The 57,091-nt window shown below is 41.6% G+C and carries 59 protein-coding genes, 1 tRNA gene and 1 pseudogene (1 of these 61 cut by a window edge); 45 read left to right on the top strand and 16 right to left on the bottom strand.

Features of this window, described 5'->3' with window-relative positions; translation table 11 throughout:
• Nucleotides 1-235: the final stretch of a tryptophan synthase subunit alpha gene (gene trpA, locus HMPREF1125_RS03010; protein ID WP_000047737.1), read on the top strand. Its footprint begins 542 nt before the window's first position; the window shows 235 of its 777 coding nt (coding positions 543-777); its start codon lies beyond the left edge, outside the window; it ends in the stop codon at nt 233-235.
• On the opposite strand, the gene HMPREF1125_RS03005 is transcribed toward trpA, so the two are convergent.
• The gene (locus HMPREF1125_RS03005; protein WP_000566513.1) at nt 207-866 is read right to left on the bottom strand and encodes a prepilin peptidase; all 660 of its coding nucleotides are present in this window, start codon (nt 864-866) and stop codon (nt 207-209) included. The two genes, trpA and HMPREF1125_RS03005, sit on opposite strands and share 29 nt — an antisense overlap.
• A gap of 69 nt (nt 867-935) precedes the next feature.
• Here HMPREF1125_RS03005 and HMPREF1125_RS03000 point away from each other — a divergent pair, with 69 nt between their 5' ends.
• Nucleotides 936-1,391 carry a GNAT family N-acetyltransferase gene (locus tag HMPREF1125_RS03000; RefSeq protein WP_000155444.1) on the top strand — a complete coding sequence of 152 codons (456 nt, stop codon included), beginning with the start codon at nt 936-938 and terminating at the stop codon, nt 1,389-1,391.
• Nucleotides 1,392-1,470: 79 nt separating this feature from the next.
• A complete protein-coding gene (locus tag HMPREF1125_RS02995) occupies nt 1,471-2,730 on the top strand; it encodes a S41 family peptidase (RefSeq protein WP_002882836.1) in 1,260 nt (419 codons plus the stop codon).
• A 207-nt stretch (nt 2,731-2,937) separates the two neighbouring features.
• On the opposite strand, the gene HMPREF1125_RS02990 is transcribed toward HMPREF1125_RS02995, so the two are convergent.
• Nucleotides 2,938-3,010 (bottom strand) — tRNA-Lys (locus HMPREF1125_RS02990).
• 264 nt (nt 3,011-3,274) lie between these two features.
• Complete coding sequence (locus HMPREF1125_RS02985; protein ID WP_001113189.1) at nt 3,275-4,546, bottom strand: replication-associated recombination protein A; 1,272 nt, start codon at nt 4,544-4,546, stop codon at nt 3,275-3,277.
• A gap of 115 nt (nt 4,547-4,661) precedes the next feature.
• Here HMPREF1125_RS02985 and HMPREF1125_RS02980 point away from each other — a divergent pair, with 115 nt between their 5' ends.
• From HMPREF1125_RS02980 to HMPREF1125_RS02940, 9 genes are all read left to right on the top strand, one after another.
• A complete protein-coding gene (locus HMPREF1125_RS02980) occupies nt 4,662-5,132 on the top strand; it encodes a DUF3013 family protein (protein ID WP_000257110.1) in 471 nt (156 codons plus the stop codon).
• A 9-nt stretch (nt 5,133-5,141) separates the two neighbouring features.
• Nucleotides 5,142-5,570 carry an NUDIX hydrolase gene (locus tag HMPREF1125_RS02975; RefSeq protein WP_000401997.1) on the top strand — a complete coding sequence of 143 codons (429 nt, stop codon included), beginning with the start codon at nt 5,142-5,144 and terminating at the stop codon, nt 5,568-5,570.
• Nucleotides 5,567-5,935: a hypothetical protein gene (locus HMPREF1125_RS02970; protein WP_000575391.1), complete on the top strand. Its 369-nt coding sequence runs from the start codon at nt 5,567-5,569 to the stop codon at nt 5,933-5,935. Before HMPREF1125_RS02975 ends, HMPREF1125_RS02970 begins: the two co-directional genes overlap by 4 nt.
• 58 nt (nt 5,936-5,993) lie before the next feature.
• Complete coding sequence (locus tag HMPREF1125_RS02965) at nt 5,994-6,497, top strand: GNAT family N-acetyltransferase (RefSeq protein ID WP_000614681.1); 504 nt, start codon at nt 5,994-5,996, stop codon at nt 6,495-6,497.
• Nucleotides 6,498-6,603: 106 nt separating this feature from the next.
• A complete protein-coding gene (prmA, locus tag HMPREF1125_RS02960; protein WP_000451172.1) occupies nt 6,604-7,554 on the top strand; it encodes a 50S ribosomal protein L11 methyltransferase in 951 nt (316 codons plus the stop codon).
• A gap of 1 nt (nt 7,555) precedes the next feature.
• A complete protein-coding gene (locus HMPREF1125_RS02955) occupies nt 7,556-8,299 on the top strand; it encodes a 16S rRNA (uracil(1498)-N(3))-methyltransferase (protein WP_001188189.1) in 744 nt (247 codons plus the stop codon).
• Nucleotides 8,300-8,309: 10 nt separating this feature from the next.
• On the top strand, nt 8,310-10,106 hold the full coding sequence (pepF, locus tag HMPREF1125_RS02950) for an oligoendopeptidase F (RefSeq protein ID WP_000435533.1): 1,797 nt from the start codon (nt 8,310-8,312) through the stop codon (nt 10,104-10,106).
• Nucleotides 10,107-10,210: 104 nt separating this feature from the next.
• Nucleotides 10,211-12,019 (top strand): NACHT domain-containing protein, encoded by a 1,809-nt coding sequence (locus HMPREF1125_RS02945; RefSeq protein WP_001145601.1) that lies wholly within the window; start codon nt 10,211-10,213, stop codon nt 12,017-12,019.
• A gap of 338 nt (nt 12,020-12,357) precedes the next feature.
• Nucleotides 12,358-13,026: an MIP/aquaporin family protein gene (locus HMPREF1125_RS02940; RefSeq protein WP_000713413.1), complete on the top strand. Its 669-nt coding sequence runs from the start codon at nt 12,358-12,360 to the stop codon at nt 13,024-13,026.
• Nucleotides 13,027-13,326: 300 nt separating this feature from the next.
• Here the strand turns inward: HMPREF1125_RS02940 and queF are convergent, their stop codons facing one another.
• The 7 genes from queF to HMPREF1125_RS02905 form a co-directional block, all read right to left on the bottom strand.
• Nucleotides 13,327-13,818: a preQ(1) synthase gene (gene queF / locus HMPREF1125_RS02935; protein WP_000082587.1), complete on the bottom strand. Its 492-nt coding sequence runs from the start codon at nt 13,816-13,818 to the stop codon at nt 13,327-13,329.
• Nucleotides 13,819-13,836: 18 nt separating this feature from the next.
• Nucleotides 13,837-14,553, bottom strand: coding sequence for a 7-carboxy-7-deazaguanine synthase QueE (gene queE / locus HMPREF1125_RS02930; RefSeq protein WP_000196475.1), 717 nt, complete (start codon nt 14,551-14,553; stop codon nt 13,837-13,839).
• On the bottom strand, nt 14,546-14,989 hold the full coding sequence (gene queD, locus HMPREF1125_RS02925; RefSeq protein ID WP_000464579.1) for a 6-carboxytetrahydropterin synthase QueD: 444 nt from the start codon (nt 14,987-14,989) through the stop codon (nt 14,546-14,548). Before queD ends, queE begins: the two co-directional genes overlap by 8 nt.
• On the bottom strand, nt 14,989-15,642 hold the full coding sequence (gene queC, locus HMPREF1125_RS02920) for a 7-cyano-7-deazaguanine synthase QueC (protein WP_000828773.1): 654 nt from the start codon (nt 15,640-15,642) through the stop codon (nt 14,989-14,991). The genes queD and queC overlap by 1 nt, the downstream gene beginning before the upstream one ends.
• Before the next feature lie 203 nt (nt 15,643-15,845).
• Nucleotides 15,846-16,160, bottom strand: a complete 315-nt coding sequence (gene trxA / locus HMPREF1125_RS02915; protein WP_001029581.1) for a thioredoxin — start codon at nt 16,158-16,160, stop codon at nt 15,846-15,848.
• A gap of 15 nt (nt 16,161-16,175) precedes the next feature.
• Complete coding sequence (locus HMPREF1125_RS02910; RefSeq protein ID WP_000560636.1) at nt 16,176-16,397, bottom strand: DUF4649 family protein; 222 nt, start codon at nt 16,395-16,397, stop codon at nt 16,176-16,178.
• A gap of 96 nt (nt 16,398-16,493) precedes the next feature.
• The gene (locus HMPREF1125_RS02905; protein ID WP_000221643.1) at nt 16,494-16,874 is read right to left on the bottom strand and encodes a MarR family winged helix-turn-helix transcriptional regulator; all 381 of its coding nucleotides are present in this window, start codon (nt 16,872-16,874) and stop codon (nt 16,494-16,496) included.
• Nucleotides 16,875-17,070: 196 nt separating this feature from the next.
• Between HMPREF1125_RS02905 and HMPREF1125_RS02900 the strand changes: the two genes are divergently transcribed.
• Together HMPREF1125_RS02900 and HMPREF1125_RS02895 are read left to right on the top strand one after the other, a co-directional pair.
• On the top strand, nt 17,071-17,445 hold the full coding sequence (locus HMPREF1125_RS02900; RefSeq protein WP_025172313.1) for a CidA/LrgA family protein: 375 nt from the start codon (nt 17,071-17,073) through the stop codon (nt 17,443-17,445).
• Nucleotides 17,442-18,137: an LrgB family protein gene (locus HMPREF1125_RS02895; RefSeq protein ID WP_001288935.1), complete on the top strand. Its 696-nt coding sequence runs from the start codon at nt 17,442-17,444 to the stop codon at nt 18,135-18,137. Before HMPREF1125_RS02900 ends, HMPREF1125_RS02895 begins: the two co-directional genes overlap by 4 nt.
• A gap of 112 nt (nt 18,138-18,249) precedes the next feature.
• Here the strand turns inward: HMPREF1125_RS02895 and HMPREF1125_RS02890 are convergent, their stop codons facing one another.
• Both HMPREF1125_RS02890 and HMPREF1125_RS02885 read right to left on the bottom strand, forming a co-directional pair.
• Nucleotides 18,250-19,368: an N-acetylmuramoyl-L-alanine amidase family protein gene (locus HMPREF1125_RS02890; RefSeq protein ID WP_000868701.1), complete on the bottom strand. Its 1,119-nt coding sequence runs from the start codon at nt 19,366-19,368 to the stop codon at nt 18,250-18,252.
• Between the two features lie 12 nt (nt 19,369-19,380).
• A complete protein-coding gene (locus HMPREF1125_RS02885; RefSeq protein WP_025172312.1) occupies nt 19,381-20,601 on the bottom strand; it encodes a caspase family protein in 1,221 nt (406 codons plus the stop codon).
• 103 nt (nt 20,602-20,704) lie between these two features.
• On the opposite strand from HMPREF1125_RS02885, the gene HMPREF1125_RS02880 reads away from it, so the two are divergent.
• Entirely contained in the window at nt 20,705-21,559 is an 855-nt protein-coding gene (locus HMPREF1125_RS02880; protein ID WP_000427008.1) for a helix-turn-helix domain-containing protein, read from the top strand.
• A gap of 98 nt (nt 21,560-21,657) precedes the next feature.
• Here HMPREF1125_RS02880 and HMPREF1125_RS02875 read toward each other — a convergent pair whose 3' ends face one another.
• Genes HMPREF1125_RS02875 through HMPREF1125_RS02865 form a run of 3 tightly spaced genes read right to left on the bottom strand, consistent with a single transcriptional unit; the run spans nt 21,658 to nt 23,467 of the window.
• Nucleotides 21,658-22,386: an ABC transporter permease gene (locus HMPREF1125_RS02875; protein WP_000498776.1), complete on the bottom strand. Its 729-nt coding sequence runs from the start codon at nt 22,384-22,386 to the stop codon at nt 21,658-21,660.
• A gap of 15 nt (nt 22,387-22,401) precedes the next feature.
• Nucleotides 22,402-23,097, bottom strand: a complete 696-nt coding sequence (locus HMPREF1125_RS02870; RefSeq protein ID WP_000173183.1) for an ABC transporter ATP-binding protein — start codon at nt 23,095-23,097, stop codon at nt 22,402-22,404.
• 4 nt (nt 23,098-23,101) lie between these two features.
• Nucleotides 23,102-23,467 (bottom strand): GntR family transcriptional regulator, encoded by a 366-nt coding sequence (locus HMPREF1125_RS02865; protein ID WP_000119122.1) that lies wholly within the window; start codon nt 23,465-23,467, stop codon nt 23,102-23,104.
• A 140-nt stretch (nt 23,468-23,607) separates the two neighbouring features.
• Between HMPREF1125_RS02865 and nrdR the strand changes: the two genes are divergently transcribed.
• The 25 genes from nrdR (at nt 23,608) to HMPREF1125_RS02740 (ending at nt 51,970) form a co-directional block, all read left to right on the top strand.
• A complete protein-coding gene (nrdR, locus tag HMPREF1125_RS02860) occupies nt 23,608-24,081 on the top strand; it encodes a transcriptional regulator NrdR (RefSeq protein ID WP_001203678.1) in 474 nt (157 codons plus the stop codon).
• Nucleotides 24,082-25,245: a DnaD domain protein gene (locus tag HMPREF1125_RS02855; RefSeq protein WP_000803926.1), complete on the top strand. Its 1,164-nt coding sequence runs from the start codon at nt 24,082-24,084 to the stop codon at nt 25,243-25,245. It abuts the gene before it with no gap.
• The gene (dnaI, locus tag HMPREF1125_RS02850) at nt 25,246-26,142 is read left to right on the top strand and encodes a primosomal protein DnaI (RefSeq protein ID WP_000446490.1); all 897 of its coding nucleotides are present in this window, start codon (nt 25,246-25,248) and stop codon (nt 26,140-26,142) included.
• The gene (locus tag HMPREF1125_RS02845; RefSeq protein WP_000140834.1) at nt 26,139-26,852 is read left to right on the top strand and encodes an NADPH-dependent oxidoreductase; all 714 of its coding nucleotides are present in this window, start codon (nt 26,139-26,141) and stop codon (nt 26,850-26,852) included. The genes dnaI and HMPREF1125_RS02845 overlap by 4 nt, the downstream gene beginning before the upstream one ends.
• Before the next feature lie 13 nt (nt 26,853-26,865).
• Complete coding sequence (gene der, locus HMPREF1125_RS02840; protein WP_001207693.1) at nt 26,866-28,176, top strand: ribosome biogenesis GTPase Der; 1,311 nt, start codon at nt 26,866-26,868, stop codon at nt 28,174-28,176.
• A 224-nt stretch (nt 28,177-28,400) separates the two neighbouring features.
• Nucleotides 28,401-29,252, top strand: coding sequence for a TPM domain-containing protein (locus HMPREF1125_RS02835; protein WP_000830231.1), 852 nt, complete (start codon nt 28,401-28,403; stop codon nt 29,250-29,252).
• A 160-nt stretch (nt 29,253-29,412) separates the two neighbouring features.
• Complete coding sequence (locus HMPREF1125_RS02830) at nt 29,413-30,009, top strand: LemA family protein (protein ID WP_000812471.1); 597 nt, start codon at nt 29,413-29,415, stop codon at nt 30,007-30,009.
• Nucleotides 30,010-30,141: 132 nt separating this feature from the next.
• Entirely contained in the window at nt 30,142-30,432 is a 291-nt protein-coding gene (locus tag HMPREF1125_RS12945; protein ID WP_000415955.1) for a hypothetical protein, read from the top strand.
• A gap of 142 nt (nt 30,433-30,574) precedes the next feature.
• Nucleotides 30,575-33,088: a preprotein translocase subunit SecA gene (gene secA, locus HMPREF1125_RS02820; RefSeq protein WP_001274110.1), complete on the top strand. Its 2,514-nt coding sequence runs from the start codon at nt 30,575-30,577 to the stop codon at nt 33,086-33,088.
• Between the two features lie 79 nt (nt 33,089-33,167).
• Nucleotides 33,168-34,199, top strand: a complete 1,032-nt coding sequence (locus HMPREF1125_RS02815) for a 3-deoxy-7-phosphoheptulonate synthase (RefSeq protein WP_000232203.1) — start codon at nt 33,168-33,170, stop codon at nt 34,197-34,199.
• Between the two features lies 1 nt (nt 34,200).
• The gene (locus tag HMPREF1125_RS02810; protein WP_000864050.1) at nt 34,201-35,232 is read left to right on the top strand and encodes a 3-deoxy-7-phosphoheptulonate synthase; all 1,032 of its coding nucleotides are present in this window, start codon (nt 34,201-34,203) and stop codon (nt 35,230-35,232) included.
• 44 nt (nt 35,233-35,276) lie between these two features.
• Nucleotides 35,277-35,639 (top strand): holo-ACP synthase, encoded by a 363-nt coding sequence (acpS, locus tag HMPREF1125_RS02805; protein WP_000634995.1) that lies wholly within the window; start codon nt 35,277-35,279, stop codon nt 35,637-35,639.
• Nucleotides 35,629-36,732: an alanine racemase gene (alr, locus tag HMPREF1125_RS02800; protein ID WP_000647929.1), complete on the top strand. Its 1,104-nt coding sequence runs from the start codon at nt 35,629-35,631 to the stop codon at nt 36,730-36,732. The genes acpS and alr overlap by 11 nt, the downstream gene beginning before the upstream one ends.
• Nucleotides 36,733-36,750: 18 nt before the next feature.
• Nucleotides 36,751-38,766: an ATP-dependent DNA helicase RecG gene (gene recG / locus HMPREF1125_RS02795; protein ID WP_001048794.1), complete on the top strand. Its 2,016-nt coding sequence runs from the start codon at nt 36,751-36,753 to the stop codon at nt 38,764-38,766.
• Between the two features lie 310 nt (nt 38,767-39,076).
• Nucleotides 39,077-39,559, top strand: coding sequence for an acyl-CoA thioesterase (locus HMPREF1125_RS02790; RefSeq protein ID WP_000894820.1), 483 nt, complete (start codon nt 39,077-39,079; stop codon nt 39,557-39,559).
• 158 nt (nt 39,560-39,717) lie between these two features.
• Nucleotides 39,718-40,698, top strand: coding sequence for an acetylxylan esterase (locus HMPREF1125_RS02785; RefSeq protein ID WP_000682264.1), 981 nt, complete (start codon nt 39,718-39,720; stop codon nt 40,696-40,698).
• 337 nt (nt 40,699-41,035) lie between these two features.
• On the top strand, nt 41,036-44,317 hold the full coding sequence (locus tag HMPREF1125_RS02780; RefSeq protein WP_001108141.1) for an SIALI-17 repeat-containing surface protein: 3,282 nt from the start codon (nt 41,036-41,038) through the stop codon (nt 44,315-44,317).
• Between the two features lie 233 nt (nt 44,318-44,550).
• Nucleotides 44,551-45,249: an N-acetylmannosamine-6-phosphate 2-epimerase gene (locus HMPREF1125_RS02775; RefSeq protein ID WP_001135660.1), complete on the top strand. Its 699-nt coding sequence runs from the start codon at nt 44,551-44,553 to the stop codon at nt 45,247-45,249.
• 114 nt (nt 45,250-45,363) lie between these two features.
• A complete protein-coding gene (locus HMPREF1125_RS02770; RefSeq protein WP_000672113.1) occupies nt 45,364-46,692 on the top strand; it encodes an ABC transporter substrate-binding protein in 1,329 nt (442 codons plus the stop codon).
• A gap of 219 nt (nt 46,693-46,911) precedes the next feature.
• Nucleotides 46,912-47,778 carry a carbohydrate ABC transporter permease gene (locus tag HMPREF1125_RS02765; protein ID WP_196218619.1) on the top strand — a complete coding sequence of 289 codons (867 nt, stop codon included), beginning with the start codon at nt 46,912-46,914 and terminating at the stop codon, nt 47,776-47,778.
• Between the two features lie 15 nt (nt 47,779-47,793).
• Complete coding sequence (locus HMPREF1125_RS02760) at nt 47,794-48,633, top strand: carbohydrate ABC transporter permease (RefSeq protein WP_001183243.1); 840 nt, start codon at nt 47,794-47,796, stop codon at nt 48,631-48,633.
• A 227-nt stretch (nt 48,634-48,860) separates the two neighbouring features.
• Nucleotides 48,861-49,313, top strand: coding sequence for a YhcH/YjgK/YiaL family protein (locus HMPREF1125_RS02755; protein ID WP_000575447.1), 453 nt, complete (start codon nt 48,861-48,863; stop codon nt 49,311-49,313).
• Between the two features lie 20 nt (nt 49,314-49,333).
• On the top strand, nt 49,334-49,978 hold the full coding sequence (locus HMPREF1125_RS02750; protein WP_000057505.1) for a YesL family protein: 645 nt from the start codon (nt 49,334-49,336) through the stop codon (nt 49,976-49,978).
• 172 nt (nt 49,979-50,150) lie between these two features.
• The gene (locus HMPREF1125_RS02745; protein WP_001281490.1) at nt 50,151-51,068 is read left to right on the top strand and encodes a dihydrodipicolinate synthase family protein; all 918 of its coding nucleotides are present in this window, start codon (nt 50,151-50,153) and stop codon (nt 51,066-51,068) included.
• Between the two features lie 17 nt (nt 51,069-51,085).
• Nucleotides 51,086-51,970 (top strand): ROK family protein, encoded by an 885-nt coding sequence (locus tag HMPREF1125_RS02740; RefSeq protein WP_000150255.1) that lies wholly within the window; start codon nt 51,086-51,088, stop codon nt 51,968-51,970.
• Nucleotides 51,971-51,985: 15 nt separating this feature from the next.
• Here the strand turns inward: HMPREF1125_RS02740 and HMPREF1125_RS02735 are convergent, their stop codons facing one another.
• Nucleotides 51,986-52,837, bottom strand: coding sequence for a MurR/RpiR family transcriptional regulator (locus HMPREF1125_RS02735; protein WP_001039479.1), 852 nt, complete (start codon nt 52,835-52,837; stop codon nt 51,986-51,988).
• A gap of 256 nt (nt 52,838-53,093) precedes the next feature.
• On the opposite strand from HMPREF1125_RS02735, the gene pbp2b reads away from it, so the two are divergent.
• From pbp2b to HMPREF1125_RS02710, 5 genes and pseudogenes are all read left to right on the top strand, one after another.
• On the top strand, nt 53,094-55,136 hold the full coding sequence (gene pbp2b, locus HMPREF1125_RS02730) for a penicillin-binding protein PBP2B (RefSeq protein ID WP_001224846.1): 2,043 nt from the start codon (nt 53,094-53,096) through the stop codon (nt 55,134-55,136).
• 10 nt (nt 55,137-55,146) lie between these two features.
• Complete coding sequence (gene recR / locus HMPREF1125_RS02725; protein ID WP_000966754.1) at nt 55,147-55,743, top strand: recombination mediator RecR; 597 nt, start codon at nt 55,147-55,149, stop codon at nt 55,741-55,743.
• 304 nt (nt 55,744-56,047) lie between these two features.
• Complete coding sequence (locus HMPREF1125_RS02720; protein WP_000509004.1) at nt 56,048-56,323, top strand: hypothetical protein; 276 nt, start codon at nt 56,048-56,050, stop codon at nt 56,321-56,323.
• Between the two features lie 3 nt (nt 56,324-56,326).
• Nucleotides 56,327-56,683, top strand: a complete 357-nt coding sequence (locus tag HMPREF1125_RS02715; RefSeq protein WP_000775061.1) for a hypothetical protein — start codon at nt 56,327-56,329, stop codon at nt 56,681-56,683.
• Nucleotides 56,674-57,091 (top strand): annotated as a pseudogene (locus tag HMPREF1125_RS02710) (virulence protein); the annotation flags it as partial. The gene HMPREF1125_RS02715 and the pseudogene HMPREF1125_RS02710, both read left to right, overlap by 10 nt.

The raw sequence follows: 57,091 nt of genomic DNA, 5'->3' as shown, positions 1-57,091 counted from the left end.
GGTGACAGGGAAATCAGGAAATTACCGCGCAGACTTGGACAAGCACTTGGCACAATTGCATCAAGTAGCAGACATCCCAGTCTTGACAGGTTTTGGCGTATCTAGTCAGGATGATGTGGAACGCTTCAATGCGGTGTCCGATGGCGTTATCGTCGGTTCGAAAATTGTAAAAGCTCTCCACCAAGGAGAGCCGATTCAGGACTTTATCAAACAAGCAGTAGCTTACCAAAAATAATCAAACAAGCAGCTAGTAAGAGGAAAGGCACAAAGGGCAGTCTTTCCTTTTTCCTTTGTAGGAGAAAGGCCAGAATCCCCGTCGCCGAAGCAAACTGAATCAAGATCAGTAACTCTGTTACACTAAAGACGAGCGCACAAGATGATAGAAAGAGAAAATCACCTGCTCCTATACGAATGTCGATAAAATGGGCCATAATTCCGAGAACAAGGAAGAAGACCATAACCAGACTCCAACCACAGAAAGCTATGAGGATTATATGAAAAGTCATCCAGACTAGTAAAGGATATTCCTGATGGCGAAAGTCGTAGATGCCCAAGGTCAAACCAGCAGTGATTAGGATGACTTGACCCAAGGAAAGAAAGCTCCAAGACCAAGACAGAAAGAGGCATCCCAAGCCCAATTCAAAGAGGGCATACCAGAATGGATAGCGAGCCTTGCAGTAGCGACAGCGAAAACAATTAACTACCTGCGAAAGGATAGGAATCAAATCTAGCGAACGCAAGCGAGTCTGACAGGAATCGCAGTGACTAGAAGGAAAGATAATAGACTGCTCTGGAAAACGGTCAATGACCAAACCCAAGAAAGAAGCGAGAATGCTCCCGACAAGAAAAAAATAAAGATCAATCATACTTATCTATTCGTAAAAAATAGGAGAAGTAGTATAATAAAGAAACATAGATAAGATGGTGAGGTCAAGATGACAATTCGTTTTGAAGAAAATGTGAGCCCAGAAAGTGCTCAACTCGTATGCCAATGGTCTAACTCCCTTGGCAAATCCTTTCAAGAACAATGGATGGGACCAATGATTCCTTTTCCCTTGACCATTCAAGTCTTGCAAGATTTGGAAGGAATCTTTTCAATCTTTGATGGACAAGAGTTTGTGGGGCTTATCCAGAAAATCAGGCTAGAAGACAGGAATCTTCATATCGGGAGATTTTTTATCAATCCCCAGAAACAGGGGCAGGGCTTAGGTAGCCAGACTTTAAGGAAATTTGTTAGTTTGGCCTTTGAAAATGGAGATATAGATAGTGTTTCTCTAAATGTCTACGAGGCAAATCAAACAGCTTACAATCTTTACCAAAAAGAAGGATTCGAAATCGTTCAAATGGTTGAAACACCTATACGGAAATACATTATGAAGAAGGGGAGATAGCAGATTGACTTTGTAGTAAAAACTCCTTTTTCGTTGTGAAGAAGGCAATACTATTTTAAAGGTAGAAGGAATGGCTCGTATGAAAAAAACAGATATTTTTAAAGACATTGTTTGGATTATGACACATGATTCATCTACAGTAAAAGATCGCAAAGGGTGCAACCCTCAGCCTTTTCTAGAAAAGATTACAGATGATATGACTGAGCAAGAATTTCTTTATCAAGTCAGGACTTATCTTGCTAGTTTTGGGATTATTGGGCATATTTCTTTCCATGATAAAAAATCAGGTCCAAAAGGTTTTCTTTTGAGGATAAGTGAGCAGGAAATGTTTGTTGAGGAAGCAAACCAAGATACAGGTCTCCAAGTGGGGGATCGAATCCTCAGTCTGGACGGGATAAGTTTGGAGCAAGTAGCTTTGCAACACCCAAATTACTTTATTAGTCTGACTCCAGAAAGACGATACCGAGAATGGGCAGATTTGCTACTGATGGCAGAGCAAGTGACCGTCTTGCGAGATGGGCAGGAGATGTCTATTGCAGTTCGTGCTAGCCAGCAAGCTCAAAAAGCTCAGATCTTTTGGAAAGAGTTGGAGTCAGATATCCTCTATATACGCTTAGATAATTTTATGGATGAAGAAGCGATTAACCGTTTATACCAAGAGTGTTTGCAGAAGATTGCTGAGACAGAAACTCTTATTATAGATGTCCGTTACAACAATGGGGGCACGGATTCTTTGTATTTTCCGCTCTTACATCTTGGCTTGGAGGAAGGGAAAGGCTATGACACTCTGGATTTACAGGATGATGGAATGGAAATTCTCTATACAGAAGGAAATGTCGATCGACGCTTAAAAGACTTTGAAACATGGCTGCAACAAGAAAATATCAGTCCTGATACGGTGAAACTGATTGAAGATTTTCGTAATAATTTACTCCAAAATCGAGGGAAAGGCTATGTTCGGTATCAGGATGATCAAGACGAACTTTTCCCAGGTGTTAAGGGTGGTCACTATCCAGAGCAGATTTTTGTTTTGTCAGATATTTATTGTGCATCATCAGGAGATAATTTTGTCAAGATGATGAAGAATTTTAAGAAAGTAACAGTTATCGGCCGTCCAACGCTTGGTATTTTAGACTACTCAAATTGTTGCAAGGTGGATTATGATGATTACTTTTTGATGTTCCCAACTTCTCGCTGGTTGGCTATAGATAAAGGCAAAGGGATGACGGACAAAGGTGTTCTTCCTGATATAGAAGTCCCTTGGACTCCTGCACATTTTGAACGAGATGTAGATCTAGATAAATGTCTGGAGTTGATTGAGATGAAGAGGAAATATTAGATTGTTTAAATAAAAGACTTAGTTCTGTATGAAATAGAGCTAAGTCTTTTGATTTTGATCTGTTTGTAATTGAGTAAAATGATTGTATCACTGAGGGGCAAAAGAATTTTTTTACACATAAAATATATCTTGAGCATCCGTTGATGGAATAAAAGTAGGGAGGATACAAAAAAGCCTTGATTTCAAGGCTTTTCCTGTTGTATTAGATGCCCCCTGCAGGGCTCGAACCTGCGACCCATAGATTAAGAGTCTACTGCTCTACCAACTGAGCTAAGGAGGCAAAGAAAAAGCTGTATTGGTGCCGAAACTTCACGGTTTGTATTGAACCCGCGCAATTAAGCAGGTGGGCAACTCGCTCTAACTGAAGCTGTTTCCGTGTGAGACGGCCTACATGCTGTTAGAAGACTTTTGTTTCCCTAATAATACAAAAAATAGTCGGTCAACACTTAAGTGTGAAGTCGTACACCACAGCGTTTCTATGTTTATATGATACCACTTTTTCAAAAAAAAATCAAGAGGGAAATGCAATTATTTGAAAAGGATTTCACAAGTCCCGTAATTTATCAATGGTTTCCTTGCGTTGAGCTAAGGCCCGTTCGTACTTGCCAGTGTCTTCTGGAGAGAAGTAGCTATGATTGCGAATCTTTTCTGGCAAATAGTCTTGTTTGACCCAGTGTCCAGGATAGTTGTGTGGATAGAGATAATCTTGGGCATTGCCCAGTTCCTTGCTGCCACTGTAGTGACCATCACGCAGGTGCCGTGGAATGGGTAAATGCCCTGATGTTTTGAGATCAGCAAGAGCCTTGTCCATAGCCACATAGGCTGAGTTGGACTTGGGTGAAAGAGCCAGATCAATCACGACATTAGCAATGAGAATGCGGGCTTCTGGGAAGCCAATCCTTTGTGCAGCCTCTAGAGCAGTTACGGTATGAATCTGCGATTCAGGATTGGCCAAGCCGATATCTTCATAAGCGATAACAGTCAAGCGACGAGCGAGACTAGGCAGATCCCCAGCTTCAATCAAGCGGGCTGCGTAGTGGAGACTGGCATCCACATCCGAGCCGCGGATGGATTTTTGCAGGGCAGAAAGGACATCATAGTGCCCATCCCCGTCCTTGTCCATGGTAATGTAACTCCTCTGAAGGCTATTTTCCATGATATCCAGAGTGATATGGCGTATACCCTTGTCATTTTCGAGAGTAGAGAGAACAGCCAAATCTAGTGAATTAAAGGCAGAACGGAGATCACCATTAGTAGATGTTGCGATGAAATCAAGGGCATCCTCATCTAGTTCTACTGGGAAATCAAAACCACGTTTAGTGTCAGATATAGCGATTTGAATGGCTTCTTTAACATCTTGATTGGACAAGGGTTCTAATTCAAAAATCTGAACACGGCTACGAATGGCTGGAGTGACAGAAAAGAAAGGATTTTCAGTCGTCGCCCCAATCATGATAACCAGACCACTTTCCAAGAGTGGCAGAAGAAAGTCTTGCTTGGTCTTATCGAGACGATGGATCTCGTCCAGTAACAGGACCAATCCTCCAGAAAATTTAGCTTCTTCTGCGATTTCTTGGAGTCGCTTTTTACTATCCACTGTCGCGTTAAAGGTCCGAAAGGCATACTTGGTCGTTCCAGCGATGGCTGAAGCGATACTGGTCTTGCCGATTCCTGGAGGTCCGTAGAGAATCATGGAGGACAGACGATTGGCTTCCACCATGCGACGGATAATTTTTCCAGGTCCGACCAGATGCTCCTGACCGATGACCTGATCTATGGTTTTTGGGCGCATGCGAAGCGCGAGATTGTCTGGCATAGCAGTCCTTTCTAACATGGATTTTCTGATGTATATGTGGTAAGATGGTAGTATCTATTTTAGCATAATTCCGAGTAATCGGGGCGATTTAAGAGTCACATAGAAAGAGGACAAAATGGCAACATATGGATTTTTAGATGTTTTAGAGGAAGAATTGGACAAGAACTTTCCCTTTGACTTTGAGATTAGCTGGGATAAGCGCAACCATGCGGTAGAAGTGAGTTTTCTATTGGAAGCACAAAACGCTGCAGGTGTGGAGATGGTGGATGAGGACGGAGAAGTTTCGTCAGACGATATCCTCTTTGAGGAGGCAGTCCTTTTCTACAATCCCACCAAGTCAACAGTCAATAAAGAAGACTATTTAACGGTCATCCCTTATCTGCCGAAGAAAGGATTTTCTCGTGAATTTTTAGCTTATTTTGCCCTTTTCCTTAAAGATACTGCCGAGGTTGGGCTGGATGCCCTCATGGACTTTTTGGAAGATCCAGAAGCAGAAGAATTTGTCATGGAATGGAACCAAGAAGTCTTTGAAGAAGGAAAAGTTGGCTTAGAAGAAGGAGAGTTTTATCCTTATCCGAGATACTAGGAGTCTGATATGGAAATAGAAATTTCTGATTTTACTGGTTGCAAAATTGCCCTCTTTTGTGGTGATAAGCTCCTGACTATCTTACGTGATGACAAATCAAACATTCCATACCCTAATACCTGGGAATTGCCAGGTGGCGGACGAGAGGGTGATGAAAGTCCCTTTGAGTGCGCGGCGCGTGAAGCTTATGAAGAGCTGGGAATTCATCTGACTAAAGATTGTCTGCATTGGAGTAAGGTGTACCCAAGTATGCTTTTTGAGGGGAAGGAATCTGTCTTTCTAGTTGGTAAGTTAAGGCAGGAACAGTTTGATAGTATCGTCTTTGGCGATGAGGGACAAGGATATAGACTGATGAGTATTGAGGAGTTTCTTAGCTCAGATAAGGTTGTCCCCCAGTTGCAGGACAGAGTGAGAGATTATTTGGAGGAAGTAAAATGATTTTTGCAGTTGCAACAACGACACTAAATAAGGAAGTTAAACGCAAACTAAAAGCTGGACAATACTCTAGAGAAGAAGCTACATTCATCTATTTGGAATATTTAAAGTTAAAGAAGCAGAGAGAAAGTGGTACGAAAGTAGCTGGGATTTCTATGGCTGTTATTTGGGTATTAATGCTTGCTATACCCTTACTGAGTGGTAGAGGTCTCGTACTGCCCCTTCCAGTATATTTTTTATTTTTGATACTGTTTGCAGGAATTGTTCTATTTGTTTATTATCTTATGTTTGGTATTTTTAAACAGCAGATTCATAACGCAATGAAAGAACACTACACGGATGTGATTGAAGAATTTGAGGGTCAGTAAAACAGCGTGTGGAAGAGCATAGGAAGCGAGTTGAGAGAGTGGATTTGGAGGTATTAGTATGATTCAGATTATCCGAGCAGGAGCAGAGGATTTAGAAACCGTAATTGCAATTCAAAGAGCTAGCTTTAAGGCTGTCTATGAGAAATATCAAGATGAGTATGATCCTTATCTGGAGGACCGTGAACGAATCAAGTGGAAATTGGTTGAGCGTCCCAATAGCTATTACTACTTTGTGAAAGAAAAGGACGAAAATATCGGATTTTTACGAGTTCAGACCAATGAAGAGTTGACGGAGGCTTGGTTGGGAACGGCAGCGATTTTGCCTCAGCATCAAGGAAAAGGTTATGGTTCTGAGGGATTGAGATTGCTGGAAAAGGAATTTCCAACGATTAAACAGTGGGATTTGTGTACGGTATTACAGGATGCGGGGATGGTCGCCTTTTATGAGAAAAATGGCTACCGTCAAACCCATATCGAGCCTGAAAAAGAAGGTATGGATATGGTTTACATGAAAAAATGTATAGAGAATAGAAAGGATGGTTCGGTTACATTTCTAAACTGAACCCGCCCTAAACAGTGTGCCAAAAAGATAAACTTCTCTTAGACCCAAGTGTCTTCAGAGAATTTTCTATTTTGGCTTTGTGTTTTACGGGCTTGGTATCTTAATTATGGAAACATGGCAAGAGTTAAAAGTTACAGTGAAGCGTGAGGGGGAGGAGCTGGTCTCTAATCTCTTGATTGAACTGGGGGCGCAAGGTGTTGCGATCGAAGACAGTATGGACTATGTGGGGAATGTCGACCGTTTTGGTGAGATCTTCCCTGAAGTCGAACAGCAGGAAGAAATCGTGGTGACAGCCTACTATCCTGAAACGGTAGATGTGACAGCGGTTGAGGCAGACTTGCAGGCACGTCTGGCAGACTTGACGGATTTTATGGACTTAGGAGAAGTCAAGATTGGCACGACTGCCTTGGCTGAGGAGGACTGGGCAGATAACTGGAAGAAATACTATGAGCCAGCTCGTATCATTCATGACTTGACCATCGTGCCGTCTTGGACAGACTATGAGGCGACTGCGGGAGAGAAGATTATCAAGCTGGATCCTGGTATGGCCTTCGGGACAGGAACCCATCCGACGACCAAGATGAGCCTTTTTGCTTTGGAGCAGGTTCTTCGTGGTGGCGAAACGGTGCTGGATGTGGGGACAGGTTCAGGTGTCCTCTCCATTGCCAGCTCGTTGCTTGGTGCCAAGGAAATCTTCGCCTATGACCTAGATGATGTGGCAGTTCGTGTGGCTCAGGAAAATATTGAGCTCAACCCTGGCATGGAAAATATCCATGTAGCGGCAGGTGATTTGCTCAAGGGTGTGGAGATTGAGGCAGATGTGATTGTGGCTAATATCTTAGCGGATATTCTCATTCATCTGACGGATGATGCTTATCGCTTGGTCAAGGATGAAGGCTACCTGATCATGAGTGGCATTATCAAGGACAAGTGGGATATGGTGCGTGAGTCAGCTGAGTCGGCAGGTTTCTTCCTTGAAACCCATATGATTCAAGGGGAATGGAATGCCTGTGTCTTTAAGAAGACCAAGGATATCTCTGGTGTGATTGGAGGCTAGCATGCAACAGTATTTTGTCAAGGGCAGTGCAATCTCTCCTGTCACCATTGAGGACAAGGAAACCAGCAAGCATATGTTTCAGGTTATGCGCTTGAAAGAAGATGATGAGGTGACCTTGGTCTTTGATGATGGCATTAAGCGCTTGGCGCGCGTGGTAGATGTGGAAAATCATCAGTTTGAGTTGGTCGAAGAATTAGCTGACAATGTGGAACTGCCCGTTCAAGTAACCATCGCATCAGGATTTCCCAAGGGAGACAAGCTGGAGTTTATCACTCAAAAAGTAACCGAACTCGGTGCCAGCCAGATCTGGGCCTTTCCTGCTGACTGGTCAGTCGCCAAGTGGGATGGTAAGAAATTGGGCAAGAAAGCCGAAAAACTAGAAAAAATTGCCCTTGGAGCAGCCGAGCAAAGCAAACGTAATCTGCTCCCAAGTATTAAGCTTTTCGAGAAAAAAGCAGATTTTCTAGCTCAGTTTGACCAGTTTGACTCAATTGTGGTGGCTTATGAAGAGTCGGCTAAAGAGGGAGAAGCCGCCGCGCTTCTGCAAGCAGTCACTGGTCTTGAAAAAGGAGCCAAATTGCTCTTTATCTTTGGCCCAGAAGGCGGTCTATCACCAGCAGAAATCGAAAGTTTTGAAACTAAAGGAGCCGTCTTGGCAGGACTTGGTCCTCGCATTTTGCGAGCAGAAACAGCACCACTTTACGCCTTATCAGCCCTCAGCGTATTATTAGAATTAGAGAAATAAGAGGAAGAAAATGGAACAAAAACACCGTTCAGAATTTCCAGAGAAGGAACTTTGGGATTTAACAGCCCTATACCAAGACCGTGAGGATTTCTTGCGTGCAATCGAGAAAGCTCGCGAAGACATCAACCAATTTAGCCGTGACTATAAGGGCAATCTTGACACTTTTGAGGATTTTGAAAAGGCCTTTGCGGAATTGGAACAAATCTATATCCAGATGAGCCATATCGGCAATTATGCTTTTATGCCTCAGACGACAGACTATAGCAATGAAGAATTTGCAAATATTGCCCAAGCTGGGATGGAATTTGAAACAGATGCCAGTGTAGCCTTGACTTTCTTTGACGATGCCTTGGTGGCAGCGGACGAGGAAGTCTTGGACCGTTTGGGTGAATTACCACATTTAATAGCTGCCATTCGTCAGGCAAAAATCAAAAAAGCCCACTATCTCGGGGCAGATGTAGAGAAGGCCTTGACCAATCTCGGTGAAGTTTTCTACAGTCCACAGGATATTTACACCAAGATGCGTGCTGGGGATTTTGAAATGGCTGACTTTGAAGCCCATGGCAAGACCTACAAAAACAGCTTTGTGACTTATGAGAATTTCTACCAAAACCACGAGGACGCTGAGGTTCGTGAGAAATCTTTTCGTTCTTTCTCAGAAGGACTCCGTAAGCACCAAAATACAGCTGCAGCAGCCTATCTAGCTCAAGTTAAGTCGGAAAAACTCTTGGCTGATATGAAGGGCTACGACTCAGTCTTTGATTATCTTCTGGCTGAGCAAGAAGTGGACCGTTCTATGTTTGACCGCCAGATTGACCTCATTATGCAGGACTTTGCGCCAGTCGCTCAGAGATACCTCAAGCATGTTGCCAAGGTTAATGGTCTTGAAAAGATGACTTTTGCTGACTGGAAATTGGACTTGGATAGCGCTCTTAATCCTGAAGTGACTATTGACGACGCCTATGATTTGGTCATGAAGTCAGTAGAACCTTTGGGACAAGAATATTGTCAGGAAGTTGCTCGCTATCAAGAAGAACGTTGGGTGGACTTCGCTGCCAATAGTGGCAAGGATTCTGGTGGTTATGCGGCGGATCCATATCGCGTGCACCCCTATGTCCTTATGAGTTGGACAGGCCGTTTGAGCGATGTCTATACTTTGATTCATGAGATCGGGCATTCTGGTCAATTCATCTTTTCAGATAATCACCAAAGTTACTTCAATGCTCATATGTCTACTTATTACGTCGAAGCGCCGTCAACCTTCAATGAATTGCTTTTAAGTGATTATTTGGAACATCAGTCTGACGACCCTCGTCAAAAACGCTTTGCTCTTGCCCACCGTTTGACAGACACCTACTTCCATAACTTTATTACCCACCTCTTGGAAGCAGCCTTCCAACGTAAGGTTTATACATTGATTGAAGAAGGGGAGACCTTTGGGGCAAGCAAGCTCAACAGCATTATGAAGGAAGTTTTGACGGACTTCTGGGGAGATGCCATTGAAATTGACGATGATGCAGCCTTGACTTGGATGCGCCAGGCCCACTACTACATGGGCTTGTATAGCTACACCTACTCAGCTGGACTAGTCATCTCGACAGCGGGTTACCTTCATCTGAAACATTCAGAAACTGGAGCTGAAGATTGGCTCAATCTTCTCAAATCAGGTGGCAGTAAGACACCACTTGAGTCAGCCATGATTATCGGAGCCGATATCTCAACGGACAAACCACTCCGTGATACCATCCAGTTCTTGTCTGATACAGTTGACCAGATTATCGCATACAGTGCTGAGTTGGGAGAGTAAGAGGATAAGAAAAATACTCTATAATAAAGTTGATCTTTTTGATAATCCAATATACAATATGTCATCGTTTATTTAATATTTACAGAAGATGATAGGAGAATATGATGCCAGTTACCAGTGAAAAATCTATTACAAATGCATTAGTAAAAATGCTTCCCAAATTATGGGCGAGGAGTAAAAAATTTTATAATGATAAACAGTTTAAAGTCGAAAGTGAATTAGGAGTTGTTTTCAAAGATTACTTGGAATATTCATATGAAAAATATTCTACTGTAAAGACATTATTATATAAAAATGAAGGTAAATTTTTATATAATTTTTATGAACCACAGTTTTTAGAATCTGGAAATGGAGAGGTTGTTGACACTACAAATTCGAGTTTGATTTTTCAGAAAAATAATAAAATAATTGTTACTGGAACTGGCGGTGTAGGTAAATCTATGCTCATGAAACATATATTTATAAACCAAATAGACACTGCAAGTAGCATTCCAATTTTCATAGAATTAAAATCTATAAATGAGAAATCATTGGATGATTTTGATTTTGAATTATTTATTTTTGAAGAGATTAAATGTCATCATTTGAATATAGAGAGAGAACATTTTCAAGAAACACTAAAATCTGGTGTATACACTATAATATTTGATGGACTTGATGAAATTATATCTACTCATAGAAATGTGTTAGACAAATCCTTAAAAGAATTTGTAGATATATATAATAAAAATAGGTATATTCTTAGCTCTCGCCCGTCCGATGATTTTATAGGTTGGTCTAATTTTTTAGAATATGAGATTAAGTTACTGACTAAAGAGCAGGCTGTTTCTCTCATTTTAAAATTAGAGTATGAATCAAAATTAAAAAATAAGTTTGCAAAAGAATTAAAAGATACATTATATGATAACCATGAATCTTTTGCTTCAATCCCTCTGTTGTTAACTATTATGTTAATGACATATGAAGACGGTGCATCTATTCCCAATAATCTAACTGATTTTTACAACCTAGCATTCTATACTCTCTATCAAAAACATGATGCATCGAAATCTGGTTATAAAAGAGAATTGAATTCTAATTTATCTCCTGAACAATTTAAAGAAGCTTTATCTTATCTAGCAATGAAAACATTTTTTAAAGGACAGATAACCTTTAATACTGACAGTTTTAATTCTTATCTTGATTCTTTTAAAGAAAAAAATACTGTGAAATTTGTAAATTCAGATTTCATTAGGGATTCTATTTCTAATGTTTGTATGATTTTACAAGATGGTATTTCTTATAAGTTTTCTCACAGGTCGTTTCAAGAGTATTTTGCTGGTGTCGGAGTGAGTAAATTAGATGATCAAACACAAAAGAAACTTTTAACTTCATGGGCAATAGAAGATGGAAACCACATTTCATATAATAAAACGTTTCTTACAACTTTATTGACAGTCCAACAAAACCGAACATATTTAAATTTATATGTTGAGCTAATAAAAAGAGTAAAAGTACTATATAAAAGTTCACAGGATTTAGGAGAGTTTATAAGTATTTTCTTTAGAGTATTTAAGCTAGGTATTAATCCACTTAAAAAAAATTCAGAAAGAATAGCTTTTATTATCAACGAAGATTATAGGGCGTTCTATCGTATACATTTTAAGGTTATTGAAGATTCTGGTTTGAATATAAATGATATAGATGATATAGAAATAGGAGATGAGTGCTCTAAGAAATTAATTAAATTCTTAGAAAAAAAGGGAGATGTAAATTATACTCAATTCCCAGAAGAATATAAAGAAGCTTTATGTAAGTGGATTGAATCATGGTTTGTTAAAAGATTGAATTTTATCTTTGATTGGTCTTTCAAGATTATCGGAAATAATAAAACTAAGAAGAGAACAACAGCTTCTATAATTGATGATATTTGATTTTTATCATATCGTTGGCTTGTAAAAGAAAAAATCCAATTGTTCCCTAAAGAATACTCTTTATCAAAATTAATCTAGTCTTATTGGGAATTATTTTATTGATTGCCTTACCTACTCTCTTTCTTGTTTTGAGTTGATACGACAGGATTCTATGCAATTGCTGGAGGGAAAACTCCCTCTAAAAAATAATAGGAAGTCATCTACGGATGGCTTTTTAATGTTGACAACCTCCCTAAAAGCTTGACTTTATCTCCTGATGTATTTTTCCAATCAATTTTCTTGAAACCCTTTCCTTCTTTTGATAGACTAATACATAGTTTAAAAAAAGGAGACTTATCATGAAAAAATTTATTGCTGAATTAATCGGTACATTTATGCTTGTGTTCATCGGAACAGGAGCTGTTGTTTTTGGGAATGGTGTTGAAGGTCTTGGGCACCTTGGGATTGCTTTTGCCTTTGGTTTGGCAATCGTAGTCGCAGCTTTCTCAATCGGAACTGTTTCAGGTGCTCATTTGAATCCAGCAGTTTCGATCGCTATGTTTGTAAACAAACGTTTGTCATCTTCAGAGCTTGTAAACTACATCCTTGGACAAGTAGTTGGAGCTTTCCTTGCGTCAGCTGCGGTATTCTTCCTCTTGTCTAACTCAGGCATGTCAACTGCTAGTCTTGGTGAAAATGCCTTGACAAACGGTGTCACTGTCTTTAGTGGTTTCTTGTTTGAAGTTATCGCAACCTTCTTGTTTGTCCTAGTTATCATGACTGTCACTTCAGCAAGCAAAGGCAATGGTGCAATCGCTGGTTTGGTGATTGGTTTGTCATTGACAGCTTTGATCCTTGTGGGCTTGAACATCACTGGCCTTTCAGTAAACCCAGCTCGTAGCTTGGCACCAGCTGTCTTGGTAGGTGGTGCAGCCCTTCAACAAGTATGGATTTTCATCCTTGCCCCAATCGTTGGTGGTATTCTTGCAGCCCTTGTTGCGAAAAACTTTCTTGGAACAGAAGAATAATTGAAATTCAAAAAGCCTTGCTCCTCATCTTGAGGAACAGGGCTTTTTCGTATGATACTCTTCGAAAATCTCTTCAAACCACGTCAGCTTCGCCTTGCCGTAGATATATGTAACTGACTTCGTCAGTTCTATCTGCAACCTCAAAACAATGTTTTGAGCTGACTTCGTCAGTTCTATCTGCAACCTCAAAACAGTGTTTTGAGCTGACTTCGTCAGTTCTATCTACAACCTCAAAGCAGTTCTTTGAGCAACCTGAGGCTATCTTCCTAGTTTGCTCTTTGATTTTCATTGAGTATGAGTTTAACGGTTGTCAATTTTCTCTGGATAAAGGTCGTGTTGGAAGAGGCGTTGTTCTGCCAAGCCCTCATACTTAGTTCCAGGCTTACCATAGTTGTAGTAGGGATCGATTGAAATGCCACCACGCGGAGTGAATTTTCCCCAGACCTCTAAATAGCGAGGGTCGAGCAAGTTGACCAAGTCTTTCCCGATAGTGTTGATACAGTTTTCGTGAAAATCTCCATGATTTCGGTAGCTAAAGAGGTAGAGTTTGAGGGATTTTGACTCGACACAGAGTTTGTCAGGAATGTAGGAAATATAAATCGTCGCAAAGTCTGGCTGAGCAGTGATGGGGCAAAGTGAGGTAAATTCAGGGCAGTTAAATTTGATGAAATAGTCATTTTCCACATGACGATTGTCAAAGGATTCCAGGACTTCTGGTTGATACTCGAAAATGTAGTTGGTTTCTTTGTTGCCCAGTAGGCTTAGATTTTTCATTTCTTCTTGTTGTGACATGATTTTTTCTTTCTAATCTTAAACACCACGTTGGTTATCGTAGAGGAGGGTATGGAGTTGAGGAAGGACGCGGACATTGCCCCAGCTATCGTCGGCAGCGACGCGTTCCCAGAGTTCTTTGAGACGGTCCAGTTGATCTTGGACAATATTGCCTGTGGCCTTGGGCTCAGGATTTCCAGCCGATAAGAAGAGAACATCTGGTTGGTAGCGCTCTTGAATCCCTTTGGCAAAGGCCAAATCGGCATCATCAAAGACGGGAATTTTAAAGGTGACTTTATCTGGATCCAGTTGAGAAACGATGAAATCCAAGGTCTCAAAGTTGACTTCCATCTTGGATGAAGGAGGTTTGGGACTAAGTGTGACTTGGTCGATGTCTTTTAACCAATTTTGCCAGCGGGAGCCTTGAGTCTCAACAGCTAGAGTGACTCCACGTTCCTTGAGTTTAGTGACTAATTCGGCCATGTTGGCTGCTAGGATAGCAGGATTTCCCCCAGACAGGGTTACATAGTCGTAGCTTCCTAGCTTGTCTAATTCAGCAATGACTTCGTCAGCCGTCATACGAGTTGGTTTTTCAGAACCATCCCAAGTAAAGGCAGAGTCGCACCAGTCGCAGTGGTAGTCGCAACCTGCAGTGCGGACAAACATAGTTTTCTGCCCGATAGCACGGCCTTCACCCTGAAAGGTTGGACCGAAAATTTCCAGAACAGGTAGTTTGAGGACACGTTCCCTAGTCATCTAACCACTCCCGTCTAAACTCCGCAAAGGCAGTCGGAGTCTCATAGAGGCGAATGTATTCCAAACGGAGACCGCGCTCGTCTGGCAACTCTTGACTCATGGTTTGGAAAATCCAGTAAACCATGTTTTCAGCAGTCGTGTTCATATAGGGTAGAGTTTCGTTGAGATAGCGATGATCCAAGTGGGGCTCTAAGTAGTCCTTGTAGATACCTTTGATGTCTCCAAAGTCATAGGTCATGCCCCGTTCATCTAAAAATCCACTGACAGCGATTTGCAAATGATAAGTGTGTCCGTGCAGGGATTTGCATTTTCCTTCATAGTGAAAGAGGTGGTGGGCAGCGTCGAAGGTAAATTCTTTTGATACCAAGGTTCTGTGAGGATTGTAGACAAGAGATTCCCCAGTTTCTTGTTTGATTTCTTTGGGTGCAAAAAACATTAGCCCTCTCCTTTCTGTGAGAGATAAACATCTAGGCCATGCTGACGTAGGTGGCAGGCTGGGCAATCTCCACAGCCACTTCCGATAATCCCATTGTAGCAGGTCAAGGTCTTTTCACGAACATAGTCAAAGGCACCTAGTTGGTCGGCTAATTCCCAAGTTTCAGCCTTGTCTAGCCACATGAGAGGTGTTTGGATAACAAAGTCGTAATCCATGGCAAGGTTGAGGGTAACATTAAGGGATTTGACAAAGACATCTCGACAATCGGGGTAGCCTGAGAAATCTGTCTCGCAGACACCTGTCACGATATCTTTAATGCCCCGTTGCTTGGCAAGAACTGCCGCAAAGGATAGAAAGAGGTGGTTGCGACCGTCAACAAAGGTATTGGGAACCTCTCCCTCTTTTTGCTCGATTTCCATATCAGAGGTCAAGGCATTTTCAGTGATTTGCCCCAGTAGAGACATATCTAAGATGTGATGACGAATACCTTGTTCCTTAGCGATTTCTCTAGCAACTTGAATTTCGAGATGATGGCGTTGGCCGTAGGCAAAGGTGACGGCTTCGACTGTTTCATAGTGTTCTTTAGCCCAAAAGAGGCAGGTTGTGGAATCTTGACCGCCGCTAAAGACGACCAAGGCTGATTGACGTTTCATAGTACTCCTTCCAAAGTGGGAAATGTTCAGAGCACGCAAAAAGCTCCCTTGAGGGGAGCTAAAAAATACCAAGTAGAGGTTTTTTTTAGCGATGGCATGTCCCAAACATCGTAATATTCTACCTACAGTCTAGCATATTTTTTGAAAAATGGCAAAGGGCAAGAAAAAAAGAGACCAAATAAAGTACTTGGTCTCTCGTGTGATTAGCTCAATTCAGCAACGATGGCCTTGATTTGTTCTGCAGTGTGAACACCAGCAACTTGTTTCACCACTTGGCCGTCTTTTTTGAAGAGAAGAGTTGGAATAGACATGATTCCAAAGGCACGAGCTGTGTTTGGATTTTCATCAACGTCCATTTTAACGATTTTCAAGACATCTTCTGAAAGTTCTTCAGATAATTTATCCAAGATTGGACCTTGCATACGACATGGACCACACCAAGTTGCCCAGAAGTCTACCAAGACCAAACCGTCTTTTGTTTCTTGTTCAAATGTTGCATCTGTAATTGCTTTTGCCATTGTATTTCTCCTTTTTTAGTTATATTGGCTTAAATCTTGTTTCATGAGATAGAAGAAGACATCTCCATAAGTCCCATGGTAGTCCAAATCATGACCATTATAGGTTAATTTTTGAACTGGGTAATAATCTGCGACACCGATAAGGCAAGCTTGTTGAGAACGTTCAAAGTCTTGGTAAGACTCGAAAGTCATGGTTCTCTCTTGTTTGCTGGTGTCTAGATAGGTAATTGCGATCATATTAAACTCCTTTGTTCGATCTTGACTTTATTGTACTCCTTGAAAAGAGGAATGTCAAGAAAAATGATTGCGCACGCAACTTTTTTGAAAATCTGATTATGAAATGAAATCAAGACTGGTTTCCAATCTTTCTTCGACGGCTTTTTGTAGATAAGCCAGGGTTGTTTGTCCCTCGTCAGTCAGGCAGATAAAACTAGCCCGTCTATCCTGGTCGCAACATCTGCGACTAAGCAAGCCACAGTTTTTCTCTTCTAACCTAGCCACCATTCGAGAAACAGCGCTCGGGCTGAGATGGAGTTTATCTGGCAGGTCAATTTGTCGTAGAGATTTCTCTTGGGCTAGATTCAGATAGTAGAGCAGGTAAAACTCTTTCAAGTTCAGCCTTTGTTCACTCTGCTGGGCAATAGTTTCTTCCAACAAGGCTTCCATTTCTTTTTGACGGCGATTGTAGTCAAACCATTTTTCTAAGTAGGTCATTGCTTTCTCCTTTCTTTTCAAAGTAAAAATCACAAAATCATTACTGACTGTCTCTCTAACACAAGATGATTGCGCATGCAATTATTATACTACTTTTAGCTAATCCTTGCAAGAAAGAAGAATTTCAATATTTCCTTGAATTTTTCTGAAAAAAGAGTAAACTGGTATGCAAGAAGTTTATTTCATGGAGTTTAGGATGAAATTATATGTTCAATTAATGATTCTCTTTGTGATTTCTCTAATCGGTGAGGGAATCTCCAGTTTCTTTCATCTGCCCATCCCCGGCAGTATTATCGGTTTGATTATTCTCTTTCTAGCCCTACAATTCAAGTGGTTAAGGACCAGGCATGTCAATATGGTTGGGAATTTCTTGCTGGCCAATATGACCATTCTCTTTTTGCCACCAGCAGTGGGAATCATGGAGAAGTTTGATGTGATTGCTCCTTATCTCTTGCCCATTGTTTTGATTGTCTTTTTTGCGGCTGTCATCAACATTATCCTCATAGCCCTAGTGGTTCAGTTTATCAAGAGACGATTTGAGGGAGATTATGAGAAGGGAGAAACGGAATGAGTGAATTTGTATCCAATCCTCTGTTTGGGATTGCATTGTCTATCCTAGCTTATCTAGTGGGGATGTTGATTTACAGACGTTTTCCACATCCATTGACAACACCCTTGCTGTTGTCGGCTATTTTTATCATTATTTTCCTTAAGGCGACGGGGATTTCTTATCAAGATTATTACCAAGGTGGGGTTTATCTGAATAATTTGATTGTCCCATCGACAGTGGCTCTAGGGATTCCGCTTTATAAGAGTTTTCACTTGATGAAGCACCATGCTCGGAGTATTCTCTTTGGTAGTCTGCTAGCAGTAGTGGTCAATACTAGCTTCACTGCCATAGTAGCGAAAATATTTGGTATGGACTTTTTCCTAGCAATTTCTCTCTTTCCCAAGTCAGTAACAACCGCTATGGCAGTGGGGATTACAGAAAAATTGCAGGGTTTAACGACTGTGACCTTGGTCGTCGTAGTAGCGACTGGGATCTTAACCAGTGTGATCGGACCAACCCTTTTGAAGTGGTTGAAAATTGACGATCCAGTGGCAGTTGGTCTTTCCCTCGGTGGAACAGGTCATGCAGTCGGAACAGGAACAGCCTTTCGATACGGCTCGGTAGCAGGAGCCATGGGTGGCTTGGCCATCGGTGTCACCGGTATTCTCTACGTCTTTGTCAGTCCAATAGTAGCCAGTTTGATATTGAGTTAAAAAGCAAGGAATTTAAGTTCCTTGCTTTTTGTATTGTCATGTAGCTTTTATATCATTTAGCCTGTGAATCTATAACTAATAGTTAATAGAATAAGATTTATACTCTAGATTATTACCAAGCTCCACTATCATCTACATAATAGCCATCAGGTGTATAGGTATTACGAAGCATATTACCAGATGATGCGAGATAGTACCACTTACCATTATCTTTGACCCAACCTGTCGCCATAGAACCTGAGTCTTTTAGGTAATACCAAGTTCCACTATCTTTAATCCAACCTGTTGCCATAGAACCTGAATCATTTAGGTAGTACCAAGAGCCACCATCTTTAATCCAGCCTGTCGCCATAGAACCTGAATCTTTTAGGTAATACCAAGAGCCATTATCATATAGCCAATCAGCTGAAATCATAGCTCCTGATGATTTAAAGGCATACCAGCTACCACCTCGGTATAGCCATGTTTGATTAAACATAACCCCTTCATCATCCATAAAGTACCATGTTCCCTGATTATTGATCCAAGCATCTTTAACTAGTTGACCTTGTTTTTGATAGTACCAATTTTGGTTTGATTGTAGCCAGCTAGCAGTTTCAAAGATTGGAGAAAGTTTTACATATAATCCACTGCTATTATATTGCCGAGCAATTCTTCCTGGTTTAATTAAATTAAGAGTTCCTTCTTCACGCCAAGCAACAACAGATTTTCCTGATATTACGGTTGGAAGCGTTGTAACATAAGACTCATTTACAGAATCCCATGAACTTTCTAAGATTTGGTCACCATCTAAAACAAAGTAGCCACTCTTAGCAGTATCTGAATCAACATCGTCAACTACCTTAGTAGACCAAGTTTTTACTTCAGTACCACTCTTAGCCTCTACTACAATATCCCCACGATATCCATAAGGGATATAAAAGTGTAAAAAACGTCCCTTATCTTCAGTTTTAGATACCGTTCTTTCCTCCGCTAAAAAGCTAGTATTTTGCTTTTCTCCATTTAAACTAACTGTCCATTCGATTTTGCTAGTACTAGGTAAATCTAACACTTTAATATTTACTTCATATCCATTATTAATCTTACTGACTTTCCCATTCTCGTATCGAATGCCGCCTTTAAAAGCCCAGTCTTCTTTAAGTTCAAATGCCTTTCCTGCTTGAGGTAGAGTCAATAAAACGAAACCTGCCAATGACAAACTAAGTAGTGTAATTTTTTTTGATACTTTCATTTTATGAACTCCTTATTTTTTGAATAAAACAAATTGACTGTTGTCTGGATAAACTTCAATATGCTGGTTAGAATTTTGTTTCAAAACTTGTTCACGAGAGTATGTATACAGTTCATTTAACGTGATTCTATGATTATAATTTTGGTCTGCTATTAAAGATACTTGTGAATTCTGTAGAGGATTCCATCCTGAACCTAAAGACCAATATTTAGTCGCTAAACTTAATGATCCACCACTAGAGTATTCTGCACCTCTTGATGAGCATAGTACTAAAAATTTAGAGTCAATCATCTCACCTGATTTTTCGTTACCATTCATATTAGAAAATCCTGATACAAACTCGTTCAAATCAAAATATTCTGTAGAGGCTCCTCCATTGGATGCCTCCGTATTATCTTTAGAGATAATTGTTCCAGCATGACAACAATCCAGCATAACAACAAACTTACCTTTGTATTGTTTTAAAATGGACGCCAATTCCCAACCAGAAAATGCTGTTTTATCACTCCCAATATAGATTCTTCCATCTCTTCCTCCATGACAAGTAAAGTAAAGATAGTTCACATCACTTTCGGTAGAAGATTCAAATAGTTCTTGCATTTTTGCAATAATCTCAGACTTAGTTCTATCTGGGAAACGAACAACTTCACTGAAATTTTGGTTGCTAAATACCTTTTCCATCGCATTAACATCTGCGATAGGTACTGCTGGAGTAGATGTTTCACCAAGAACTAAAGCCCGACGATTGATATTTCGGCTTTCGCCACTATTAGCAAAGAAATAGGTATCATCTCCGATATTGTGCCAACCCGTCTGCATAGCTCCGCTAGTATCTAAATAATATTGTTCACCTTCGATAGTCTGTAGCCCTGTTTGCATGACACCACTAGTATCTAAATAATACCAACTACCCGAATCCCAACACCATCCAGTTTTCATGGCTCCACTATCATCTAGAAAATACCATTTTCCATATTCTTTAATCCAACCTGTCTTCATCCAACCTTCACTATCAAAATAGTACCAGGTGTCATTTATTTTTTCCCATCCATTTGTAGTATAAGAACCATCATAATGCTCATACCACCAACGGCTATCAGATTTTATCCAACTTCCACTTGACTTACTATAAGTCGTTTGAGTGGAGGATTCTTGAGCAGAAACTGGATTATTGGTTGGCAGGGATGCTCCCAAGCTAAGTAAAGCAACTGCTGATAATGAAATTTTCTTCAAAACTTTCATAATAATATTTTCCTTTTTTTTTTTTATTTTGATATAATCATATCAGAATAAAAAAAGCTCGTTTTATTTATTGCAGAAATGGAAGAGAATTGATATGGAAAATTTTGGAGCCGTTTTAAAAGATATCCGTATTTCAAAAAATTTTCGTCTGAAAGATTTAGCGTGTAATGAAATTAGTGAATCAACAATTTCTCGGTTCGAGAATGGAGTTACGAAGTTATCTATTAATCATTTTTATATTCTGTTAGATCGCCTTGGAACCTCATTTTCAGAATTTGAAGAGTTAGTTCACTGTTATTACTCCCAAAAGGTATGTTTTTGGGGAGAGTTAGAAAATGCTGTAAATTCTTCAGATATATTTTTACTTCAAGAATTAGTCCAGAAAATAGAGTTAAGACAAAAGCAAGAAAAAAGTTTATGCAATTACCATATAAAATTGATTACTGAGCAACAGATCAACCGTCTTGCAAACCTTCCTTATAATTCATCTAAATGCAATGAATTAATAAAATATCTGCTTTCTGTAGATACTTGGATGGAGTATGAACTAAAAATTTTCTATAATTCGGTGTTTTTTATGAATACAAAAACCATTAGCTTACTATATAGAATAGTAATCAAGAAAACACGACACTTTCTAAAAACGGAAACGGGAGCTCGCAGGGTAATTCCTTTATATTTATTTAACTTGGAATTACTGTTAAAAAATAATTTGTTAGATAGCGCTCAATTTTTTATAGATGATTTAGAAAATTTACTTACGAGACAAGGATATTATTTTGAAAAAAATTATTTGCTTTTTTTAAGAGGTGTTTATCATATTAAAACTAATCGAGTAGAGATAGGTAAGAAAGAATGTTCTAAAGCTATGAGAATATTTAAGGAATATAATGATAGTGACACAATAGAGAAATTAAACGAGATATTTAGATCAGATTTTATATTTTAATTGCTAGATGGATTCATTTTTTTAATCTAGTTAAAAAATGAGATAAAGAAAAGGATAGCCTCTCAGTGATGAGATGTTATCCTTTTTTGACGTTTAAACTATTGCAAATTAACCTTGTTTTTCAAAATATAGTAGGTACCGAGATAGTAGATAGCCGATAAAAAGAGATCGCGCAGAATTTCTGTACCAATCATCATGTTAAAGTCATTTTCAATTCGGAAAAAGAGAGAAACATAACCAATGACGATGGCAATGACGATATAGGCTAGAATCCCCATAGCTGTTCGATACTCATTAAAGAGTTGTCCGATTGAGATGGAGAGGTAAATGGATAAAATCCATGTAATCGAACCGACAAATAGTGATAGGGCATACAGCCAGCCGTAGCTGAGGTAAGGGGAAATGAAGTTATAGAGGACGGTGAAGTCTTTTTCTATTGGTGTTAAGAAGAAGATAATCAATACACTCAAGATAAAGACGATATAGCTTAAGATGGACCAGACAAGACCACCTAAAAGTTTTGCGATGATGATTTGATGCTCAGAGACAGGCAAGGTTAGGGTCAAGTACCCTTGGCGGTCATAAACACTCCCCTTGAATCTTCGGATGATTAAAAAGATTGTTGCAATCCAAAGAGTGACGCTGAGTCCTCCAAAGACTAGTACCAAAAAGAAGATGAAATAAACAGCATTGTTAGAATTGTAACTCTGGCTAAGGCTACCAAGAAAAGCTCCAATTAAAACTGAAATTGCAAGCACAGCTCCATAGAGCGCTAAATACCATTTATTGACATTCTTAAATTCATAACGAACTAGATTCCAAAACATAATAATCTCCTTTGCTTAGGCTTTAAATTCCTGGCGGAAGAGCTGGTCAATTGATTCACCTGACTCGTAACGAATATCATCAACATTTCCTTGGCGAACGACTTTTCCGTCTTTGAGGAAGATAATCTCATCCAAGATTGGCTCAATATCTGAAATCAAGTGGGTTGAAATCAGGACTGTAGAAGTTGGGGAATAGTTGTTGATGATGGTATTGAGGATATAATCACGAGCAGCTGGATCCACACCTCCGATTGGTTCGTCCAGAACGTAGAGGCGGGCTTCACGGCTCATAACGAGGATTAGTTGGACCTTTTCCTTGTTTCCTTTTGATAATTTCTTTAAACGACTATTTTCATCAATGCCAAGGTCTGCAAGTAGATGTTGGGCGCGTTCAAGATTGAAATCCTGATAGAAGGTCTTGAAGTAGGTTAGGGCTTCCTTGACCTTCATCTGTTCATTTAGATAGGTTGTGTCTGGTAGATAAGAGACGATCGCCTTGGTAGCAGGACTTGGATCCTGTCCGTTAATGAGGACACGTCCTTTATCTGGCTGAAGGAGACCGTTAATCAGTTTGATCAAGGTTGTTTTTCCGGATCCGTTTGGTCCGAGGAGCCCGACAATCTTTCCAGCTGAGATCTCTAGTGAGATATTGTCAAGTGCCGCAGTTGCTCCATATGATTTTGATACATTTTCAAGTGCTAGTAGTGTCATAGTCTTAAACTCCTTTAATATAGTCGCTTAATACATTTGGCAGTTCTTCTTTTTTGTAGCCAAATTGAAGCATGCAAGAGACGAAGTGTTGCAGTTGCTCTTCGGAAAGTTGTTTGCGGGACTGAACGATGAGGTCCAAATCCTCGGTGACAAAACGACCAGTTGTTCGCTTGCTATAAACGAATCCTTCACGTTCAAGGTCAGACAAGGCGCGCTGGATGGTGTTGGGATTGACCCCAGCCTCGCTCGCCAGTTCTCTTACGGTTGGGAGCTGTTGGTTGGGTTCCAGTTCATGGGAAACAATCTGTAGTTTAATTTTTTCCATAATCTGTAAATAAATCGGTTTTGTATTATCAAATGACCAGGACATCATAGTCTCCTTTCTATGTCTTTGTTGTTCTAATCAAATAATACAATAAAACAAAAAACTTGTCAAGTAAAAATAAGAATTGTTTTGGGAATTGCTCAAAAAATGGTATAATGAAAAGAAAACGACAAGGAGGGAAATGCATGCGTTGTCCAAAATGTGGGGCTACCAAGTCTAGTGTTGTTGATAGTCGACAAGCCGAAGAAGGAAATACCATCCGTCGAAGACGTGAGTGCGACGAGTGTCAGCATCGTTTTACAACCTATGAACGAGTAGAAGAAAGAACGCTGGTCGTTGTCAAAAAAGACGGTACACGAGAGCAGTTTTCGAGAGATAAAATCTTTAATGGGATTATCCGCTCAGCCCAGAAGCGTCCTGTGTCAAGTGATGAAATCAACATGGTGGTCAATCGTATCGAGCAAAAACTCCGTAGTCGCAGTGAGAATGAGATCCAAAGTGAATATATTGGTTCTTTAGTCATGGAAGAATTGGCAGAGCTGGATGAGATTACCTATGTTCGTTTTGCCAGTGTTTATCGTAGCTTTAAGGATGTGAGTGAGTTGGAGAGTCTGCTCCAGCAAATCACCCAGTCCTCTAAGAAGAAAAAGGAAAAATAGATGAAGCCAAATGACCGTTTTTCTTTTCTAAAGAATAATCGGGTGTCGCAAGATACCTCTTCTCTGGTGCAGTGCTACCTCCCGATTATCGGTCAGGAGGCACTGAGCCTCTATCTATATGCCCTTACCTTTTGGGATGGTGGGCAAAAGGAACACCTCTTTTCCCACATCCTCAACCACTTAAACTTTGGCATGCCGACCTTGCTCCAATCCTTTAAAATCTTATCTGCCTTAGATCTGTTGACCCTTTATCAAAAGGGGAAAACTTATGAATTGCAGCTTCATTCTCCCCTCTCCAGTCAGGAATTTTTAAGCCATTCTGTCTATAGCAGATTATTAGAGAAAAAGATTGGGGATACAGCTGTTTCTGCTATGAAGCAGGCTCCAAGTAAGGGAGAAGCACTTTCTGTTTCTTTGAGCCAAGTCTTTCCAACCCTGACTGAAGAAGTGACCCCAAGCGAGTCTAAAAGCAAGTTAAAAAATGATTTTGACTTGGAACATTTCCAGCGCCTGATGGCTCGAGATGGCTTGCGTTTTGAAGACGAGCAAACGGATGTTCTGGAATTATTCGCCATTGCAGATGAAAAAAAATGGACCTGGTTTGAAACCTATCAATTAGCCAAGGCGACAGCTGTGGCTCAGGTTATTTCAGTCAAACGCATGCGTGAAAAAATTGCGCAAAAGCCAGCATCTTCTGACTTTAGCCCCAAAGAAATGACCATTATCAGGGAAGCCAAAAATAAAACTCCCCTGGAATTTTTAGCTGAAATCAAGCAAACACGTAAGGGAAACATCACCCAAAGTGAAAGATACCTCCTTCACCAGATGGCGTCTTTAGGTTTGTTGGATGAAGTTATCAATATCGTCTTGCTTCTAACCTTTAACAAGGTTGATTCGGCTAATGTCAATGAAAAATATGCCATGAAGGTCGCCAATGACTATGCTTATCAAAAAATTCGGACAGCAGAAGAGGCTGTGCTTCGGATTCGAGAGCGTCAGCAAAAAGGGCAAGAAGACCAGAAATCGAAAACTAGCTCGACTAAGACAAATGTTCCCAAGTGGAGCAATCCAGAATATAAAAATCAAACCAGTGAGGAAACTCGTCTGGAACTAGAACGCAAAAAACAAGAAATGTTAGCCCGATTAGAAGAAGGAGGAGACTAGATGGAAAGTGTGGGTGACGTTATCAAACGTCAGACAAGTCGTTTTCAGTATCAGGACCTAGTCCAGCAGATTATGAAAGACCCAGATGTGGCGGCTTTTATCCAGAAAGAATCCCTCAGTCAAGAGGAGTTAAATCGTAGCATCTCCAAGTTCAATCAATATATCACAGAACGGGACAAGTTTCTTCGAGGGGATGCGGACTATATAGCGCGTGGCTACAAGCCCATCTTGATTATGAATCACGGATATGCGGATGTGTCCTATGAAGAAACACCAGAACTAATCGCGGCAGAAAAAGAGGCTGCAATTAAGAATCGTCTTAAGTTGATCAATCTACCAGCAAGTCTCAAGAAAGCGAAGTTAGCTCAGATTGACCTGGATGATCTAGGCCGTTTGCCGATTTTTGAGAGACTCTATTCCTTTGTTGACCTTTACCCAAGCATCCGAAAAGGCCTCTATCTTTACGGAGATTTTGGTGTTGGAAAGAGTTTCATGATGGCAGCCTTAGCTCATGACCTATCTGAAAAGCGTGGGGCATCAACGACCATTATCCACTATCCAAGCTTTGTCATTGATGTGAAAAATGCCATCGGTGAAGGAACTGTGAAGACCTTGGTGGATGACATCAAGTTAGCTGAGGTCTTAGTCTTAGATGATATTGGTGCAGAACAGTCTACCCCTTGGGTACGTGATGAGATTCTCCAAGTCATTCTTCAGTACCGCATGCAGGAAGATTTGCCGACCTTCTTTACTTCCAACTTTAATTTCCAAGATTTGGAAAAACATTTTGCCAAAGGAAAGAATGGAAATGACGAGACTTGGGAAGCTAGACGGGTCATGGAACGAATCCGTTATTTGGCTGAGGAGACAAGACTAGAAGGAGAAAATCGCCGATGACAGAAACCATTAAACTGATGAAAGCTCATACTTCGGTTCGTCGCTTTAAGGAGCAAGAGATTCCTCAGGCAGACTTGGAAGAGATTTTGACTGCTGGACAAATGGCATCATCTTGGAAAAATTTCCAATCCTACTCTGTGATTCTTGTGCGCAGTCAAGAGAAGAAAGATTCTCTTTATGAACTGGTTCCTCAGGAAGCCATTCGCCAGTCAGCAGCCTTTTTGCTTTTTGTTGGTGACTTGAACCGAGCTGAAAAGGGAGCAAGCCTTCATACGGACACTTTCCAACCTCAAGGGGTGGAAGGTCTCCTTATCACGTCTGTAGACGCTGCGCTTGCTGGTCAAAATACCTTGCTTGCAGCGGAGAGTCTGGGATATGGTGGTGTTATCATCGGTTTGGTCCGTTACAAGTCAGAAGAAGTGGCAGCGCTCTTTAACCTGCCTGACTATACCTACCCTGTTTTTGGGATTGCTCTTGGCGTGCCAAATCAACAACATGAGGTCAAACCAAGACTGCCTTTGAACCAAGTGGTATTTGAAGAAGAATACCAAGAACAGCCAGTAGCGGCGATTTTGGACTATGACAAAGTACAGGCAGACTATGCTGGTGCGCGTGCGACGACCTCTTGGAGTCAGCGTTTAGCAGAGCAGTTTGGTCAAGCCGAACCTAGTTCAACTCTAAAAAATCTAGAACAGAAAAAGTTATTGTAGAAAGTGAGAAAACATGGCCTTACCAACTATTGCCATTGTGGGACGTCCCAATGTTGGGAAATCGACCCTATTTAATCGGATCGCTGGTGAGCGAATCTCAATTGTAGAAGATGTCGAGGGTGTGACACGTGACCGTATCTATGCAACGGGTGAGTGGCTCAATCGTTCCTTTAGTATGATTGATACTGGAGGGATTGACGACGTCGATGCTCCCTTCATGGAGCAAATCAAACACCAAGCAGAAATCGCTATGGAAGAAGCTGATGTCATCGTTTTTGTAGTGTCTGGGAAAGAAGGGATTACAGATGCGGACGAGTACGTAGCCCGCAAACTCTATAAAACCCATAAGCCTGTTATCCTTGCCGTTAACAAGGTTGACAATCCTGAGATGCGAAATGACATCTATGATTTCTATGCTCTGGGATTGGGCGAACCGTTGCCAATTTCGTCTGTCCACGGTATCGGAACAGGGGATGTGCTCGATGCCATCGTGGAAAATCTACCAAATGAGGTTGAAGAAGAAAATCCAGACGTGATTAAATTTAGCTTGATTGGCCGTCCTAACGTTGGAAAATCAAGTTTGATCAACGCTATTTTGGGAGAAGACCGCGTGATTGCTAGTCCAGTAGCTGGGACAACGCGTGATGCCATTGATACCCACTTTACAGATACGGATGGACAAGAGTTTACCATGATTGATACAGCTGGTATGCGTAAGTCTGGTAAAGTCTATGAAAATACGGAGAAATACTCTGTCATGCGTGCCATGCGTGCCATTGACCGTTCTGACGTGGTCTTGATGGTCCTCAATGCCGAGGAAGGTATTCGTGAGTACGACAAACGTATCGCAGGTTTTGCCCATGAAGCGGGTAAAGGAATGATCATCGTGGTCAATAAGTGGGATACCCTTGAAAAAGACAATCACACCATGAAGAAATGGGAAGAAGATATCCGTGAGCAGTTCCAATACCTGCCTTATGCTCCGATTGTCTTTGTCTCTGCTCTGACCAAGCAACGTCTCCACAAATTGCCTGAAATGATCAAGCAAATCAGCGAAAGTCAAAACACCCGTATCCCATCAGCGGTCTTGAACGATGTCATTATGGATGCCATTGCTATCAATCCAACACCGACAGACAAAGGAAAACGCCTCAAAATCTTCTATGCGACCCAAGTGGCAACCAAGCCACCAACCTTTGTCATCTTTGTTAACGAAGAAGAACTCATGCACTTCTCTTACCTGCGCTTCTTGGAAAATCAAATCCGCAAGGCCTTTGTTTTTGAGGGAACCCCGATTCACTTGATCGCGAGAAAACGCAAGTAAGCTATGCTTGTTTTTACACAAAAATAAACTAAAAGAAGGCTATGAGGTCTTCTTTTTTCTATAAAAGGAGTAAAAGTTTTATCAAATTGGAGACAAAATCTGTCATCAAAATTCAATTATTTTCCTAGATTTTGTAATCTATTTGTAATGAAAATGTACTTTCTTTGTAAAAATCAAAATGCTATAATTCCTTAAATCAATTTTCCTTTACTAGGGAGGTTATTATGAAAAGAAGAAGATTATTTAAACATAGTTTGTTGGTTCGCTTGCTTGGATTGCTGATGGTCTTTCTCTTCTTGTCAGCATTTACAGCACCTGAAAAACCTGAGTACGGGATCTATGACCCGGATCATTATTTAACGGATGAGACTATAAGTCAGATACGAGAATTGAATAATGTCAATAGTAAAAAATCAGAAAAATTCCAAATGGGCGTTTATGTTGTGAAAAGCCTAGATGGAGAAACAATCGAAACAGTAGCCAATGAAACAGCTAGAGCTTGGAAGATTGGCTATTCGGGAGACAACAACGGCGCCTTGATTGTGGTCGCTATTGAGGATAGAAAATCACGGATTGAAACAAGCAATAATGTGGCCAGTAAGATCACTGACTATCAGACAAATAGATTTTTGAAAACAGCACGCCCTTATTTTCAAAAAGGGGATTACAACAATGGAGTTCTCTCAATAGTCAATAATCTCAACTACATGTTCTATAGTGGATCGAGTACGACTGCTTCAAGTTCTAGAAGTAGTTACGACTATACCACCAACTCTAGTCGCTTAAGGGAACTTGAAAGATATGCTGGTGAGAGTAGTTCTTCGAGACGTCATCGAAAAAGTAGTTCGAGTGACGGAGTTATCGGATTTGGAATTCTCATTTACTTCATCGTGATGATCATTGGATTTATATCTGGAGGCCGTGGTGGCGGTTCACATGGAGATGATTCTGGCGGTGGCTGGTGGGGCGGTGACTCATCAGATTCAGGATCCTCTTGGTCTGACTCGGGCTCCGATTCATCTGGAGGCTGGGACGGCGGTGGCTTCGATGGCGGCGGTTCGTCTGATGACTGGTGAGTAATCATATATTGCTCAAACCGATTTCTCCATACAGTTAGGTGACTCCTTTGCAAGAGTTCACTCCTTAATTAAAAATAAAAACAAAGTTTGGGAAATTGATTTAAAATCTGAGTATTTTCTCAGAAAAGTTGATAAAAGAAAGTGTTAAGGTTTTGATATGAAACAAAATAAAGTAATTCTCTCAATAGTAGCGATTTTCTTTGGACTACTAATTCTGGGAAGTTGTTCCGCAGTGACGACCTATAATGGTCTGGTTGGTGAACAGACTAAAGTGGAGCAGGCTCAGGCTGATGTCTCGACAGCCCTCCAACGTCGTTCGGACTTGATTGGTAACTTGGTGGAGTCCGTTAAAGGACAAATGAATCATGAAACCGAAGTCTTTACCAAGATTGCGGATGCTAGAGCTAAAATCGGTAGTAGCTCAGTAACTTCGGAAGAAAACCAAAAGGCTCAGGGAGAATTGAGCTCTGCTCTTTCCCGCTTGATTTCCTTGACGGAGAATTATCCAGAACTCAAGAGCAATCAAAATGTTGAGCAACTAATGGTGGAACTTTCAGGAAGTGAAAATCGTATCTTTGTAGCACGCAAGGACTATAATAAAGTCGCAGCTGAGTACAATCAAAAGTTGAGAAGTTTTCCAACCGTGCTTTTTGCGAATATGATGAACTTTAAAGAAGCTGAAACCTTTAAAGAAACAGAAGAAGCCAAGACAGTTCCTAAGGTCGATTTTGGAACATCTTCATCAAGTCAATAAAGTGAATCAGCCTATGAATAAAGGAATTTCTCTAGTATGACTAGTGATTTCAAACTCAAACCTGGAAAAAGCTTTCCAGGTTTTTTTGGTATAATAAAAGGGAAGAGACAGTGACTCAAATGGAGGTTTGCTATGGAGAAAACAAAAGCCTTTCTTGAAGCGCACTACAAGAGATATATTCTTACGATTTGCCTTCTCTGGTTCCTCATGTTTTTCCTTCCTTGGGATTGGCAAATAGGAGGAGTTTCAGTATATTATTTCGTTATGAAAAAACTCTTTGTGATTTTTGGTGTTTTATCCATCCTATACTCCGTATTGATTAAAAAAATCAGCCTTTTTATTTTTGGAGTGCTATTATGCATGGCCTTCTGGATCAATCTCTTTTGGTATTTTGGGATATTACCTGCATTCTTGGGAAATTAAACATTAACAAATGAAGGACTAGACTGGCTTCTAGTCCTTTTTTCCCCTTGTAAAACAAGGATTCTTTCTTGAAAAATAATGGTAAATATGCTAAAATTAAAAGAACATTCTAAAATATTCAGAATCTAAAGTAAGGAAAATCATGGCTAATATTTTAAAAACAATTATCGAAAATGATAAAGGGGAACTTCGTCGTCTAGAAAAGATGGCTGATAAGGTTCTTAACTATGAGAGCCAAATGGCCGCAATGTCGGACGAAGAACTAAAAGCAAAAACTGACGAATTTAAAGAACGCTACAATAAGGGAGAATCACTTGATTCACTGTTATATGAGGCTTTTGCGGTAGTCCGTGAAGCAGCAAAACGTGTCCTTGGACTTTTCCCTTATAAAGTTCAGGTCATGGGTGGGATTGTTCTTCACCATGGTGACGTTCCAGAGATGCGTACTGGTGAAGGGAAAACCTTGACGGCGACCATGCCAGTGTACCTCAATGCCCTTGCAGGTAAAGGGGTTCACGTAGTTACTGTCAACGAATACCTGACAGAACGTGACGCGACTGAGATGGGTGAATTGTACTCATGGCTTGGTCTGTCAGTAGGGATCAACTTGGCAGCCAAATCTCCAATGGAGAAAAAAGAAGCGTACCTCTGTGATATTACCTACTCAACCAACTCAGAGATTGGTTTTGACTACCTTCGTGATAATATGGTCGTTCGTGCAGAAAACATGGTACAACGTCCGCTTAACTATGCCTTGGTCGATGAGGTTGACTCGATCTTGATCGATGAAGCCCGTACTCCTTTGATCGTTTCAGGTGCCAATGCAGTTGAGACTAGCCAACTCTACCACATGGCGGATCATTTTGTGAAGTCTTTGGACAAGGATGACTATATTATTGACATTCAGTCTAAGACGATTGGTTTGTCTGATTCTGGGATTGACAAGGCTGAGAGCTATTTCAAACTGGAAAATCTCTATGATGTCGAAAACGTGGCTCTTACCCACTTTATTGACAATGCCCTCCGTGCCAACTATATCATGATTCTCGATATCGACTATGTGGTTAGTGAAGAGCAAGAAATCTTGATTGTCGACCAATTTACAGGTCGTACCATGGAAGGTCGTCGTTACTCTGACGGCTTGCACCAAGCAATTGAAGCAAAAGAAGGTGTGCCAATCCAAGATGAGACTAAGACTTCAGCTTCTATCACCTACCAAAACCTCTTCCGTATGTATAAGAAATTGGCAGGTATGACGGGTACTGGTAAAACAGAAGAAGAAGAATTCCGCGAAATCTACAATATTCGTGTTATCCCAATCCCAACCAACCGTCCAATCCAACGTATCGACCACTCAGACCTTCTCTATGCCAGTCTTGATGCGAAGTTTAAGGCTGTAGTTGAAGATGTAAAAGCTCGTCACCAAAAAGGTCAGCCGGTCTTGGTAGGTACAGTTGCAGTTGAAACGAGTGACTTTCTTTCTAAAAAACTGGTAGAGGCAGGTGTTCCTCACGAAGTCTTGAATGCGAAGAACCACTACAGAGAAGCGCAAATCATCATGAACGCTGGTCAGCGTGGCGCAGTTACTATCGCAACCAACATGGCCGGTCGTGGTACTGATATCAAGCTTGGCGAAGGGGTTCGTGAACTTGGTGGACTTTGTGTCATTGGTACAGAACGCCATGAAAGTCGCCGTATTGATAATCAGCTTCGTGGACGTTCAGGGCGTCAAGGAGACCCAGGTGAGTCACAATTCTACTTGTCTCTTGAAGATGATTTGATGAAACGTTTTGGTTCAGAACGTTTGAAAGGTGTCTTTGAACGTCTTAACATGTCTGATGAAGCCATCGAATCTCGCATGTTAACGCGTCAAGTTGAAGCAGCTCAAAAACGTGTCGAAGGAAACAACTACGATACTCGTAAACAAGTCCTTCAATACGATGACGTTATGCGTGAACAACGTGAAATCATCTATGCACAACGTTATGATGTCATCACTGCAGACCGTGACTTGGCACCTGAAATCCATGCTATGATCCGCCGTACCATTGGCCGAATCGTAGATGCACATGCTCGTTCGAAAGAAGATGAAAAACTGGAAGCAATCCTGAACTTTGCTAAGTATAACTTGCTTCCAGAAGATTCAATCAGTCGTTCAGATCTTGCAGGTCTGTCAGATCAGGCCATCAAAGATGAACTTTTCCAACGTGCCTTGAAAGTTTATGATAGTCAAGTTGCCAAACTTCGTGATGAAGAAGCAGTGAAAGAGTTCCAGAAGGTCTTGATCCTACGTGTTGTAGACAACAAGTGGACAGACCATATCGATGCTCTTGATCAGTTGCGAAATGCTGTTGGTCTTCGTGGATATGCCCAAAACAACCCTGTTGTAGAATATCAAGCAGAAGGTTTCCGCATGTTTAATGACATGATTGGATCAATTGAATTTGATGTGACCCGCTTGATGATGAAAGCACAAATCCACGAACAGGAACGTCCTCAAACTGAACACAATATCAGTACAACTGCGACTCGTAATATCGCGGCGCAGCAGACTCAGCTTCCAAAAGATGTGGACTTGAGCCAAATTGGACGAAATGATCAATGCCCATGTGGATCTGGTAAGAAATTCAAGAACTGTCATGGTAAGAGACAATAATACGAGATAAGATACAGGCGGATACCTGGTAAAAGTCATTTTTTGCTTGGTGTCCGTTTGCTTTATAAGGAGATGAATCATGGTATTTACAGCTAAAAGTCCTAAAATTAACATTGAAGAAGTTCGCACCTTGTCTAAATTAGAGGGGGCGGCTCTTGCGAGAAAAAACCAACGTGATCAGGAATTGGAAGCCATCATCCGTGGGGAAGATCAGCGTATTCTCTTGGTGATTGGACCATGTTCATCTGATAATGAAGAAGCGGTTCTCGAGTATGCCAAACGTCTATCTACTTTGCAAGAAGAGGTCAAAGATCGTATTTTTATGGTCATGCGTGTCTATACGGCTAAACCTCGTACCAATGGAGACGGCTATAAGGGCTTGATTCATCAACCAAATGCTAAAGAAGCACCTAGCTTGATCAATGGAATCAAGGCTGTTCGTCATTTACATTACCGCGTTATTTCTGAGACTGGCATGACAACAGCGGATGAGATGCTTTATCCTGAAAATCTTCCGCTGGTGGATGATTTGATTTCTTATATGGCTGTTGGAGCTCGTTCTGTAGAGGATCAACAGCACCGTTTTGTAGCGAGCGGAGCAGATTTCTCAACAGGATTCAAAAATCCCACATCTGGAAATCTCAATGTTATGTTTAACGGGATTTATGCAGCGCAAAATAAACAGAGTTTCCTCTTCCTCGGTAAAGAGGTGGAAACAACGGGGAATCCATTGTCCCACGCAATTCTTCGCGGTGCCTTGAATGAATACGGGAAAAATATTCCTAACTACTACTATGACAATTTGATGGATACCATTGCCCAGTATGAAAAGATGGGCTTAGAAAATCCCTTTATCATCATTGATACCAATCATGACAATTCAGGCAAGCAGTACATGGATCAAATCCGTATCGTTCGTCAGACCTTGATTAACCGTGACTGGAATGAGAAAATCAAGAAATACGTTCGTGGTTTTATGATTGAGTCCTATCTAGAAGATGGACGTCAAAATGAACCTGAAGTTTTTGGTAAGTCCATTACAGATCCGTGTCTAGGCTGGGACAACACAGAAGCACTTGTTCGCGAAATTTACCAAACGCTAGGAGAGTAAGATGGCATTTATCGAAAAAGGTCAAGAAATTGATATTGAAGCAATCAAGGCTGAGACCCAGTTGTCACCTGAAGCCTTGCGAAAAAAAGAAGCCCGTGATAGAGAGTTGGCAGCCATCATTTCGGGTGAGGACGACCGAATCCTTTTGGTGATGGGGCCTTGCTCTTCGGACAATGAAGAAGCAGTACTCGAATATGCTCGCCGCTTAGCAGACTTGCAGAAAAAAGTTGCGGATAAAATCTTTATCGTGATGCGTGTTTATACAGCTAAACCTCGTACCAATGGAGATGGCTATAAGGGTTTGGTTCATCAGCCCGATACTTCGAAAGCTCCAAGCTTGATTAATGGCTTGCAAGCCGTTCGTCAACTGCACTACCGTGTGATTACGGAGACTGGATTGACAACAGCTGATGAGATGCTCTATCCGTCAAATCTCGTTTTGGTTGATGACCTGGTCAGCTACCATGCTGTTGGGGCTCGTTCAGTGGAAGACCAAGAACACCGCTTTTTAGCCTCTGGGATTGATGCTCCAGTTGGGATGAAAAATCCAACATCTGGGAACCTCGGGGTCATGTTTAATGCCATCTATGCGGCTCAAAACAAGCAAACCTTCCTTTACCATGGCCAAGAAGTGGAAACTTCAGGAAATCCCTTGGCCCACGTTATCCTTCGTGGCGCCATGAACGAATATGGTAAAAATGAACCCAATTTCTATTATGAAACCCTCTTAAATGCCATCAATCGCTATGAGACCATGGGACTTGAAAATCCCTTCATTATCATCGATACCAATCATGACAATTCAGGCAAGCAGTATATGGAACAAATTCGCATTGTTCGTCAAGCCTTGCTGAATCGTGACTGGAATGAAAAGATTAAAAAGACGGTTCGAGGCTTTATGATCGAATCATACCTAGCAGATGGCCGCCAAAATCAACCAGAGGTCTTTGGTTGCTCTATTACTGACCCTTGTCTAGGTTGGAAAAATACAGTAGCCTTGGTAGACGAAATTTATACTACCTTAACAAAATAAGTGAAAAGGATGGAGTTGGGGGAATCTCAACTCCTTTTGTGAGTATGATAGTTGGACACGGAATTGACATCGAAGAATTGGCTTCGATAGAAAACGCAGTTACACGACGTGAGGGCTTTGCTAAGCGCGTGCTGACCCCTAAAGAAATGGAGCGTTTTACCAGTCTCAAAGGGCGCAGACAGATCGAATACTTGGCAGGCCGCTGGTCGGCTAAGGAGGCCTTTTCCAAGGCTATGGGGACAGGAATTGGCAAACTGACCTTTCGGGATTTGGAAGTCTTGAACAATGAAAGAGGGGCTCCCTATTTTAGTCAGTCGCCATTTTCAGGAAAGATTTGGCTGTCAATTAGCCATACAGATCAGTTTGTGACAGCCAGTGTCATTTTGGAGGAAAATCATGAAAGCTAGTCTACATAGACCAACCAAGGCTCTGATTCGTTTGGGAGCTATTCGACAAAATATACAACAAATGGGAAGTCATATCCCTAATGGTACGCTCAAATTTGCAGTAGTCAAGGCTAATGCTTATGGACATGGGGCGGTAGCTGTTGCAACGGCGATCCAGGATGTTGTTGATGGATTTTGCGTTTCCAATATCGATGAAGCTATCGAGTTGCGTCAAGCAGGTATAAACAAGAAAATCCTCATCTTAGGAGTTTCTGAGCTAGAAGCTGTTTCCCTAGCTAAAGAATACGACATCACCTTGACAGTGGCAGGGTTGGAGTGGATTCAAGCTCTCTTATCTAGGGAGAATGACCTAGCAGGCTTAACAGTTCACCTCAAGATTGACTCAGGAATGGGACGGATTGGTTTTAGAGAGGCCAGTGAAGCTGATCTGGCTCAAGACTTGCTCAAACAACATGGTGCGCGTGTTGAGGGGATTTTTACCCACTTTGCTACTGCAGATGAGGAATCAGATACATATTTTAATGCCCAGTTAGAACGCTTTAAAGCTATTTTGGCAAGTATGAAGGATGTTCCAGAGCTGGTTCATGCCAGCAACTCGGCAACGACCCTCTGGCATGCTGAAACTATTTTCAATGCGGTCCGTATGGGAGATTCCATGTATGGTCTCAATCCAAGTGGAGATGTCTTAGACTTGCCTTATGACTTGACACCAGCCTTGAGTTTGGAGTCTGCTCTGGTCCATGTCAAGACAGTGCCAGCTGGAGCTTGCATGGGCTATGGAGCCACCTATCAGGCGGATAGCGAGCAAGTCATCGCGACCGTGCCAATCGGCTATGCGGATGGTTGGACACGAGACATGCAGAATTTCTCTGTTTTAGTAGATGGACAAGCTTGCCCAATCGTAGGACGGGTTTCTATGGACCAAATCACCATTCGCTTGCCTAAGATTTATCCGCTAGGAACAAAAGTAACCTTGATTGGCTCCAACGGTGACAAGGAAATCACAGCAACTCAGGTAGCGACCTACCGCGGAACCATTAATTATGAGGTGGTTTGCCTCCTCAGCGATCGCATTCCGAGAGAATATTATTAAAAAAGAAAGGAGTGGAGCATGAATCTACATCAACCCTTGCATGTCTTGCCTGGTGTGGGACCAAAGTCAGCCGAGAAATACGCCAAACTAGGAATTGAAAACTTGCAAGACCTCTTGCTCTACTTTCCTTTCCGTTACGAAGACTTCAAAACCAAGCGGGTGCTGGAGCTGGAAGATGGCGAAAAGGCGGTCCTGTCTGGTCAAGTCGTGACACCTGCCAGTGTACAGTATTATGGTTTCAAGCGCAATCGCCTACGTTTTAGCCTTAAGCAGGGAGAGGTCGTTTTTGCGGTGAATTTCTTTAACCAGCCCTATCTAGCAGACAAGATAGAGTTGGGAGCAACCCTTGCTGTTTTTGGGAAGTGGGACCGTGCCAAGGCTAGTCTGACTGGGATGAAGGTTCTAGCTCAGGTGGAAGATGACCTCCAGCCTGTCTATCGTCTGGCTCAGGGAATCAGTCAGGCCAGTTTGGTTAAGGTCATTAAGACAGCCTTTGATCAGGGATTGGACCTCTTGATTGAGGAAAATCTTCCCCAGTCTTTACTTGATAAATACAAACTCATGTCCCGTTGTCAGGCTGTTCGTGCTATGCATTTTCCAAAGGATTTGGCAGAATACAAGCAGGCCCTTCGCCGTATCAAGTTTGAGGAACTCTTTTACTTTCAAATGCAGTTGCAGACGCTCAAGTCTGAAAATAGAGTTCAAGGAAGCGGTCTTGTTCTGAACTGGTCTCAGGGAAAAGTGACTGCCGTTAAAGAAAATCTTCCTTTTGCCCTGACACAAGCTCAGGAAAAGAGTTTGCAGGAAATTTTGGCCGACATGAAGTCGGACCACCACATGAATCGTCTCCTGCAAGGAGATGTAGGGAGCGGAAAGACGGTAGTCGCTGGCTTGGCCATGTTTGCTGCGGTGACGGCTGGCTACCAGGCTGCTCTCATGGTACCGACAGAAATCCTAGCAGAGCAACACTTTGAAAGTCTACAGAGTCTCTTTCCAGACTTGAAATTCGCTCTCTTGACAGGTTCCTTAAAAGTTGCAGAAAAAAAAGAAGTTTTAGAGACCATTGCCAAGGGTGAGGCCGATTTGATTATCGGAACCCACGCTCTGATACAAGATGGGGTGGATTATGCTCGTCTTGGCTTGATTATCATCGATGAGCAGCACCGTTTTGGTGTGGGGCAAAGGCGTGTTCTGCGGGAAAAAGGAGACAATCCAGATGTCCTCATGATGACGGCGACGCCCATTCCACGGACGCTTGCTATCACAGCCTTTGGAGATATGGATGTTTCCATTATCGACCAGATGCCTGCGGGTCGGAAACCCATTGTGACACGTTGGATCAAACATGAGCAACTGCCTCAGGTGCTGACTTGGTTAGAAGGAGAAATTCAAAAGGGTTCTCAAGCCTATGTCATCTCTCCCTTGATTGAAGAATCTGAAGCTCTGGATTTGAAAAATGCTATTGCCTTATCAGAGGAATTGACGGCCCATTTTGCAGGTAAGGCCGAAGTGGCTCTTCTACATGGTAAGATGAAGAGTGATGAAAAAGACCAAATCATGCAGGATTTCAAAGAGCGAAAAACAGATATTCTAGTTTCGACAACGGTTATCGAGGTTGGGGTCAATGTCCCTAATGCGACCGTCATGATCATCATGGATGCCGATCGGTTCGGTCTCAGCCAGCTTCACCAGCTCAGAGGTCGTGTGGGTCGGGGAGACAAGCAGTCCTATGCTGTTCTCGTTGCCAATCCCAAGACCGAGTCAGGGAAAGACCGCATGCGCATCATGACAGAAACCACCAACGGATTTGTCCTTGCTGAGGAAGATTTGAAAATGCGCGGATCGGGTGAGATTTTTGGAACCAGACAGTCAGGACTTCCAGAGTTTCAAGTGGCTGATATTATCGAAGACTTTCCGATTTTAGAAGAAGCCAGGAAGGTTGCCAGCTACATTAGTTCAATAGAAGGTTGGAAAGAGGATCTAGAATGGCGCATGATTGCTCTTCATCTAGAAAAGAGAGAACATCTAGATTAAGCCTTTTCTAAGAAATCTATAAGCTAGCTTTTAGGTTTGGGTCTTATATTAGAGTCATCAAAAAGAAACGAGGACTCACACATGACTATTAAAGTAACCTACCAAAAGAAATTCCAAACCGTCAAACTAGAGAAAGGAGCTAGCACCTATTGATACACAGAGAGCGGAAACGCTCTTTTTATTTTTATAAAATGGTCGGCTATAAATCAAACTTAGTCGAGAGATAAAAAGATATTAGTCTCCAAACCTATTTACTCTTTGACTGAAGCTTGATATAATTGCCCCATCTGAGTAAGGAGGAGTGAAAAGAATGTTAGAAACCAGAGCGATTGCTATCCAAGATAGGTATGGAGAACGATTTCAGCATTGTTGGGGATGTGGTCCCAAGAATGATTTAGGCTTACATTTAAAAACCTATCCAAGTATAGATGGAAAGAGTTGTATTAGTCGGATAAAGCTTGAAAATGCTTATACTGGTGGAGTTCCATCAAATGTCTTTGGAGGAATGATAGCGACTGTTTTTGATTGCCATGGCACGGCCTCAGCAGCTTGGTTTGCCCATCATCAAAAAGGGTTGGAACTGACGGAATCAACTGTGATAGGACGTTTTATTACAGCTCGCTTGGAGATTGATTACCTTAGTCCTAGTCCAATTGAAGATGAAATTGTGGTTACTTCTACTCTGGAGGAATTAGGGGAAAGAAAAGCAATTATTGCTATGGAGATGACAGTGGCTACTAAAGTCCGTGCCAAAGCCAAAATGGTAGCAGTTGCTGTGAAGGATCATATGTAAAACGGAAGATTAGAAGTTTAAGATTTTAAAACTACTTTCAGACGATCAGTTTGAGGGAGGAGAATCTAAAATCACTTTCTGTTTACCATTCTTTCTTGCATTGCTTTCCCAGATATGCTAGAGTTATGATAGCGATTACAAATCAAAAGGAGCATGCTATGAAACATCCAGCTTTGTTAGAAGAAATCAAGACTTATAGAGGGCGAGATGAGGTTCCAGAAGACTTTGATACTTTTTGGGATGGGGAAGTGAAAAAGGTTTCAACTCTTCCAGCCTACCAGTTGGAGGAAAGAGATTTCCATATTCCCCAAGTCAAGTGCTATGAGCTAACCTTTGAAGGAACCAATGAAGGCAAGGTCTACGCACGTGTCGTCCTTCCAAAGAGTGAGGGTAAAGTTCCCCTAATCTTTCACTTTCATGGCTATATGGGACGTGGTTGGGACTGGGCCGACATGCTGGCCTTCACCGTGGCTGATTACGGGGTTGTTTCTATGGATGTTCGAGGCCAATCAGGCTATTCGAAAGACGGCTCGCGCTCTCCGTTAGGAAATACTGTTAAGGGGCATATCATCCGTGGTGCTGTGGAAGGTCGGGAGCATCTCTTTTATAAGGATGTTTATCTGGATATTTACCAGTTGGTTGAAATTATTGCTAGTCTACCTCAGGTGGATGAGAAGCGACTTTCTAGTTATGGTGCCTCACAAGGAGGAGCTTTAGCCCTGGTTGCAGCAGCGCTCAATCCTCGGATTCAGAAAACAGTTGCCATCTATCCCTTCTTGTCTGACTTTAGACGAGTGCTTGAGATTGGCAATACCAGTGAAGCCTATGATGAACTCTTCCGATATTTCAAGTTCCACGATCCCTTCCATGAAACAGAGGAGGAAATTATGGCGACTCTTGCCTATATCGATGTGAAAAATCTTGCCCATCGCATTCAAGGTGAGGTCAAGATGATTACGGGCTTGGACGATGATGTTTGTTATCCTATTACCCAGTTTGCAATTTACAACCGTCTGACCTGTGATAAGGCATATCGCATCATGCCTGAGTATGCCCACGAAGCCATGAATGTTTTTGTTAATGACCAAGTTTATAACTGGCTCTGTGGTAGTGAGATTCCTTTTAAGTACGCAAGATAATGAATGAGAGAGCCCATGAGCTCTCTTTTTTACATCTAAAACCTGAAAGTACTTTTAGAAAATTTAAAATATTAAAATATTCTTAAAAGTAAAATCTATTCTGTGAGAACATAGATATAAATATAAGACTTTATTGTATAATAAAGGAAAAATCACTTGTGAAAGGAGGAAAAATGCTGCTGGGCGCTTAAAGAATGGCTCAGCAGAAAATGGGAGAGGATTGGGAGCTCTCATTGAGTTGGATACTTTCTTGTAAAACTTGTCTCTTGAAGAGACAATAAAAATTTTTAAAGAAAAAAGAAAGCGCTTTATTTTTATGAAAAATGAAAGGACAAACATGAATTACAAATCTTTACATCGGAAACAGCGATACGGAATTCGAAAATTTGCAGTTGGTGCGGCATCGGTAGTGATTGGGACAGTAGTATTTGGAGCAAATCCAGTCTTAGCTCAAGAGCAAGCCAATGCAGCAGGGGCCAATACAGAAACTGTCGAACCTGGTCAAGGATTATCAGAATTGCCAAAAGAAGTGTCCTCGGGAGATCTTGCTCATTTGGATAAGGATTTGGCTGGCAAATTGGCAGCAGCTCAAGACAATGGCGTTGAGGTGGACCAAGATCATTTGAAAAAAAATGAGAGTGCAGAATCAGAAACCCCATCCTCTACGGAAACCCCTGCAGAAGAAGCAAATAAGGAAGAGGAAACAGAAGACCAGGGAGCGCTTCCTCGTGACTATTACTCAAGAGATTTAAAAAATGCTAATCCTGTCCTAGAAAAAGAAGATGTTGAAACCAATGCGGCAAATGGTCAGAGAGTCGATTTATCAAGTGAACTAGACAAACTAAAGCAACTAAAAAATGCTACAGTTCACATGGAGTTCAAACCAGATGCATCAGCTCCACGCTTTTACAATCTCTTCTCGGTATCCAGTGACACCAAGGAAAATGAGTACTTTACTATGTCGGTCCTTGATAATACAGCTCTTATTGAAGGGCGTGGCGCTAACGGGGAGCAGTTCTATGATAAATATACGGATGCCCCTTTACAAGTACGTCCTGGCCAGTGGAATTCAGTGACTTTCACAGTTGAAAAACCGACAGCAGAACTACCTAAAGGTCGAGTGCGCCTCTACGTGAACGGGGTATTATCTCGAACAAGTCTCAAATCTGGTAACTTCATTAAAGATATGCCAGATGTTAATCAAGCTCAACTTGGAGCAACCAAACGGGGCAATAAAACAGTTTGGGCATCAAACCTACAAGTTCGAAACCTAACTGTTTATGATCGTGCTTTAAGCCCAGATGAAGTTCAAACACGGAGTCAACTATTTGAAAGAGGTGATTTGGAGAAGAAACTTCCAGAAGGTGCGAAAATATCTGAGAAAGAAGACGTCTTTGAAGGCGGAATGAACAACAAACCAAATAAAGATGGAATCAAGAGTTATCGTATTCCAGCTCTGCTCAAGACAGATAAAGGAACTTTAATCGCTGGTGCAGATGAACGCCGTCTTCATTCGAGTGACTGGGGTGATATCGGCATGGTCATCAGACGCAGTGAAGATAATGGTAAAACTTGGGGAGATCGAGTAACTATTACCAACCTACGTGACAATCCAAAGGCTTCTGATCCATCAATCGGTTCACCAGTGAATATCGATATGACCTTGACTCAAGATCCTGAAACCAAACGCATCTTTGCCATTTATGACATGTTCCCAGAAGGAAAAGGAATCTTTGGAATGTCTTCGCAAAAAGAAGAAGCCTACAAAGAAATCGATGGAAAAACCTATCAAATCCTCTATCGTGAAGGAGAAAAGGGAGCCTATACCATTCGAGAAAATGGGACTGTCTATACACCGGATGGCAAGGCGACAGACTACCGTGTTGTTGTAGATCCTGTTAAACCAGCCTATAGCGACAAGGGTGATCTATACAAGGGTGACCAACTACTAGGCAATATCTACTTCACCACAAATAAAACTTCCCCATTTAGAATTGCCAAGGATAGCTATCTATGGATGTCCTATAGTGATGACGACGGGAAGACATGGTCAGCGCCTCAAGACATTACTCCGATGGTCAAAGCCGATTGGATGAAATTCTTGGGTGTAGGTCCTGGAGTGGGAATTACCCTTCGTACTGGACCACATAAAGGTCGGATTGTCGTTCCTGTCTATACGACTAACCGTACCAACCACCTCAATGGTTCCCAATCATCTCGAATCATCTACTCTGACGATCATGGTAAGACATGGCATATGGGTGGTGGTGTCAATGACAATCGTAAACTTTATGATGGTACCGTGGTTGATTCAAGCACCATGAACAATTATTATGCTCAAAATACCGAAGCTTCAGTTGTTCAGTTAAACAATGGTGATCTCAAACTCTTTATGCGTGGATTGACAGGAGATTTACAGGTTGCAACCAGTCATGATGGTGGTCTAACTTGGGACAATAACGTTGATCGCTACGATGTACCAGATGTTTATGTCCAAATGGCCGCGACTCATACGGTTCAAAATGGTAAAGAGTATATTCTCTTGGCGAATGCAAACGGTCCAGGTCGTAAAAATGGTTATATTCGAGTGGCTCGTGTTGAAGAAGATGGCCAGTTAACTTGGTTGCACCATCATTTGATTCAGGAAGGAGAATATGCTTATAACTCTCTCCAACAAATTGGACCAGATGAATTTGGACTTTTATATGAACACCATGCTCCTGGAGGAGTTCCGTACACACTTTCCTTTAAGAAATTTAACTGGGATTTCTTGACTAAGGAAAGAATTTCTCCTAAAGAAGCAAAAGTAAAATATGCTATCCAAAAATGGCCAGGTATCATTGCCATGGAGTTCGATTCGGAAGTATTGGTGAACAAGGCACCAACCCTTCAATTGGCAAATGGCAAGACAGCAACCTTTATGACTCAGTACGATTCAAAAACCCTTCTATTTACAGTGGATCCAGAGGATATGGGGCAAAGGATTACAGGTCTAGCTGAGGGTGCAATTGAAAGTATGCATAATTTACCAGTATCTTTAGCTGGCTCTAAACTAAGCGATGGTATTAATGGCAGTGAAGCTGCTATCCATGAGGTTCCAGAGTTTACAGGGGGCGTTAATGCAGAAGAAGCCGCTGTGGCAGAGATACCAGAGTACACAGGCTCATTAGCAACAGTAGGAGAAGAGCCGGCTCCAACGGTAGAAAAACCGGAATTCGCAGGAGGCGTTAATGCTGTTGAGGCAGCAGTCCATGAGATTCCAGAGTTCAAGGGTGGTGTCAATGCAGTTCAAGCAGCTTCAAATGAGCTTCCTGAATATAGCGGAGGTGCTAACTTTGTCTTGGCAGCTTCAAATGACCTGCCAGAGTATAAGGGTGGTGTCAATGGCGCTGAGGCAGCAATCCATGAAGTGCCAGAGTACAAGGGAGAAACCAATCTAGTATTGGCAGCTGCAGACAATAAACTATCTCTAGGACAAGATATGACCTATCAAGCTCCAGCAGCTAAACAAGATGAACTTCCAAATACGGGAAGCAAGGAAACAAGTTCACTGCTTTCCCTTGGACTTGCAGGCGTACTTTTATCACTCTTTGCGTTTGGAAAGAAGAGAAAAGAATAATAAGCAAAAGCTATTATAGCAAGTCTCAGAAGAGATAGCAGATTTTCAAGCCTGCTATCTTTTTTGATGACATTCAGGTTGATTAGAAATCATAAGATGTCTGAAACTACTTTCAGGATAGTCTGTTCTATAAAATACTTTTGAAACTGAAATCTATTCTACCACAAGCTATTGAAAGCGCTTAACAAATAATATATAATAAGCCCATAAGAACAAGAAAGGGAGGAAAGAGGATGCCACAGATCAGCAAAGAAGCCTTGATTGAACAAATCAAAGATGGAATCATTGTCTCTTGCCAGGCACTTCCTCACGAACCGCTTTATACAGAAGCGGGAGGAGTCATTCCCTTGCTAGTCAAAGCGGCTGAGCAAGGTGGAGCAGTCGGTATCCGAGCAAACAGTGTTCGCGATATCAAGGAGATCAAGGAGGTTACGAAACTCCCAATTATCGGAATCATCAAACGTGACTATCCGCCACAGGAGCCCTTCATTACAGCTACGATGAGAGAAGTTGATGAACTGGCTGAACTAGATATTGAGGTCATTGCTCTGGATTGTACCAAACGTGAACGTTACGATGGTTTGGAAATCCAAGACTTTATCCGACAAGTCAAAGAAAAATATCCGCATCAACTCTTGATGGCTGATACCAGCACGTTTGAAGAAGGAATTGCAGCGGTTGAAGCAGGTGTTGATTTTGTTGGAACAACCCTATCAGGTTATACCTCTTATAGTCCGAAAGTAGATGGTCCAGACTTTGAACTGATCAAAAAACTGTGTGAAGCAGGTGTGGATGTCATCGCTGAAGGGAAGATTCACACACCAGAACAAGCCAAGCAAATCCTTGAATATGGAGTGCGAGGTATCGTTGTTGGTGGAGCTATTACTAGACCAAAAGAGATTACGGAACGCTTTGTTGCCGGTCTTAAATAACACAATCTCAAAACAGAGGAGAGTGGTCGATGCGTCGGAGAAAATGAAAACGTATACAAATATAAACTTGCTCATTATCCAATATGGATACGCTTATCAATTAGGAGAATACAAATGAAATTTAGAAAACTAGCTTGTACAGTACTTGCGGGTGCTGCGATTCTTGGCCTTGCTGCTTGTGGTAACTCTGGTGGAAGTAAAGATGCTGGAAATTCTGGTAGCGATAGCGGAAAAACAGAAATCACTTGGTGGGCATTCCCAGTCTTCACACAAGAAAAAACGGGTGATGGTGTTGGAACTTATGAAAAATCAATCATCGAAGCGTTTGAAAAAGCAAATCCAGATGTAAAAGTGAAATTGGAAACCATTGACTTCAAGTCAGGTCCTGAAAAGATCACAACAGCCATCGAAGCAGGAACAGCGCCAGACGTACTCTTTGACGCGCCAGGACGTATCATCCAATACGGTAAAAATGGTAAATTGGTTGAGTTGAACGACCTCTTCACAGACGAATTCGTCAAAGATGTGAACAACGAAAACATCGTACAAGCAAGTAAGGCTGGAGACAAAGCTTACATGTATCCAATCAGTTCAGCACCATTCTATATGGCAATGAACAAGAAAATGTTGGAAGATGCTGGAGTTGCAAACCTTGTAAAAGAAGGTTGGACAACTGATGACTTTGAAAAAGTTTTGAAAGCGCTTAAAGATAAAGGATATACACCAGGTTCATTGTTCAGTTCTGGTCAAGGGGGAGACCAAGGAACACGTGCCTTCATTGCAAACCTTTATGGCGGTTCTGTAACAGACAAAGACGTAACCAAATATACAACAGACGATCCTAAATTCGTCAAAGGTCTTGAAAAAGCTGCTAGCTGGATTAAAGACGGTTTGTTGAACAACGGTTCACAATTTGACGGTGGAGCAGATATCCAAAACTTTGCCAACGGTCAAACTTCATACACAATCCTTTGGGCGCCAGCTCAAAACGGTATCCAAGCGAAACTCTTGGAAGCAAGTAAGGTAGATGTGGTAGAAGTACCATTCCCATCAGACTCTGGTAAACCATCTCTTGAATACCTTGTAAACGGATTTGCAGTATTTAATAACAAAGACGATAAGAAAGTCGCAGCTGCTAAGAAATTCGTTCAATTCATCGCAGATGACAAAGAATGGGGTCCTAAAGACGTAGTTCGTACAGGTGCCTTCCCAGTTCGTACTTCATTTGGTAAACTTTATGAAGACAAACGTATGGAAACAATCAGTGGCTGGACTAAATACTACTCACCATACTACAACACTATCGATGGATTTGCTGAAATGAGAACACTTTGGTTCCCAATGTTGCAATCTGTATCAAATGGTGACGAAAAACCAGCGGATGCTTTGAAATCCTTCACTGAAAAAGCTAACGAAACAATCAAAAAAGCTACAAAACAATAAGCACTAAGTCAGATTGATTCCCCCCTTTTCCCTGTGCACTATGGTGTAAGAAAAGGGGGACTTTTGTTTGAAATGGTAGGAACTGTCACGAAATTAAAATGAAGTTCTTACATAAGCGAATCTTAAAAAATTTCATTTTGGTTTTAAAACAGTTCAAGAAAATCAAAAACTATTCTATTTGAAAGAGAGGTGCCGACTGTGAAAGTCAATAAAATTCGTATGCGGGAAACAGTGATTTCCTATGCTTTCCTAGCACCAGTATTATTCTTCTTTGTGATCTTCGTCTTGGCTCCTATGATTATGGGATTCATTACAAGTTTCTTTAACTACTCCATGACCAGCTTTGAGTTTGTTGGCTTGGATAACTACATTCGCATGTTTAAAGACCCTGTCTTTACCAAGTCTTTGATCAATACTGTTATCCTAGTTATTGGATCAGTTCCGATTGTTGTACTCTTCTCGCTCTTTGTAGCATCTCAAACCTATCATCAAAATGCTATTGCTCGATCTTTCTATCGTTTCGTCTTCTTCCTACCGGTTGTAACAGGTAGTGTTGCCGTAACGGTTGTATGGAAATGGATCTATGACCCTCTATCAGGGATTTTGAACTTTGTCCTTAAGTCAAGCCATGTCATCAGCCAAAACATTTCTTGGTTGGGTGATAAAAACTGGGCTTTGCTAGCGATTATGATCATCCTTTTGACAACATCTGTTGGTCAACCGATTATCCTTTATATCGCTGCTATGGGAAATATTGACAACTCACTTGTTGAAGCAGCGCGTGTTGATGGTGCGACTGAGTTCCAAGTGTTCTGGAAGATCAAATGGCCTAGCCTTCTTCCAACAACTCTTTACATCGCAATTATTACGACTATCAACTCATTCCAATGTTTCGCCTTGATTCAGCTCTTGACATCTGGTGGTCCAAACTACTCAACAAGTACCTTGATGTACTATCTTTACGAAAAAGCCTTCCAATTGACAGAATACGGCTATGCAAACACTATCGGTGTATTCTTGGCAGTGATGATTGCCATTGTCAGCTTTGCTCAATTCAAGATCCTCGGAAATGACGTAGAATACTAAAGAAAGGAGACAGTTATGCAACCTACACAAAAGAAACCTTTAACAGCTTTCACTGTTATTTCAACGATTATCTTGCTCTTGTTGACCGTACTGTTCATCTTTCCATTCTACTGGATCTTGACAGGGGCCTTCAAATCACAGCCTGATACCATTATGATTCCACCACAGTGGTTCCCTAAAATGCCAACCATGGAGAACTTCCAACAACTCATGGTGCAAAACCCTGCTATGCAGTGGATGTGGAACTCTGTATTTATCTCACTGGTAACCATGTTCTTAGTCTGTGCAACCTCTTCTTTAGCAGGTTATGTCTTGGCTAAAAAACGTTTCTATGGTCAGCGCATTCTCTTTGCAGTCTTTATCGCTGCCATGGCTCTTCCAAAACAAGTTGTCCTTGTACCATTGGTACGTATCGTCAACTTCATGGGAATTCACGATACACTTTGGGCAGTGATTTTGCCTTTGATCGGATGGCCATTCGGGGTTTTCCTCATGAAACAATTCAGTGAAAATATCCCTACAGAATTGCTTGAATCAGCTAAAATCGACGGTTGTGGTGAGATTCGTACTTTCTGGAGCGTAGCCTTCCCTATTGTGAAGCCAGGATTTGCGGCCCTTGCAATCTTTACCTTCATCAATACTTGGAACGACTACTTCATGCAGTTGGTAATGTTGACTTCACGTCAGAACTTGACTATCTCACTTGGGGTTGCGACCATGCAGGCTGAAATGGCAACCAACTATGGTTTGATCATGGCGGGTGCAGCTCTTGCAGCCGTGCCAATCGTAACAGTCTTCCTTGTCTTCCAAAAATCCTTTACACAGGGTATTACTATGGGAGCGGTCAAAGGATAATACTCTTCGAAAATCAAATTCAGACAAGGTCAGCGTTACCTTGCCATACTTAAGTATTGCTTGCGGTTAGCTTCCTAGTCTGTTCTTCCATTTTCATTGAGTATAAGAGAATACAGAGTTATAAGTGTCTACAAAATGTTGGGTATTTGCTTACCTTAGAGATTTTGTCAGACACTTATAAACTTAATCTATGATTTTAGTTAACTATCAGAAACGAAGGAAACAGTATGATTTTTGACGATTTGAAAAACATCACCTTTTACAAAGGGATTCATCCCAATTTAGATAAGGCTATCGACTATCTCTATCAGCACCGTAAGGATTCTTTCGAACTAGGTAAGTATGAGATTGACGGGGACAAGGTCTTTCTAGTTGTTCAGGAAAATGTCCTTAATCAAGCTGAAAATGATCAATTTGAACACCATAAGAACTATGCAGACTTGCATTTGCTGGTAGAAGGACATGAATATTCGAGCTACGGTTCACGTATCAAAGACGAGGCGGTAGCATTCGATGAAGCGAGTGACATTGGTTTTGTCCATTGTCATGAAGGCTACCCGCTATTGCTGGGCTATCACAATTTTGCGATTTTCTTCCCTGGAGAACCGCACCAGCCAAATGGCTATGCAGGTATGGAAGAGAAGGTTCGCAAATATCTCTTTAAAATTTTGATTGATTAAAAGAATCAGGAGGAGCAAACATGGCACAAAAAGGAGTAAGCCTAATCAAGGCAGCATTTGATACAGATAATTTTCTCATGCGTTTCAGTGAGAAGGTCTTGGATATCGTCACAGTCAATCTTCTTTTTGTCGTCTCTTGTTTGCCCATTGTGACGATTGGAGTGGCGAAAATCAGCCTCTATGAAACCATGTTTGAGATTAAGAGAAGCAGACGGGTACCAGTCTTTAGAACCTATCTGAGAGCTTTCAAGCAAAATCTGAAACTGGGTCTTCAGTTGGGTCTGTTAGAGTTGGGCATTGTGCCATTAAGCCTTCTAGATCTCTATCTCTTCTGGGGGCAGACAGCTTTGCCTTTCCAGATTGTGAAAGCTATTTGTTTGGGGATTCTCATTTTCCTCACTCTCGTGATGCTGGCTAGCTATCCCATCGCTGCGCGCTATGATTTGTCTTGGAAAGAAGTGCTGCAAAAAGGGCTTATCTTGGCAAGCTTTAACTTTCCATGGTTTTTCCTCATGTTAGCCATTCTCTTTCTCATAGTGATGGTTCTTTATCTATCCGCCTTCACTCTCCTTTTGGGTGGGTCAGCCTTTATCCTCTTTGGCTTTGGTTTGCTAGTCTTTCTCCAAGCAGGATTGATGGAGAAAATTTTCGCCAAATACCAGTAGGATGGCTTGTTTCTGAAACTACTTTCAATCGTTACAGTTTCTAAAATTCAAGTAGAAACTAAAATCTAAGTGTATACAAGATATTGAAAGCGATTTTCACAAGGTGTATACTAAACTTGTAAAAAATAGAACTGCTCTCAGCAGAAAAAAAAGAAATCTTAGGAGAAAATCTATGTCAGATTTGAAGAAATACGAAGGTGTCATTCCAGCCTTCTACGCATGTTATGATGATCAAGGAGAAGTCAGTCCAGAGCGTACACGCGCCTTGGTTCAATACTTCATTGATAAAGGTGTTCAAGGTCTCTATGTCAATGGTTCTTCTGGTGAATGTATCTACCAAAGTGTAGAGGACCGCAAGTTGATTTTGGAAGAAGTCATGGCAGTTGCCAAAGGAAAATTGACTATCATTGCTCACGTAGCTTGCAACAATACCAAAGATAGTATGGAGCTTGCTCGCCACGCGGAAAGTTTGGGTGTAGATGCCATTGCAACGATTCCGCCGATTTACTTCCGCTTACCAGAATACTCAGTTGCTAAATACTGGAACGATATCAGTTCTGCAGCTCCAAATACAGACTACGTTATCTACAATATTCCTCAGTTAGCAGGTGTTGCTTTGACTCCAAGCCTTTATACTGAAATGTTGAAAAATCCACGTGTTATTGGTGTTAAGAACTCTTCTATGCCAGTTCAAGATATCCAAACCTTTGTCAGCCTTGGTGGAGAAGATCATATCGTATTCAATGGTCCAGATGAACAGTTCCTAGGTGGCCGTCTCATGGGTGCCAAAGCTGGTATTGGTGGTACTTACGGCGCGATGCCAGAACTCTTCTTGAAACTCAATGAGTTGATTGCTGAGAAAGACTTGGAAACAGCGCGTGAATTGCAATACGCTATCAATGCAATCATTGGTAAATTGACTGCTGCACATGGAAATATGTACGGTGTCATCAAAGAAGTCTTGAAAATCAATGAAGGACTTAACATTGGATCAGTTCGTTCACCATTGACGCCAGTGACTGAAGAAGATCGTCCAGTTGTAGAAGCAGCTGCAGCCTTGATTCGTGAAACCAAGGAGCGCTTCCTCTAATCCATAAGGAGGTATTTATGACACACTACGTTGCAATTGATATCGGTGGAACCAATATCAAATATGGCTTGATTGACCAAGAAGGCCAACTTGTTGAATCGCATGAAATGCCAACCGAGGCGCATAAAGGTGGACCCCATATCTTACAAAAGACAAAAGATATTGTAGCCAGCTATTTAGAAAAAGGCCCAGTAGCAGGTGTTGCCATTTCTTCAGCAGGAATGGTGGATCCAGATAAGGGTGAGATTTTCTACGCTGGTCCTCAGATTCCCAACTATGCAGGGACCCAGTTCAAGAGGGAAATTGAGACGAGCTTTGCGATTCCTTGTGAGATTGAAAATGATGTCAACTGTGCAGGCCTTGCTGAGGCAGTATCTGGTTCAGGCAAGGGAGCGAGTGTCACACTTTGCTTGACCATTGGAACAGGTATCGGTGGTTGCTTGATTATGGATGGGAAAGTTTTCCATGGATTTAGCAACTCAGCCTGCGAAGTCGGTTATATGCATATGCAGGATGGAGCTTTTCAGGATCTTGCTTCTACGACAGCCTTGGTGGACTATGTGGCAGCAGCTCATGGTGATCCAGTTGATCAGTGGAATGGCCGACGCATCTTTAAGGAAGCTACCGAAGGAAACAAAATCTGTATGGCTGGTATTGACCGTATGGTAGACTATCTAGGAAAAGGTCTGGCAAATATTTGCTATGTTGCCAATCCAGAAGTAGTCATTCTCGGTGGCGGTATCATGGGGCAAGAGGCTATCCTCAAACCGAAGATCCGCACAGCCTTAAAAGATGCCTTGGTACCAAGTCTAGCCGAAAAAACACGATTAGAATTTGCCCATCACCAAAATACAGCAGGGATGTTGGGAGCCTATTATCATTTCAAGACAAAACAATCCTAGTTTGGTTCAACCAAACTAGGATTTTCTAACGCGTTTTTGTCTACGATAGCCATTGAGTTTTTTATTTTCCCAATAGCTATTAAAGATTTTCTCCTTGCTTTCACGATTGATTTCCAAAAAGTAGGCATAAACCAAATCTATAAGGAAGAGCATGGGGAGTTGAGCGGATATCCGTTGAATGTAGGAAGGCTGGCTGTGGCTGGCAACAAGAACGGTTTCTGTATAGGCCTGACTATTTTTGTTTGGAGCGCTGGTAAAGAGGATGGTCTTGGCCCCCATCTCTTTTGCGTCTAATAGACTGTCTAAAATAGAAGGAGTTGTACCAGAAAGTGAGAAACCGAGTACTAGACAATTTTCATCCATGATGCTGGTCGTCCATGCAAAGCCGTCCTGATCGGTTAAGGCCTCACAGACCACACCCAGACGCATGAAACGCAATTTCATTTCACGAGCGACAAGACCGGAACTACCTGTTCCAAAGAAGTAGACACGCTCAGCATCTTCGATTAACTGGGCGACGCGTTCCAGTTGTTCTTCGTCAATCAAATCCTGCGTTTGTTCTCGCATGATACTGTAGCTTCGTAAAACACGTTTGGTCAAAGGACTGTGTTTGTGCGAATGAGTGTCCGGTTTACTAGCCTGATGCTGGTATTGAAAGACGAACTCTCGGTAGCCTGTAAAACCACACTTTTTGGCAAAGCGGGTCAAGGCTGCTTGGGAGATATGTAATTTCTGGGTAACTTGCTGAGAAGAGAGATCATCTTGGATCGTTTCAGCTTGCAAAAAATAGCGAGCGATTTCTTGCTCGAGCTCGGTTAATTCTTCAAAATGGAGGTCGATTATGGTTGCGATGTCTGGCTTGTTCATGAGGCTCCTTTTTATGAGTCAAGGTCTTAAAGGTTAACGCTTTCCTAACTATTACTATCATTATATCATAGAAGTTAGGATAACCAAATAAAAAGGCATTTTCGGTTGAAAGTCAAAAAATGCTTCGACTTTTCCAAGAGTTTCTCCGTAAAATATGGTACAATGAAATGTACTGAACATCACCTGTTTGCTCTATTATTTTATATGTAAATAAAGGTGAAAATCGGAAATTTTTCTAGAAAAGAGTCTTAGTTGTATGAGAAAATTCAATAGCCATTCGATTCCTATTCGGCTTAATTTACTGTTTGCCATTGTTATCCTGTTGTTTATGGCCATTATTGGTCGTTTGTTATACATGCAGGTGCTCAATAAAGATTTCTATGAAACAAAATTGGCTTCAGCCAGCCAGACAAGGGTAACAACCAGTTCAGCTCGTGGACAGATCTATGATGCATCAGGGAAACCCTTGGTAGAAAACACTGTCAAGCAAGTTGTTTCTTTCACACGAAACAATAAAATGACAGCAGCTGAATTGAAGGAGACAGCCAAGAAACTTCTCACATATGTGAATGTGACCTCCCCTAATTTGACAGACCGTCAGATTGCAGACTACTACTTGGCGGATCAGGACGTTTACAAAAAAACAGTCGAATCCTTGCCAAGTGATAAACGCCTAGATTCAGATGGAAACCGCTTATCTGAAGCGACTCTCTACAATAATGCAGTTGAAAGTATTGACGTGAGTCAACTCAATTATACAGATGACCAGAAAAAGGAAATCTATCTCTTTAGTCAGCTCAATGCCGTTGAAAATTTTGCGACGGGCACCATTTCTACGGATGCCTTGAATGATACCCAAGTTGCTCTCGTTGCATCAGCATCCAAGGAATTACCAGGTATCAGTATTTCAACCTCATGGGATAGAAAAGTCCTAGACACTTCTTTGTCTTCAATTGTAGGTAGTGTATCAAGTGAAAAATCCGGTCTTCCAGCAGAGGAAGTGGACGCTTATTTGAAAAAAGGGTATTCTCTCAATGACCGAGTGGGAACTTCCTATCTTGAAAAGCAATATGAAGATGTTCTTCAAGGCAAACGCTCCGTCAAGGAAATCCACCTAGACAAACACGGAAATATGGAAAGTGTAGAAAATGTCGAAGAAGGAAGCAAAGGAAACAACATCAAACTAACGATTGACCTAACTTTCCAGAATGGTGTAGATGACCTACTTAAGAGCTACTTCAACTCAGAGTTGGGTAACGGTGGAGCTAAATACTCTGAAGGAGTCTACGCTGTAGCCCTCAATCCTAAAACCGGTGCGGTTCTAGCGATGTCGGGTGTCAAGCATGATGTCGAATCCGGTGAATTAAGTTCAGATTCGCTTGGAACGATAACCAATGTCTTTGTACCAGGATCTGTCGTTAAGGCGGCAACCCTTAGCTCTGGTTGGGAAAATGGGGTCTTGTCAGGCAATCAAACCTTGACAGATCAGCCGATTGTTTTCCAAGGTTCGGCTCCTATCAATTCATGGTATACCTTATCCTATGGCTCCTTCCCTATCACAGCAGTTGAAGCTTTGGAGTACTCTTCTAATACCTACATGGTTCAGACTGCGCTAGGGATTATGGGGCAGACCTATCAGCCAAATATGATAGTCGCAACTGATCAGTTAGAAACTGCAATGGGCAAATTGCGATCAACCTTTGGGGAATATGGACTCGGAGCTTCAACAGAGATTGACCTCCCAGATGAATCTACAGGATTTACACCAAAAGAATTTGATTTGGCCAACTATATTAATAACGCCTTTGGCCAGTTTGACAACTACACACCTATGCAGTTAGCCCAGTATGTCGCAACCATTGCAAACAATGGCGTACGATTGGCTCCTCACATCGTTGAGGGAGTTTATGGAAACAATGAACAAGGGGGCTTAGGCAATCTAGTTCAAGAAACAGCCACCAAGGAACTGAACAAGATCAATATCTCAGAAGCTGATATGGCTCTCTTGCACCAAGGTTTCTATCAAGTTTCGCATGGAACGAGCGCTCTGACAACTGGTCGTGCCTTTTCAAATGGCGCAGCCGTTTCCATCAGCGGGAAAACGGGGACAGCCGAAAGTTACGTCAATGGCGGTCAAAAGGCCAATAATACCAACGCAGTTGCTTATGCACCAACCGATAATCCTCAAATAGCGGTCGCAGTCGTCTTCCCTCACAACACCAACCTAACAAATGGTGTCGGACCTTCAATTGCGCGTGATATCATCAATCTTTATAATCAACAACATCCAATGAATTAGAAAGGAACTTATGCTGTATCCAACACCTATTGCCAAGCTGATTGATAGCTATTCGAAGCTTCCAGGTATCGGAATCAAAACGGCTACCCGTCTCGCCTTCTATACCATTGGAATGTCTGATGACGATGTCAATGAATTTGCCAAAAACCTTCTATCTGCCAAGCGGGAATTGACCTATTGTTCCATCTGTGGTCGCTTGACGGATGATGATCCCTGCTCTATCTGCACAGATCCGACTCGAGACCAGACAACGATCTTGGTGCTAGAGGATAGTCGCGATGTGGCTGCTATGGAAAATATCCAAGAATACCACGGACTCTATCATGTCTTGCACGGTCTCATTTCTCCTATGAATGGTATCAGTCCAGACGATATCAATCTCAAGAGCCTCATGACCCGTCTCATGGATAGTGAGGTTTCAGAGGTAATCGTGGCAACCAATGCGACAGCAGATGGGGAAGCGACGTCTATGTACCTCTCTCGTTTGCTCAAACCAGCTGGTATCAAGGTCACTCGCCTAGCACGAGGCCTAGCCGTGGGAGCAGATATCGAGTATGCGGATGAGGTCACACTCTTACGAGCCATTGAAAATCGGACAGAGTTGTAGGAGTCAGTAAAAACGTAGCTCATTTTGACGTATAAGACAAGCCCTAGGAATTCTTCTTAGGGTTTTGTTTTTTTCTGTTTCTCACAAAGGGAGGACAAACCTTGCTAATAAAACTACTCAAACTATAAGGAATCAGAAAGAGGATCTCCAAAATCATTAATGCCGCCTTTGTCAAACTCATTCACCGAATGATAGAGTTTATTCTAAGGAGATGAGCGCATTTTCCCTTAGGATTTGTTTTGAAATCGTACTATTTTTGTGTTATGATATGGTCAATATATAATTAATAAGGGGAGTTTGAAGTATGGGTGGGAAGATAAAATCCAGCACGATAGCAGCAGAGGCAGCTATTAATGAGTTGGTCGGGTATGACACGAGCAACAAGCAAAATCAGCAGGTAGAATTTTCACATACTTCTGAAATTGCTGGGATGGAAGCTGGACGTCAGGCCTGCAATCAAATGCTTCAGGCGGTCAGTGATTTTAGTTCAGCTGTTTTGACCCAAGCAAATAAGTTTCCAGAAATTGCTCATAGGATTGAAAAACGTGATATAGAGCAATCTAAGAGATGGAGTCACTAAGGAATGGCAGATAGAAATGAAGAAAAGCGCACAGAAATTTGGCGTAAGATTGTTAAAATAGAAGATAAGGAAGACAGACTCCGAGCAACTAAAAAGCAATATGAACAGCAGTTGACAAACTTTTACTCGGATATTCAGAGCATTCACCATCGCATGGTAAATCTATTGTCTCTCTCACCCAGTTCTCGTCAAGTGATAGAGCAAATCGAAAGTGATAATAGAACCATTCAGCGACAGGTCAACTCTTATGTAGAGGAGGAACTGGATGCCTTGGAAAAACAAACGAAGAAGGCTCGTCGGTCTTTCGATGAAGCCAGAGAAGAACTGATAGCGGAAAGGAATCGGCTACCATGGGAGTAAAATACAGCGCACAAGAATCCCAAGAATTGATTCAGGCCATGACCAACAACCTCCAAGTCGCAAATGAAGTCACAGACCGCTTATCTAGTGGATGTGACCACCTGATTTCCTCTTTAGACTCAGGTGAGCTGTCAGGAGCAGCCTACACAGCTGGCAAAGGTGTCTTTACAGACATTATCATCCCCAGCATCAAGAAGTTACAAGAAGCGGTAGACGATATCCAACTAGAGTTGACTTCCTACAAGAATGTGGATGCTCAGGTCTCTGGATATGGTGATTTGGACCTAGATCAGCTCAAGGAACTAAAAAAATTGAGGGAAGAGCAGTTAACTATCGTAGAAGCTCAGATTCAAGTGAGGGAGAACTGGCTAAATCAAATCACAGACCTCTTTAGTCTCAATTGGGGGA

Origin of the sequence: Streptococcus oralis SK304, from assembly GCF_000287715.1 — a bacterium.
Taxonomy (GTDB): domain Bacteria; phylum Bacillota; class Bacilli; order Lactobacillales; family Streptococcaceae; genus Streptococcus; species Streptococcus oralis_Y.
The sequence above is the reverse complement of the archived record's forward strand: the minus strand, read 5'-3'. Positions and strand labels throughout refer to the sequence as shown.

Coding starts and splice junctions, on each gene's coding strand:
- HMPREF1125_RS03005 (WP_000566513.1), bottom strand. CDS start 866: ATGATTGATCTTTATTTTTTTCTTGTCGGGAGCATTCTCGCTTCTTTC.
- HMPREF1125_RS03000 (WP_000155444.1), top strand. CDS start 936: ATGACAATTCGTTTTGAAGAAAATGTGAGCCCAGAAAGTGCTCAACTC.
- HMPREF1125_RS02995 (WP_002882836.1), top strand. CDS start 1,471: ATGAAAAAAACAGATATTTTTAAAGACATTGTTTGGATTATGACACAT.
- HMPREF1125_RS02985 (WP_001113189.1), bottom strand. CDS start 4,546: ATGCCAGACAATCTCGCGCTTCGCATGCGCCCAAAAACCATAGATCAG.
- HMPREF1125_RS02980 (WP_000257110.1), top strand. CDS start 4,662: ATGGCAACATATGGATTTTTAGATGTTTTAGAGGAAGAATTGGACAAG.
- HMPREF1125_RS02975 (WP_000401997.1), top strand. CDS start 5,142: ATGGAAATAGAAATTTCTGATTTTACTGGTTGCAAAATTGCCCTCTTT.
- HMPREF1125_RS02970 (WP_000575391.1), top strand. CDS start 5,567: ATGATTTTTGCAGTTGCAACAACGACACTAAATAAGGAAGTTAAACGC.
- HMPREF1125_RS02965 (WP_000614681.1), top strand. CDS start 5,994: ATGATTCAGATTATCCGAGCAGGAGCAGAGGATTTAGAAACCGTAATT.
- prmA (WP_000451172.1), top strand. CDS start 6,604: ATGGAAACATGGCAAGAGTTAAAAGTTACAGTGAAGCGTGAGGGGGAG.
- HMPREF1125_RS02955 (WP_001188189.1), top strand. CDS start 7,556: ATGCAACAGTATTTTGTCAAGGGCAGTGCAATCTCTCCTGTCACCATT.
- pepF (WP_000435533.1), top strand. CDS start 8,310: ATGGAACAAAAACACCGTTCAGAATTTCCAGAGAAGGAACTTTGGGAT.
- HMPREF1125_RS02945 (WP_001145601.1), top strand. CDS start 10,211: ATGCCAGTTACCAGTGAAAAATCTATTACAAATGCATTAGTAAAAATG.
- HMPREF1125_RS02940 (WP_000713413.1), top strand. CDS start 12,358: ATGAAAAAATTTATTGCTGAATTAATCGGTACATTTATGCTTGTGTTC.
- queF (WP_000082587.1), bottom strand. CDS start 13,818: ATGTCACAACAAGAAGAAATGAAAAATCTAAGCCTACTGGGCAACAAA.
- queE (WP_000196475.1), bottom strand. CDS start 14,553: ATGACTAGGGAACGTGTCCTCAAACTACCTGTTCTGGAAATTTTCGGT.
- queD (WP_000464579.1), bottom strand. CDS start 14,989: ATGTTTTTTGCACCCAAAGAAATCAAACAAGAAACTGGGGAATCTCTT.
- queC (WP_000828773.1), bottom strand. CDS start 15,642: ATGAAACGTCAATCAGCCTTGGTCGTCTTTAGCGGCGGTCAAGATTCC.
- trxA (WP_001029581.1), bottom strand. CDS start 16,160: ATGGCAAAAGCAATTACAGATGCAACATTTGAACAAGAAACAAAAGAC.
- HMPREF1125_RS02910 (WP_000560636.1), bottom strand. CDS start 16,397: ATGATCGCAATTACCTATCTAGACACCAGCAAACAAGAGAGAACCATG.
- HMPREF1125_RS02905 (WP_000221643.1), bottom strand. CDS start 16,874: ATGACCTACTTAGAAAAATGGTTTGACTACAATCGCCGTCAAAAAGAA.
- HMPREF1125_RS02900 (WP_025172313.1), top strand. CDS start 17,071: ATGAAATTATATGTTCAATTAATGATTCTCTTTGTGATTTCTCTAATC.
- HMPREF1125_RS02895 (WP_001288935.1), top strand. CDS start 17,442: ATGAGTGAATTTGTATCCAATCCTCTGTTTGGGATTGCATTGTCTATC.
- HMPREF1125_RS02890 (WP_000868701.1), bottom strand. CDS start 19,368: ATGAAAGTATCAAAAAAAATTACACTACTTAGTTTGTCATTGGCAGGT.
- HMPREF1125_RS02880 (WP_000427008.1), top strand. CDS start 20,705: ATGGAAAATTTTGGAGCCGTTTTAAAAGATATCCGTATTTCAAAAAAT.
- HMPREF1125_RS02875 (WP_000498776.1), bottom strand. CDS start 22,386: ATGTTTTGGAATCTAGTTCGTTATGAATTTAAGAATGTCAATAAATGG.
- HMPREF1125_RS02870 (WP_000173183.1), bottom strand. CDS start 23,097: ATGACACTACTAGCACTTGAAAATGTATCAAAATCATATGGAGCAACT.
- HMPREF1125_RS02865 (WP_000119122.1), bottom strand. CDS start 23,467: ATGTCCTGGTCATTTGATAATACAAAACCGATTTATTTACAGATTATG.
- nrdR (WP_001203678.1), top strand. CDS start 23,608: ATGCGTTGTCCAAAATGTGGGGCTACCAAGTCTAGTGTTGTTGATAGT.
- HMPREF1125_RS02855 (WP_000803926.1), top strand. CDS start 24,082: ATGAAGCCAAATGACCGTTTTTCTTTTCTAAAGAATAATCGGGTGTCG.
- dnaI (WP_000446490.1), top strand. CDS start 25,246: ATGGAAAGTGTGGGTGACGTTATCAAACGTCAGACAAGTCGTTTTCAG.
- HMPREF1125_RS02845 (WP_000140834.1), top strand. CDS start 26,139: ATGACAGAAACCATTAAACTGATGAAAGCTCATACTTCGGTTCGTCGC.
- der (WP_001207693.1), top strand. CDS start 26,866: ATGGCCTTACCAACTATTGCCATTGTGGGACGTCCCAATGTTGGGAAA.
- HMPREF1125_RS02835 (WP_000830231.1), top strand. CDS start 28,401: ATGAAAAGAAGAAGATTATTTAAACATAGTTTGTTGGTTCGCTTGCTT.
- HMPREF1125_RS02830 (WP_000812471.1), top strand. CDS start 29,413: ATGAAACAAAATAAAGTAATTCTCTCAATAGTAGCGATTTTCTTTGGA.
- HMPREF1125_RS12945 (WP_000415955.1), top strand. CDS start 30,142: ATGGAGAAAACAAAAGCCTTTCTTGAAGCGCACTACAAGAGATATATT.
- secA (WP_001274110.1), top strand. CDS start 30,575: ATGGCTAATATTTTAAAAACAATTATCGAAAATGATAAAGGGGAACTT.
- HMPREF1125_RS02815 (WP_000232203.1), top strand. CDS start 33,168: ATGGTATTTACAGCTAAAAGTCCTAAAATTAACATTGAAGAAGTTCGC.
- HMPREF1125_RS02810 (WP_000864050.1), top strand. CDS start 34,201: ATGGCATTTATCGAAAAAGGTCAAGAAATTGATATTGAAGCAATCAAG.
- acpS (WP_000634995.1), top strand. CDS start 35,277: ATGATAGTTGGACACGGAATTGACATCGAAGAATTGGCTTCGATAGAA.
- alr (WP_000647929.1), top strand. CDS start 35,629: ATGAAAGCTAGTCTACATAGACCAACCAAGGCTCTGATTCGTTTGGGA.
- recG (WP_001048794.1), top strand. CDS start 36,751: ATGAATCTACATCAACCCTTGCATGTCTTGCCTGGTGTGGGACCAAAG.
- HMPREF1125_RS02790 (WP_000894820.1), top strand. CDS start 39,077: ATGTTAGAAACCAGAGCGATTGCTATCCAAGATAGGTATGGAGAACGA.
- HMPREF1125_RS02785 (WP_000682264.1), top strand. CDS start 39,718: ATGAAACATCCAGCTTTGTTAGAAGAAATCAAGACTTATAGAGGGCGA.
- HMPREF1125_RS02780 (WP_001108141.1), top strand. CDS start 41,036: ATGAATTACAAATCTTTACATCGGAAACAGCGATACGGAATTCGAAAA.
- HMPREF1125_RS02775 (WP_001135660.1), top strand. CDS start 44,551: ATGCCACAGATCAGCAAAGAAGCCTTGATTGAACAAATCAAAGATGGA.
- HMPREF1125_RS02770 (WP_000672113.1), top strand. CDS start 45,364: ATGAAATTTAGAAAACTAGCTTGTACAGTACTTGCGGGTGCTGCGATT.
- HMPREF1125_RS02765 (WP_196218619.1), top strand. CDS start 46,912: ATGCGGGAAACAGTGATTTCCTATGCTTTCCTAGCACCAGTATTATTC.
- HMPREF1125_RS02760 (WP_001183243.1), top strand. CDS start 47,794: ATGCAACCTACACAAAAGAAACCTTTAACAGCTTTCACTGTTATTTCA.
- HMPREF1125_RS02755 (WP_000575447.1), top strand. CDS start 48,861: ATGATTTTTGACGATTTGAAAAACATCACCTTTTACAAAGGGATTCAT.
- HMPREF1125_RS02750 (WP_000057505.1), top strand. CDS start 49,334: ATGGCACAAAAAGGAGTAAGCCTAATCAAGGCAGCATTTGATACAGAT.
- HMPREF1125_RS02745 (WP_001281490.1), top strand. CDS start 50,151: ATGTCAGATTTGAAGAAATACGAAGGTGTCATTCCAGCCTTCTACGCA.
- HMPREF1125_RS02740 (WP_000150255.1), top strand. CDS start 51,086: ATGACACACTACGTTGCAATTGATATCGGTGGAACCAATATCAAATAT.
- HMPREF1125_RS02735 (WP_001039479.1), bottom strand. CDS start 52,837: ATGAACAAGCCAGACATCGCAACCATAATCGACCTCCATTTTGAAGAA.
- pbp2b (WP_001224846.1), top strand. CDS start 53,094: ATGAGAAAATTCAATAGCCATTCGATTCCTATTCGGCTTAATTTACTG.
- recR (WP_000966754.1), top strand. CDS start 55,147: ATGCTGTATCCAACACCTATTGCCAAGCTGATTGATAGCTATTCGAAG.
- HMPREF1125_RS02720 (WP_000509004.1), top strand. CDS start 56,048: ATGGGTGGGAAGATAAAATCCAGCACGATAGCAGCAGAGGCAGCTATT.
- HMPREF1125_RS02715 (WP_000775061.1), top strand. CDS start 56,327: ATGGCAGATAGAAATGAAGAAAAGCGCACAGAAATTTGGCGTAAGATT.